The 56,193-nt window shown below is 63.9% G+C and carries 56 protein-coding genes and 1 pseudogene (1 of these 57 only partly in view); 32 read left to right on the forward strand and 25 right to left on the reverse strand.

Features of this window, described 5'->3' with window-relative positions:
* Window positions 1-128 precede the first annotated feature (128 nt).
* From RQX22_RS17025 to RQX22_RS17045, 5 genes are all read right to left on the reverse strand, one after another.
* Window positions 129-749: a helix-turn-helix domain-containing protein gene (locus RQX22_RS17025; protein ID WP_315728054.1), complete on the reverse strand. Its 621-nt coding sequence runs from the start codon at window positions 747-749 to the stop codon at window positions 129-131.
* 168 nt (window positions 750-917) lie between these two features.
* Window positions 918-2,843: an N-acyl-D-amino-acid deacylase family protein gene (locus RQX22_RS17030; protein WP_315728056.1), complete on the reverse strand. Its 1,926-nt coding sequence runs from the start codon at window positions 2,841-2,843 to the stop codon at window positions 918-920.
* 31 nt (window positions 2,844-2,874) lie between these two features.
* Window positions 2,875-3,972 carry a serine hydrolase domain-containing protein gene (locus tag RQX22_RS17035; protein ID WP_315728058.1) on the reverse strand — a complete coding sequence of 366 codons (1,098 nt, stop codon included), beginning with the start codon at window positions 3,970-3,972 and terminating at the stop codon, window positions 2,875-2,877.
* Window positions 3,973-4,130: 158 nt separating this feature from the next.
* Window positions 4,131-5,321 carry a serine hydrolase domain-containing protein gene (locus tag RQX22_RS17040; RefSeq protein WP_315728060.1) on the reverse strand — a complete coding sequence of 397 codons (1,191 nt, stop codon included), beginning with the start codon at window positions 5,319-5,321 and terminating at the stop codon, window positions 4,131-4,133.
* Between the two features lie 187 nt (window positions 5,322-5,508).
* The gene (locus RQX22_RS17045) at window positions 5,509-7,431 is read right to left on the reverse strand and encodes an N-acyl-D-amino-acid deacylase family protein (RefSeq protein WP_315728061.1); all 1,923 of its coding nucleotides are present in this window, start codon (window positions 7,429-7,431) and stop codon (window positions 5,509-5,511) included.
* A 265-nt stretch (window positions 7,432-7,696) separates the two neighbouring features.
* Between RQX22_RS17045 and RQX22_RS17050 the strand changes: the two genes are divergently transcribed.
* The 3 genes from RQX22_RS17050 to RQX22_RS17060 are packed head-to-tail and all read left to right on the forward strand — an operon-like array spanning window position 7,697 to window position 10,460.
* Window positions 7,697-9,811, forward strand: coding sequence for an ATP-binding protein (locus RQX22_RS17050; RefSeq protein WP_315728063.1), 2,115 nt, complete (start codon window positions 7,697-7,699; stop codon window positions 9,809-9,811).
* Window positions 9,811-10,179, forward strand: a complete 369-nt coding sequence (locus RQX22_RS17055; RefSeq protein ID WP_315728065.1) for a response regulator — start codon at window positions 9,811-9,813, stop codon at window positions 10,177-10,179. Before RQX22_RS17050 ends, RQX22_RS17055 begins: the two co-directional genes overlap by 1 nt.
* On the forward strand, window positions 10,176-10,460 hold the full coding sequence (locus RQX22_RS17060) for an Hpt domain-containing protein (RefSeq protein WP_315728067.1): 285 nt from the start codon (window positions 10,176-10,178) through the stop codon (window positions 10,458-10,460). The genes RQX22_RS17055 and RQX22_RS17060 overlap by 4 nt, the downstream gene beginning before the upstream one ends.
* On the opposite strand, the gene RQX22_RS17065 is transcribed toward RQX22_RS17060, so the two are convergent.
* From RQX22_RS17065 to RQX22_RS17085, 5 genes are all read right to left on the reverse strand, one after another.
* Entirely contained in the window at window positions 10,448-11,866 is a 1,419-nt protein-coding gene (locus RQX22_RS17065) for a glycosyltransferase family 2 protein (protein WP_315728069.1), read from the reverse strand. The genes RQX22_RS17060 and RQX22_RS17065 overlap by 13 nt on opposite strands.
* The gene (locus tag RQX22_RS17070; RefSeq protein WP_315728071.1) at window positions 11,863-12,843 is read right to left on the reverse strand and encodes a HEAT repeat domain-containing protein; all 981 of its coding nucleotides are present in this window, start codon (window positions 12,841-12,843) and stop codon (window positions 11,863-11,865) included. Before RQX22_RS17070 ends, RQX22_RS17065 begins: the two co-directional genes overlap by 4 nt.
* Window positions 12,844-12,902: 59 nt before the next feature.
* Entirely contained in the window at window positions 12,903-14,003 is a 1,101-nt protein-coding gene (locus RQX22_RS17075) for a YaiO family outer membrane beta-barrel protein (protein ID WP_315728072.1), read from the reverse strand.
* Window positions 14,000-14,380: a response regulator transcription factor gene (locus RQX22_RS17080; protein WP_315728074.1), complete on the reverse strand. Its 381-nt coding sequence runs from the start codon at window positions 14,378-14,380 to the stop codon at window positions 14,000-14,002. The genes RQX22_RS17075 and RQX22_RS17080 overlap by 4 nt, the downstream gene beginning before the upstream one ends.
* Window positions 14,381-14,488: 108 nt before the next feature.
* Window positions 14,489-15,418 (reverse strand): homoserine kinase, encoded by a 930-nt coding sequence (locus RQX22_RS17085; protein ID WP_315728076.1) that lies wholly within the window; start codon window positions 15,416-15,418, stop codon window positions 14,489-14,491.
* Window positions 15,419-15,640: 222 nt separating this feature from the next.
* Between RQX22_RS17085 and RQX22_RS17090 the strand changes: the two genes are divergently transcribed.
* Genes RQX22_RS17090 through RQX22_RS17100 form a run of 3 tightly spaced genes read left to right on the forward strand, consistent with a single transcriptional unit; the run spans window position 15,641 to window position 18,053 of the window.
* Window positions 15,641-16,264 carry a YceI family protein gene (locus RQX22_RS17090; protein ID WP_315728078.1) on the forward strand — a complete coding sequence of 208 codons (624 nt, stop codon included), beginning with the start codon at window positions 15,641-15,643 and terminating at the stop codon, window positions 16,262-16,264.
* A gap of 20 nt (window positions 16,265-16,284) precedes the next feature.
* On the forward strand, window positions 16,285-17,343 hold the full coding sequence (locus RQX22_RS17095; protein WP_315728080.1) for a serine hydrolase: 1,059 nt from the start codon (window positions 16,285-16,287) through the stop codon (window positions 17,341-17,343).
* Window positions 17,344-17,369: 26 nt separating this feature from the next.
* Window positions 17,370-18,053, forward strand: a complete 684-nt coding sequence (locus RQX22_RS17100) for a DJ-1/PfpI family protein (RefSeq protein ID WP_315728082.1) — start codon at window positions 17,370-17,372, stop codon at window positions 18,051-18,053.
* 148 nt (window positions 18,054-18,201) lie between these two features.
* Here RQX22_RS17100 and RQX22_RS17105 read toward each other — a convergent pair whose 3' ends face one another.
* The 4 genes from RQX22_RS17105 to RQX22_RS17120 all read right to left on the reverse strand — a co-directional run bounded on the left by RQX22_RS17105 (window position 18,202) and on the right by RQX22_RS17120 (window position 23,261).
* Window positions 18,202-19,740: a serine hydrolase domain-containing protein gene (locus tag RQX22_RS17105; RefSeq protein ID WP_315728083.1), complete on the reverse strand. Its 1,539-nt coding sequence runs from the start codon at window positions 19,738-19,740 to the stop codon at window positions 18,202-18,204.
* 380 nt (window positions 19,741-20,120) lie between these two features.
* A complete protein-coding gene (locus RQX22_RS17110) occupies window positions 20,121-21,956 on the reverse strand; it encodes a DUF885 domain-containing protein (RefSeq protein ID WP_315728085.1) in 1,836 nt (611 codons plus the stop codon).
* 103 nt (window positions 21,957-22,059) lie between these two features.
* The gene (locus RQX22_RS17115) at window positions 22,060-22,575 is read right to left on the reverse strand and encodes a PadR family transcriptional regulator (RefSeq protein WP_315728086.1); all 516 of its coding nucleotides are present in this window, start codon (window positions 22,573-22,575) and stop codon (window positions 22,060-22,062) included.
* Window positions 22,572-23,261: an L-2-amino-thiazoline-4-carboxylic acid hydrolase gene (locus tag RQX22_RS17120; RefSeq protein WP_315728088.1), complete on the reverse strand. Its 690-nt coding sequence runs from the start codon at window positions 23,259-23,261 to the stop codon at window positions 22,572-22,574. The genes RQX22_RS17115 and RQX22_RS17120 overlap by 4 nt, the downstream gene beginning before the upstream one ends.
* Window positions 23,262-23,395: 134 nt before the next feature.
* Here RQX22_RS17120 and RQX22_RS17125 point away from each other — a divergent pair, with 134 nt between their 5' ends.
* From RQX22_RS17125 to RQX22_RS17140, 4 genes are all read left to right on the forward strand, one after another.
* Complete coding sequence (locus RQX22_RS17125; RefSeq protein WP_315728090.1) at window positions 23,396-24,349, forward strand: pyridoxal-phosphate dependent enzyme; 954 nt, start codon at window positions 23,396-23,398, stop codon at window positions 24,347-24,349.
* On the forward strand, window positions 24,346-25,491 hold the full coding sequence (locus tag RQX22_RS17130; RefSeq protein WP_315728092.1) for a DmpA family aminopeptidase: 1,146 nt from the start codon (window positions 24,346-24,348) through the stop codon (window positions 25,489-25,491). Before RQX22_RS17125 ends, RQX22_RS17130 begins: the two co-directional genes overlap by 4 nt.
* Entirely contained in the window at window positions 25,491-26,003 is a 513-nt protein-coding gene (locus tag RQX22_RS17135) for a DUF1993 domain-containing protein (RefSeq protein ID WP_315728094.1), read from the forward strand. The genes RQX22_RS17130 and RQX22_RS17135 overlap by 1 nt, the downstream gene beginning before the upstream one ends.
* Window positions 26,004-26,287: 284 nt before the next feature.
* Window positions 26,288-28,045, forward strand: coding sequence for an EAL domain-containing protein (locus RQX22_RS17140; RefSeq protein WP_315728095.1), 1,758 nt, complete (start codon window positions 26,288-26,290; stop codon window positions 28,043-28,045).
* 32 nt (window positions 28,046-28,077) lie between these two features.
* On the opposite strand, the gene RQX22_RS17145 is transcribed toward RQX22_RS17140, so the two are convergent.
* A complete protein-coding gene (locus tag RQX22_RS17145) occupies window positions 28,078-29,991 on the reverse strand; it encodes a CocE/NonD family hydrolase (protein ID WP_315728097.1) in 1,914 nt (637 codons plus the stop codon).
* 158 nt (window positions 29,992-30,149) lie between these two features.
* Between RQX22_RS17145 and RQX22_RS17150 the strand changes: the two genes are divergently transcribed.
* Window positions 30,150-30,614, forward strand: coding sequence for an AAC(3)-I family aminoglycoside N-acetyltransferase (locus RQX22_RS17150; RefSeq protein ID WP_315728099.1), 465 nt, complete (start codon window positions 30,150-30,152; stop codon window positions 30,612-30,614).
* On the opposite strand, the gene RQX22_RS17155 is transcribed toward RQX22_RS17150, so the two are convergent.
* Window positions 30,611-31,291 (reverse strand): transposase, encoded by a 681-nt coding sequence (locus RQX22_RS17155; protein WP_315728100.1) that lies wholly within the window; start codon window positions 31,289-31,291, stop codon window positions 30,611-30,613. The genes RQX22_RS17150 and RQX22_RS17155 overlap by 4 nt on opposite strands.
* A gap of 190 nt (window positions 31,292-31,481) precedes the next feature.
* Here RQX22_RS17155 and RQX22_RS17160 point away from each other — a divergent pair, with 190 nt between their 5' ends.
* Window positions 31,482-31,901 (forward strand): EF-hand domain-containing protein, encoded by a 420-nt coding sequence (locus RQX22_RS17160; RefSeq protein ID WP_315728101.1) that lies wholly within the window; start codon window positions 31,482-31,484, stop codon window positions 31,899-31,901.
* 52 nt (window positions 31,902-31,953) lie between these two features.
* Window positions 31,954-32,469 carry a PilZ domain-containing protein gene (locus tag RQX22_RS17165; protein ID WP_315728103.1) on the forward strand — a complete coding sequence of 172 codons (516 nt, stop codon included), beginning with the start codon at window positions 31,954-31,956 and terminating at the stop codon, window positions 32,467-32,469.
* Between the two features lie 7 nt (window positions 32,470-32,476).
* Here the strand turns inward: RQX22_RS17165 and RQX22_RS17170 are convergent, their stop codons facing one another.
* Window positions 32,477-32,857: a SpoIIAA family protein gene (locus RQX22_RS17170; protein ID WP_315728104.1), complete on the reverse strand. Its 381-nt coding sequence runs from the start codon at window positions 32,855-32,857 to the stop codon at window positions 32,477-32,479.
* Between the two features lie 132 nt (window positions 32,858-32,989).
* Between RQX22_RS17170 and RQX22_RS17175 the strand changes: the two genes are divergently transcribed.
* Window positions 32,990-33,742: a hypothetical protein gene (locus RQX22_RS17175; RefSeq protein WP_315728106.1), complete on the forward strand. Its 753-nt coding sequence runs from the start codon at window positions 32,990-32,992 to the stop codon at window positions 33,740-33,742.
* 28 nt (window positions 33,743-33,770) lie between these two features.
* Here the strand turns inward: RQX22_RS17175 and RQX22_RS17180 are convergent, their stop codons facing one another.
* Window positions 33,771-35,033: an RNA polymerase sigma factor gene (locus RQX22_RS17180; protein WP_315728107.1), complete on the reverse strand. Its 1,263-nt coding sequence runs from the start codon at window positions 35,031-35,033 to the stop codon at window positions 33,771-33,773.
* Between the two features lie 142 nt (window positions 35,034-35,175).
* Window positions 35,176-35,526, reverse strand: a pseudogene (locus RQX22_RS17185) (YciI family protein); the annotation flags it as partial.
* Between the two features lie 346 nt (window positions 35,527-35,872).
* On the opposite strand from RQX22_RS17185, the gene RQX22_RS17190 reads away from it, so the two are divergent.
* From RQX22_RS17190 to RQX22_RS17205, 4 genes are all read left to right on the forward strand, one after another.
* Window positions 35,873-37,192, forward strand: a complete 1,320-nt coding sequence (locus RQX22_RS17190; protein ID WP_315728109.1) for an amidohydrolase — start codon at window positions 35,873-35,875, stop codon at window positions 37,190-37,192.
* Between the two features lie 167 nt (window positions 37,193-37,359).
* The gene (locus RQX22_RS17195) at window positions 37,360-38,526 is read left to right on the forward strand and encodes a PepSY-associated TM helix domain-containing protein (protein WP_315728111.1); all 1,167 of its coding nucleotides are present in this window, start codon (window positions 37,360-37,362) and stop codon (window positions 38,524-38,526) included.
* A complete protein-coding gene (locus RQX22_RS17200; RefSeq protein ID WP_315728113.1) occupies window positions 38,523-38,702 on the forward strand; it encodes a hypothetical protein in 180 nt (59 codons plus the stop codon). Before RQX22_RS17195 ends, RQX22_RS17200 begins: the two co-directional genes overlap by 4 nt.
* 90 nt (window positions 38,703-38,792) lie before the next feature.
* Window positions 38,793-41,075 carry an MHYT domain-containing protein gene (locus RQX22_RS17205; protein WP_315728115.1) on the forward strand — a complete coding sequence of 761 codons (2,283 nt, stop codon included), beginning with the start codon at window positions 38,793-38,795 and terminating at the stop codon, window positions 41,073-41,075.
* 39 nt (window positions 41,076-41,114) lie between these two features.
* Here RQX22_RS17205 and RQX22_RS17210 read toward each other — a convergent pair whose 3' ends face one another.
* Window positions 41,115-41,840, reverse strand: coding sequence for an ABC transporter permease (locus RQX22_RS17210; protein WP_315728117.1), 726 nt, complete (start codon window positions 41,838-41,840; stop codon window positions 41,115-41,117).
* 20 nt (window positions 41,841-41,860) lie between these two features.
* Window positions 41,861-42,811: an ABC transporter ATP-binding protein gene (locus RQX22_RS17215; protein WP_315728119.1), complete on the reverse strand. Its 951-nt coding sequence runs from the start codon at window positions 42,809-42,811 to the stop codon at window positions 41,861-41,863.
* Between the two features lie 83 nt (window positions 42,812-42,894).
* Here RQX22_RS17215 and RQX22_RS17220 point away from each other — a divergent pair, with 83 nt between their 5' ends.
* The 4 genes from RQX22_RS17220 (at window position 42,895) to RQX22_RS17235 (ending at window position 44,753) form a co-directional block, all read left to right on the forward strand.
* Window positions 42,895-43,419, forward strand: a complete 525-nt coding sequence (locus RQX22_RS17220) for a hypothetical protein (protein ID WP_315728120.1) — start codon at window positions 42,895-42,897, stop codon at window positions 43,417-43,419.
* Entirely contained in the window at window positions 43,419-43,658 is a 240-nt protein-coding gene (locus RQX22_RS17225; protein ID WP_315728122.1) for a helix-turn-helix domain-containing protein, read from the forward strand. Before RQX22_RS17220 ends, RQX22_RS17225 begins: the two co-directional genes overlap by 1 nt.
* Before the next feature lie 86 nt (window positions 43,659-43,744).
* Window positions 43,745-44,419, forward strand: coding sequence for an SRPBCC family protein (locus RQX22_RS17230; RefSeq protein ID WP_315728124.1), 675 nt, complete (start codon window positions 43,745-43,747; stop codon window positions 44,417-44,419).
* 4 nt (window positions 44,420-44,423) lie between these two features.
* Complete coding sequence (locus RQX22_RS17235) at window positions 44,424-44,753, forward strand: ArsR/SmtB family transcription factor (protein WP_315728126.1); 330 nt, start codon at window positions 44,424-44,426, stop codon at window positions 44,751-44,753.
* Window positions 44,754-44,899: 146 nt separating this feature from the next.
* Here RQX22_RS17235 and RQX22_RS17240 read toward each other — a convergent pair whose 3' ends face one another.
* A complete protein-coding gene (locus RQX22_RS17240) occupies window positions 44,900-45,547 on the reverse strand; it encodes a cation transporter (RefSeq protein ID WP_315728128.1) in 648 nt (215 codons plus the stop codon).
* A gap of 74 nt (window positions 45,548-45,621) precedes the next feature.
* Between RQX22_RS17240 and RQX22_RS17245 the strand changes: the two genes are divergently transcribed.
* Both RQX22_RS17245 and RQX22_RS17250 read left to right on the forward strand, forming a co-directional pair.
* The gene (locus RQX22_RS17245) at window positions 45,622-46,059 is read left to right on the forward strand and encodes a helix-turn-helix domain-containing protein (RefSeq protein ID WP_315728130.1); all 438 of its coding nucleotides are present in this window, start codon (window positions 45,622-45,624) and stop codon (window positions 46,057-46,059) included.
* Entirely contained in the window at window positions 46,056-46,610 is a 555-nt protein-coding gene (locus tag RQX22_RS17250; RefSeq protein WP_315728132.1) for a manganese efflux pump MntP, read from the forward strand. Before RQX22_RS17245 ends, RQX22_RS17250 begins: the two co-directional genes overlap by 4 nt.
* Window positions 46,611-46,629: 19 nt before the next feature.
* Here RQX22_RS17250 and RQX22_RS17255 read toward each other — a convergent pair whose 3' ends face one another.
* On the reverse strand, window positions 46,630-47,583 hold the full coding sequence (locus tag RQX22_RS17255) for an AraC family transcriptional regulator (RefSeq protein ID WP_315728134.1): 954 nt from the start codon (window positions 47,581-47,583) through the stop codon (window positions 46,630-46,632).
* Between the two features lie 203 nt (window positions 47,584-47,786).
* On the opposite strand from RQX22_RS17255, the gene RQX22_RS17260 reads away from it, so the two are divergent.
* The 4 genes from RQX22_RS17260 to RQX22_RS17275 are packed head-to-tail and all read left to right on the forward strand — an operon-like array spanning window position 47,787 to window position 49,455.
* The gene (locus tag RQX22_RS17260; protein WP_315728135.1) at window positions 47,787-47,921 is read left to right on the forward strand and encodes a hypothetical protein; all 135 of its coding nucleotides are present in this window, start codon (window positions 47,787-47,789) and stop codon (window positions 47,919-47,921) included.
* A 35-nt stretch (window positions 47,922-47,956) separates the two neighbouring features.
* On the forward strand, window positions 47,957-48,166 hold the full coding sequence (locus tag RQX22_RS17265) for a hypothetical protein (protein WP_315728137.1): 210 nt from the start codon (window positions 47,957-47,959) through the stop codon (window positions 48,164-48,166).
* A 38-nt stretch (window positions 48,167-48,204) separates the two neighbouring features.
* Window positions 48,205-48,873, forward strand: coding sequence for a hypothetical protein (locus RQX22_RS17270; RefSeq protein WP_315728139.1), 669 nt, complete (start codon window positions 48,205-48,207; stop codon window positions 48,871-48,873).
* Between the two features lie 24 nt (window positions 48,874-48,897).
* A complete protein-coding gene (locus RQX22_RS17275) occupies window positions 48,898-49,455 on the forward strand; it encodes an OsmC family protein (RefSeq protein ID WP_315728141.1) in 558 nt (185 codons plus the stop codon).
* Between the two features lie 91 nt (window positions 49,456-49,546).
* Here the strand turns inward: RQX22_RS17275 and RQX22_RS17280 are convergent, their stop codons facing one another.
* Window positions 49,547-51,133, reverse strand: a complete 1,587-nt coding sequence (locus tag RQX22_RS17280; RefSeq protein WP_315728143.1) for a class I adenylate-forming enzyme family protein — start codon at window positions 51,131-51,133, stop codon at window positions 49,547-49,549.
* Complete coding sequence (locus RQX22_RS17285; protein WP_315728145.1) at window positions 51,130-51,615, reverse strand: MaoC family dehydratase; 486 nt, start codon at window positions 51,613-51,615, stop codon at window positions 51,130-51,132. Before RQX22_RS17285 ends, RQX22_RS17280 begins: the two co-directional genes overlap by 4 nt.
* Window positions 51,616-51,710: 95 nt before the next feature.
* On the opposite strand from RQX22_RS17285, the gene RQX22_RS17290 reads away from it, so the two are divergent.
* The 4 genes from RQX22_RS17290 to RQX22_RS17305 form a co-directional block, all read left to right on the forward strand.
* Window positions 51,711-53,672 carry a serine hydrolase domain-containing protein gene (locus RQX22_RS17290; RefSeq protein WP_315728147.1) on the forward strand — a complete coding sequence of 654 codons (1,962 nt, stop codon included), beginning with the start codon at window positions 51,711-51,713 and terminating at the stop codon, window positions 53,670-53,672.
* Between the two features lie 54 nt (window positions 53,673-53,726).
* A complete protein-coding gene (locus tag RQX22_RS17295) occupies window positions 53,727-54,488 on the forward strand; it encodes a TetR/AcrR family transcriptional regulator (RefSeq protein WP_315728149.1) in 762 nt (253 codons plus the stop codon).
* A gap of 82 nt (window positions 54,489-54,570) precedes the next feature.
* Window positions 54,571-55,962: a serine hydrolase domain-containing protein gene (locus RQX22_RS17300; RefSeq protein ID WP_315728150.1), complete on the forward strand. Its 1,392-nt coding sequence runs from the start codon at window positions 54,571-54,573 to the stop codon at window positions 55,960-55,962.
* A 22-nt stretch (window positions 55,963-55,984) separates the two neighbouring features.
* Window positions 55,985-56,193, forward strand: partial view of an N-acyl-D-amino-acid deacylase family protein gene (locus RQX22_RS17305; RefSeq protein ID WP_315728152.1) — the start only. Its footprint extends 1,420 nt past the window's final position; only the first 209 of its 1,629 coding nucleotides appear in the window; it begins with the start codon at window positions 55,985-55,987; the stop codon falls past the right edge of the window.

The following is a 56,193-nucleotide window of genomic DNA, read 5'->3' on the forward strand; positions in this document are numbered from 1 at the left end:
CCTCCCGATTCACAGAAGCATGATCATGCTCTAGATGGACCAAAAAACGATTCCCACAATCCATCTTGTGCCGGCGCCCGGAGATCGTGCCAGGCTGGGACGCCGGAACCGCCCCTGAACAAGCCGGATCACGGCAGGCTTCTGGGCTCCGAGCAGATGGAGAGGACCTTGCACGGCCCCGGGCCGGCATTGACATAGGCATGTCCCATGTCGCTGTCGAAGAAGATGCTGTCGCCCTGCTCCAGCCGGAGGGGCGCATAGATACTGGAGTGCAGCTCGAGCACGCCTTCCAGCACATAGACGAACTCCTCCCCGGCATGCTGGATCATCGGCCCGAATTCCTCGATCGACCGGGCATTGATGTCGCCGACCATCGGCACGAAGCCCTTGTCGAGCAGATCGGCGGCCAGATGCCTGATGACATAAGTGCCTGAATCGGTCGGCTTGCCTTCCCCCTTGCGTGCGATCGAGCGGCGGGCGTTGAGGCGCACGGGCGGCGCTTCCGCGACATCGGAGCTCAACAGCTGGGCGATGTCGATCTCGAGACCGTGGGCCACTTGCATCATCTTGTCGTACGTGAAGGAAATGCGGCCATTTTCCAGCTTGGACAAGGTCGGCACCGGCAGGCCGGTCAAGCCGCTGACATCGGCCAGGGTCAGCCCCCTGCGGCCGCGAAGCAGCTTCAGCACGGTTCCCGGATTGGTCGGCTCGGCCTCGGCGGAGCGGCCCTGGACGGCGCTCTGATTCATGTCTGTCCTCTGAAAGTCTGGTCCATCGCCTCGATTGCGGGAATAGACGATATAGGGCTGCTTTTGTGGGATTGGCGCGGCCATGTCATCCCTTTCCTTTCCTGCCATATCATCCATAGCCGATCGCAAATATCGATTCAGACAGCACGGCGCTCCCTCGTGCCCTTGCTACCGTCCCTGGATCCGCGGCTTTCCGACTGCCCTTGCCAAAGCAGATGAGGAGGGATCGGCAAAATCGACGATCACCGCCGGCATCGCCTTCTTGCCCGCCTCCCCTCTCACCTTGTCGACGGTCACCGTCACCGGCCTGATATTGCCCTTATTGTCCTCGACGGTCGCGGTCAGGCTGGCCCAATCATCCGCCGTCTGCACCACGCCCAGGCTTCGCGAGATCCAGGTAATGCCGGACCCCATGTCCAGGATCTGGAGATGGCCCTTGGCCGCCCGGTCGGATGCGCCTTGCTCTGCCGCAAGGCTGACCTGCAATCCCGGCGAGGCGGCGAGGACCGAGACGGAGCGGTCGCCGACACTCATCGGGCGGCTCGGCATGTGGAAGCGACGGGCAAGCGTCTCGCCGCCCTTGGCGCCGGTCGCCTTCCCCTCGGCGAGTGCGACCTTGCCGTTGACCAAGACATAGCGGACACCTTCGGAGACCTTGGTCGGCGCCTCATATGTGGCATTGTCCGTCACCGTCGCCGGATCGAAGATGGCGATGTCGGCGGCCATGCCGGGCGCGAGGTAGCCGCGATCGACCGATCCGATGATCGTGGCCGGCAACGCGGTCGACTTGCGCACCGCATCCTCCCAGCTCATGATCTTTTCGTCCCGCACATAATGGCCGAACAGCCGCGGGAAGGAACCCCAGGCGCGCGGGTGGACCTTGTCGCGAAGGGTGGCGCCGCAATCGCAGGCCATCGCGCTGTCGCGATAGGCGAGCAACGCCTTCAGGTCCGCCTCCGAACCGAAGCGGAGTATGGCACCCATTTCCTCGCGTTCCAGCAGGCGGATCACCGCCTCGCCGGCGCCGACGTTCAGGTCGGACATGACCTTGGTCAGTTCCTCGCCTGTATTGATCACATAGACGCCGCTGGGTCCGCCGAAACGCAGCTTCATCGCGCGTTCGGCTTCGGCAATGATCTTGGCTCGGATGGCCGGGTCCTTGAACCGCTGCAGCATCGCCGGCCGGCCGCCATCCACCGCCCAGCCCGGGATGATCAACGACGAAAGGCCGCTCTGCCCGGCAAGATAGGGATAGATGTCGGCCGCGACATAGGTCCCTCGGTCGGTGGCCTTGCGCATCAGATCGATGACGTTCGGCGCATTGCCCTGTTCGGCGCCCTGGCTCTTCATATGGGTGATGACGGGGACGAGGCCGGCCTGCTCGCCGATCGCGATCGTCTCCTGCATCGCCTTGAAGCTGCTATAGCCTTCCTCGGGCCGCAGGCGGTCGTGATTGGGAAAGTTGGTCCGCCAGGGCCGCGCCACCGACACGACTTTCACCACCTCGTCGGCTTCGGCATAATAGCCGGGCTTGTAATCGAGGCCAGCCGAAACGCCCCAGGCGCCCCGCTCCAAATTTGTCTCGATCAGGGATCGCATCCTGCCGATCTCGCCCGCCGTCGCGCGCCGATCGTCCCTGCCTACGATTTCGGTCCAGACATAGTTGAAACCGATATAGGCACCGATATTCTCGGCAAGGCCGTTCGCGGCGAATTGGGCAAGCTGGGCGCCGATGTCGGCCGCACCGCTGCCGTCCGAATTGATCATCTCGGTGGTGATGCCCTGGGTCAGCGTGTTGACCGCCGTCCCGACGGCATCGGCCTCCGAATGGCTGTGGATGTTGATGAAGCCAGGCGCCACCATCAGGCCGCTGGCGTCGATCACCTGGGCCGCTTCCGCGCCAGCCAGATCGCCGACCGCCACGATATGGCCGCCCTTGACGGCGACATCGCCCTCGAAACCCAGGAGCCCGCTGCCGTCGAGGATGGTGCCGGACCGGATGATCAGGTCATATGCCGGTGCAGCACCGGCGGCCGTCCCCGCCATGAGCGCCAGGACCGCAGCCGAGATGCCGGTGAGTCGTTTCTTCATCATATCTTTCATCCTGAATGTCTGACCTGGTTCTCTAGTTTCTGCCGGCATCGAAGAGCGCCTCGATGAGCTTTGGCCCGTTCGAAAGGGCGGCGCCGCCGCTGCCATTGGCGAGGACGGCGATGGCGACATTCTCCTCGGGAAGGGTCCTGATATAGGCATTGAACCCCTGGATCGCCCCGCCATGGCCGATCATCCGGCGGCCGGCCGCGTCCTGATCGGTGAGAATGCCGAAACCATATTCGAACGGCGCCCGTCCGTCGCTGCTTTTCATCGCGGTACTGGACGATTGACCGTTGCTGAGCTTGCCGGGCGCCAGCATCATCGCGAGGCTCGCCGGCTTCAGCACCTTGCCGCCAAGCAGGGCCTTTTCCCATGCGAGCAGGTCGTGCGCTGTAGATCGCATCGCGCCGGCCGCGCCGGCCGCGCTCATCGCGATATAAGTGGCATTGGTGAACTTGCCCGGCGCGCCCGCTACCGCACTATAGCCATTGGCACGGTTCGGCACGATTTCCGAAGTGTCGTCGACTGCGGTGTCGTGGAGCCCGAGGGGAACGAGCAAGCGGGCCTTGAGGAAGGCGGCAAAGGGTTGGCCGGAGACCTTCTCGATGATCGCACCGAGCAGGTAATAGCCCGAATTGCTGTAATTGTAGCCCGTGCCCGGATCGAAATCATAGAGCGTGTCGAGTTTGGTGATATAATCGACCATCTCTTCAGTGGTGAGATCCTGCCGGCCGAGCGTCGGGAAATATTCCTTCACTGCGGTATAATTGTGGATTCCGCTCGTGTGGGTGAGCAATTGCCGCAAAGTTACCTCGTCGCCCCGCGGAAAATCCGGAAAATATCTGGCCAAGGGATCGTCGACCGAAACCTTGCCGTCCTCGACAAGGAGGAGCAGAGCCGCCGCCGTGAACTGCTTTGTAAGCGATCCGATCCGGAACACTGTGCGGTCGGTTACGGGGATATTGTCCTCCAGATCGGCGGAGCCGTAGCCCCGGACGAAAGCGGGCGCGCCGTTCACCGAAATACCCACGACCATTCCCGGCGTTGCGCCGCCCTCGATCAGCTGGTCGACGATACGGTCGATCGCGGCGATGGCGGCAGGAGAAAGTGGCCCGGCATGAGCGGACACCTTTGCCGGGCGGGCCTGCGCGGCAGCAGCCGATTGAGGGGCGGCGGCAATCGGGACCGCAACGGCCGATAACGCGGCTGCGAGGGCAAGCGCGGAAATGAAGGCGCCGGAACGCCTCCCTTCCCTTCCGTTGCGATTCCGCCCGATCCGGCCCTGCTTCACTTGCCCTTCGTTCCGAAAATAGCCTCGGCGATCTTGGTCCCGGCCTCACCGGCGGGCCGGCCGCCAGTATTGGCGAGCACCGCAATCGACACTTTCTGATCCGGAAAGTTCTGGGTGTAGCTGTTGAAGCCGTTGATATTGCCGCCATGGCCGATGACGCGGCGGCCATCCTCCGTGCGCATCGACAGGCCGAAGCCATATTCCGAGGGCGGCCGGCCGGCCGGGTCAGGCTTGCGCGCGGTACCGGACAATGATCCGTTCTTGAGCTTCACCGGCTCGATCATCATCGCCAGGCTTCCGGGTTTCAGCAGCTTGCCGCCGAGCAGGGCATTCTGCCATTTCAGCAAGTCCCCGACCGTGGACCGTATCGCTCCCGCGGCGGCGGCGGCACCCATCGCGATATAGGTCGTGTTCGTATATTTGCCCGGCGCGTCCTTGACGACTTCATAGCCATCGGCGCGGTGCGGGACGAGCTCGGTCGTATCGTCGACGGCGGTGTCGCTGAGGCCCAGCGGATCGAATATGCGAGCCTTCATGAAGGCCGCATAGGATTGGCCCGAAAGTTTCTCGATGATCGCGCCCAGCAGGAAGTAGCCCGAATTGCTGTAGCTCCAGCTCGTTCCCGGATCGAAATCATAGGGTTTTTCGAGCTTGGCGATGTAATCGACCATTTGTTCGGTGGTCAGATCCTGCCTGCCAAGCGTCGGGAAATAATCCTCGACCGCGGTATAATTGCGGACGCCGCCGGTATGGGTAAGCAGCTCCCTGACCGTGACCTCGCTGGCGCGCGGGAAATCCGGGAAGAATTTCGACAAAGGATCGTCGACGGAAAGCTTGCCGTCTTCGGCGAGGAGCAGGATGGCCGCGGCCGTGAATTGCTTGGTGACCGATCCGGTCCGAAAAACCGTCCGTTGCGTCACCGGGACACCATGCTCGAGATCGGCCGCGCCGTAGCCGCGGACCAGGACCGGCGATCCGTTGACAGAAACGCCGACTGCCAGGCCGGCCGTCTGCCCGGATCTGACCGCCTCCTTGGCAATGCTGTCGATGGCGGCGATCGTGGCGGGGGTGAGGGTTTGCGACCCGGAAGCGGCCTGGGCGGCGGCGGGAGCGGCCGAATTGATGGCGAGGGGGGCGGCAAGCGCCGTGCCCAACAGCAACGCGAAACTCAGCAATCCACTCTTCATTCTTCTTATCCTCCACGTGCCTTGAAAATCCGGCCTTGCGAATCCGGAAGCCTGACAATGTTGCATGGAATTTTCACATAGGGAAAGTCTTTTGACAAGACTCGACGGACCCCGCCTGCGAAAGGCGCGAGTCAACGTCCGGGGCCTCCCGGCCGAGATGGCGAAGGACGGCTTTGCCGCCGTAGGCTCAGCGGATTGTGGGCGTCCGGACCGGGACGGCGCTCTTGGATCCCGCGCCAGCGGAATCGACGATCACCGCGGGCTTGGCATCGCCGGCGCCGGCATGGTCCACCGTCACGGTGACGGGGCGACTATTCCCTTTTCCATCCTCCACCATCGCCGTCAGGCTGGCCCAGCCGGGTGCGGTCTGCAGGACGCCCAGCTCCCGGGACGTCCACACCGTGCCCGACGCCTTCTCGACGATACGGATCTGCCCGCCCGACACGCGCTGGCCGCCCGCCTGGCGCGCCTCCAGCTTCACCTGGAGATCGGCCGACGAAGCCTCGGCCGACACCGCCCTTTCCTTTGAGGCCGGCGTCATCTTGCGGCTTGGCATATGCGCGCTGCGCAGGATCGGAGCACCGCCCTTGGCGCCGGTCGCCTTGCCCTCGGCGACGGCGAGCCTGCCGTTGACGAACACGTAGCGGACGCCCTCCGCATAAAGGATCGGATCTTCATAGGTCGCCTTGTCGGTGATCGTCTTCGGATCGAAGACGGCGATGTCTGCCGTCATGCCCGGCGCCAGATAGCCGCGGTCGGTCATCCCGATGATCGTCGCCGGAAGCGCGGTCATCTTCCGGATCGCTTCCTCCCACCCCATCAGTTTGCCGTCGCGGACATAGTGACCGAGCACGCGCGGGAAGGAACCGTAATTGCGGGGATGGGCCTTCTCCCCTTCCGGCCGCGCCCCGCAATCGCAGGCCATGGCTGTGTCGGGATAGGTGAGGAACGCCTTCAGATCCTCTTCCGAACCGAATGTGGCGATCATCTGATATTCGTCTTGCTCCAGGAGACGGATCACCGCCTCGCCCGCACCGACGCCTTCCTCCGCCATCACATCATCGAGCTGGCGGCGGATCGGCAGGACGAAGACGGCCTTGCCGTCAACGTTGCCGAGCCGTTGCTGCATCGCCCGTTCGATCTCGGTGACGATCTTCGCCCGCAGCGCCGGATCCTTGAACCGTTCCAGCATCGCCGGTCGTCCGCCATCCTGCGCCCAACCGGGAACGAGCAGCGAATGGAGACCCGTATGCCCGGCAAGATAGGGATAGACGTCCGCCGCGACATAGGTACCGCGGGCGGTCGCGTCTCGCATCATCTTGATGACAGCGGGCGCATTGCCCTGCTCGTGGCCCTGGCTCTTCATATGGGTGATGACCGGAACAAGGCCGGCGCGCTCGCCGATCACGATGGTCTCCTCCATCGCCTTGTAGGAGCTGTAATTCTGCTCCTCGCGCAGCCGGTCATGATTGGGGAAATTGGTGCGCCAGGGCCTGGCCACCGACACCACTTTCACCACTTCGTCGGTCGTCGCGTAGAAGCCGGGTTTGTAATCGAGCCCGGCTGCGACCCCCCAGGCGCCCCTGGCAAGATTGGAATCGATGATGGTCTGCATCCGCCCGATCTCGTCCGCTGTCGCGCGGCGATCGTCCATCCCGACCACTTCGATCCATGCGGCGTTGAAGCCGATATAGAGACCGATATTCTCCGCCATGCCGTTGGCGCTGAATGTCTGGAGCTGCCGGGTGATGTCGGTCGAACCGTGGCCGTCGGCATTGGTGATCTCGGTTGTCACGCCTTGCAGCAGAGTGTTGACCGCGGACGGGACGGCTTCCGGTGCGGAATGGCTGTGGATGTTGATGAAGCCCGGCGCCACGACAAGGCCGGTGGCGTCGATCACCCGCTCCGCTTCGGCATTGCCGAGGTTGCCGACAGCGACGACATGGCCATCGTCCAGGGCGACGTCGCCTTTGAAACCGGGAAGGCCGCTCCCGTCCATGATCGTTCCGCCGCGGATGATCGCGTCATAGGCAGGCGCCGCGAACGCGGATCCCGAGACGAGGCTCGAAGCCATGAGGAACATGCCGATACGCTGGATCTTAGTCATCATGGTCTCACCTGACAGAAGCTGTTCAAGCTAAGCTTAGATTGGCTTTCAACATAAGCAATCTTTTTCAGGAAGTGGGAATTCGCCTCTTGGACGGCCTCATAGTTTACACCCAGGTCCACTTTGCTTTGAAGACATCGGCAACCGTGAAACCTGAAAAGGGGAGTAATGCTGGCGACGCCGGGCCCTCCCCTCTATCAAGGCCTCGATGCCCATGTTGCGAGGAAATTTTCGACCGGGATGGCTGCGGGGGGAGGCGGTCAGTATCGTGGCTCTGGCTGCGATTCCGCTGATACTGCTGCTGCTCGGCTACCTGCTGTCCGTGGAATTCGAACATAGCCAACGGCTGCGCGGCGAGGTCGACAAATCCTATCAGGCGCGGCTTGGAATCAATCAGGTCCTGATGCTTCATCAGGACATTGAGACGGGGCAGCGCGGCTATGTCATGACCGGCGATCCCAGCTTCCTGGAACCGTTCGAGGCCGCGCGCACCAGCATCGGCGAATCCCTGTCCCGATTGAGGCGGAATCATCAAGGAGAGGAAATCGCGCGCGAAGTGGATCGGTTGCGGACCTTGTCGACTGCAAAGCTGCGATTCTCCGAGGAAACGGTCCGGACTCGTCAGGCAGGAGACAGCGAGCAGGCGCTCGCGATGATCAAGAGTGGACGCGGCAAGACGATCATGGACGCGATCCGTCACCGGATCGCCCGTATCGACGCAGCCGAGCAGGCGCGTCTGCAGGCCAGCACGGACAGGGCCGAAGCGTCGCGCATCTGGTCCCAAAGGCTGACCTTCGGGTTGCTTACTGCTCTCGCGATCCTGCTCTTCGCGGCCGCCTGGGCCAACAACCGAAGCATGCGGGCCAAGCAGGTTGCCCTCCGCCGCCTCCAGGACCTCAGCATCCGTCAGGAAGCGATTTTCGACAGTGCCAAGGACGGGATGATCACCTTGAATGCGAGCGGCAGCATCGAAAGCCTCAACCCGGCTGCCGCCCGCATGTACGGATATGAAACTCAGGATTTGGTGCGACGCGATGTCGGCCTGCTGTTTGAAATTGCGCCGGATCAGGGCCAGATCGAAACCTTCCTGAAACGCCTTCAGAATCGCCGTCTGGACGATCTTGGCCGGGTCCAGGAATTCTGGGCAAAACGGCGGGACGGCACCACCTTCCCGACCGAAGTCGCGATCAGCCCGGTGCCGCTCGCCAATGGCACCCGCTATCTCGCCGTCATCCGCGATCTGACCGATCGCAAACAGATCGAGCAGATGAAGAGCGAGTTCGTCTCCACTGTCAGCCATGAGCTGCGAACACCGCTCACCTCGATCATGGGTTCGCTCGGCATGCTGGCGGGCGGCGCCGCCGGCACGTTGCCGGACAAGGCGGCGCGGTTGATCGACATCGCTTTTTCCAACAGCGAAAGACTGGTCCGGCTGATCAACGACATTCTCGACATCGAAAAGATCGAGGCGGGCCGAATGAATTTCAGCGTGCACGCGGTTCCGCTGCCCTCCCTTCTCGACCAGGCGATCCAGGCCAATCGCGCTTATGCGGAGGGTCTTGGCGTGGAGCTGATTCTGGACCCGCTGCCCGAAGACGCTTCGGTCCTGGCCGATTACGACCGGATGATGCAGGTGATAACCAACCTCATCTCCAATGCCGCGAAATATTCTCCGCGCGACGGAGAGGTCAGGATCACGGTCCAGCCCCTCGACCGGCGCTTTCGGATCACCGTCGCCGACCAGGGCCCCGGTATTCCGGAAGACTTTCGGCCTCGCATCTTCAGCAAATTCGCCCAGGCCGATGCCACCGACACTCGCCAGAAGGGAGGCACCGGTCTCGGCCTCAGCATCGTCAAGGAAATCGTGACGCGGCTCGGCGGCGAAGTGAGCTTTGACAGCATCGAGGGCAAGGGTACCTGTTTCCACGTCGACCTTCCCGCCGTCGAACAGGGGCCGGCAATAAAGGCGACCGACGCGGATCTCCAACCGCTCGATTCACCGGGCGGCGCGCGGATCCTCCATGTTGATGACGATCCCGACATGTTGAGACTGGTCGCAAGCGCCTTCGAAGGCAAAGCCGAGATCCTTTCCACGCCCAGCGTCCACGAGGCAAAGGCCGCGATCCTTCGCTTTCACTTCGACGCCGTGATCCTGGACATCGCCCTGCCGGACGGGAATGGGCTCGATCTCATCCCGCTGCTGCGTTCCGGCCAGAGTCCCACTCCGATCGTCATTTTCACGGCACAGGACGCCGATCCCACCCTTGCCGCGTCGGTGGATGCGGTGCTCACAAAGTCGCGCGCCAGCCTGCAACTGCTGGTCGAGACGGTGGATCTGTGCCTGCCAGCCTTGGGCATGCGGCGAAGAAAGGGGGAAAGCTGATGCCGATCCGCATCCTCTATGTGGATGATGAAGCGGACATACGGGAAGTTGCGGCGATGGCGCTGGAACTGGACCGGGATTTCGAGGTTCGAACTTGCCAGTCCGGTTTCGAAGGGTTGGGTGTCGCGTTGTCATGGAAGCCCGATCTAATCCTCCTCGACGTGATGATGCCGGAGATGGACGGGCCCACGACGTTCGCGAAGCTGCAGGAGCAAGCCGACCAGACGCCACCCGTTATATTCATCACGGCGCGTACCCAGGCGCATGAGGTCGAACGGTTCAAGGCGCTCGGCGCGCGCGGTGTGATCGCCAAACCCTTCGACCCGATGACGCTGGCCCAGACGGTTCGACACCATCTGAACGGATGAACACGTTCGACGAACGAATGGAGCAGCTGCAGACCCGCTTCCGCCTGCGTGCCGTGGCGGATCGCGAGCGCCTGCTTGCGGCGCTCGCTGCTTCGGACTTGGATGAAATCCGGTGCATTGCCCATGGCCTTTCCGGAAGTGGCGGCGTGTTCGGCTTCACCGAGATCAGCAAGGCTGCCGAGCGGGTCGAACTGGCGGTGGACGAAGGCGGCATGCAGGTGGTCAGGGACGAGGCTGCGACCCTTCTCGGCGCGCTTGCCGCCCTTGCTCAGCCGCTCTGAAAGCCCTTCCGCGTCATCTGACCCCAGCCTTGCTGCTTGCGCAGGAACTGCCAATAACCATGCAGGCGCCAGACATTGCTGAGCTGGCGGTACCCGAAATTCTCGGCCACGGCGATCAGGGTCAGGATGGCCAGGTCGCGCGCTCTGGGAAAGCGCCGAAGCTCGATCTCCTCCAGGATCAGGGTCGCAACGCTGACGAAGATGCCGAATGTGAAGGTGATTGCGAGGAAGGCCAGGAGATATTCGAAGGCGAGGAGGCCAAAAGCCCATAATAAGGGAATGAGCACATAGCCGAACACTTCGATCACGGGCCCGAGGACATCGACCACCAGGACCTGCCCGAAGCCGATGAAGCCAATCCGGCCATAGCGGGGATTGAAAAGCATGGACTTGTGCTTGACGAAAGTTTCGAGCGTTCCGCGCTGCCACCGCGCCCGCTGCCGGCCAAGTACGGCCAGGTTGTCCGGGGCTTCGGTCCAGCAGACCGGCTCCGGAATGAACTCGATGCGATAGAGCTTCTTCTGTTCTCGCATGTGGCGATGCAGCTTCACCACCAGCTCCATATCCTCACCCACCGTGCCATGACTGTAGCCGCCCACCTCCAGCGCGATGCGACGCCGGAACAATCCGAAGGCGCCCGAAATCACCGTGAGCACTTGCATCCGGCTGAGCGCCAGCCTGGCCATTAGGAAGGCGCGCAGATACTCCACGATCTGGACGAGGGCGAGGAAGTTGCGTGGCAGCCTCACCTCCACCACCCGTCCAGCCTCGATCCGGCTGCCATTGGCTATGCGGATCGTGCCGCCCACGGCGATCGTCTCCACCGGCTCCTCTATGAACGGCCGGACGGCCCGCAGCAGCGCGTCGGGCTCGAGGAGCGAATCCGCGTCGATCGAGCAGAAGAGCGGCGCGCGCGCGACATTGATCCCCGCGTTGAGCGCATCCGACTTGCCGCCATTCTCCTTGTCGACCACCAGCAGGCGAGGGATACGCGCGCTGGCGTAGAGGCCGCGGATCGGATTGTGGGCAACGGTGATGTCGTGAAATCGATCAACTGGCGCCACTCCGAAATGATCGATCATCCGCTGCAGCGTATTGTCCTTCGACCCGTCATTGATGACGATCACTTCGAAATCCGGATATTGAAGTGCGAGCAGGGAGTTGACGCTTTCAACGATCGTCACTTCCTCATTAAAAGCAGGCGCCAGCACTGCGATAGCGGGAGCCTGATCTGCATAGCGCCGCCATAGCAGGGACGCCCGTGCGATCGGAGGCCTCGCCGCCAGGGAAATCCCGGCATAGACGAGCTGCACGATATAGAATCCGGTCTGCAGAAGCCCTGTCGTAATGACGATCCATGCGATGAGCGTCGCCACCTGGATCGCCCAGGGCTGCCAATTGCTCATATTGATATTCCTCGCTCGGCGAGGGTCAGCTTTGCGGCCCTCCGGGCCAGTGGCCCGCCCGTGCGACAAACCTCGCCGAGCATCTCCTTGCCAGGGGTGCCGAGCCGCACCAAAGCCTCGCCCGCGCGAAATCGGACCCACCAATCGGGATCCTCCAGCAAGGTGGAGAGGGTGTGCGCGGTATCGCCAAGGCCGATCCGCCCGGCCGCTTCGGCAGCGGCAGCGCGCACCCACCAGGATGGACTTTGCAGCGATCGGCGGACCGCCTCTCCACCTGCCGGGTGACCGAACACGCCGAGCACCCGGAGATAACGCGGCAATTCCTCGGCCTCCGGGTCGGTCTCCAGAGTCAGGTCGGCGATCAGCGGAACCAGGCTATAATCGCCAGAGGCGGACAAGGCTTCGATCGCGGCCGCCTTCACCGCCGTCGGGCTCTCCGGAGCCGCGATCAGCGCCTTGATCTCGTCCGGCCTGGTGCGCGCGATTTCCTCGAACAGATCGAGCATCAGCAAGGAGCTTTCAGACGTCCCCAGGCCCAGTTTCTCGACCAGGAAGCCCACCGCCGGCGCCCTGTCCATGGCCGCGAGCGACAAGGCGGCGGATAGTCGGACATCCGGATTGCGATCGTCCAGCGTTCCGAACAGGGCGGCGACACTTTCCTCATCGGGAAATTCGGCAAGCGCCTCCGCGCTCGTCATCCGCACGCGAGGCGAGCCTGAAAAAAGCCGGCGGCGCAGCCGTTGGGGGACACCAAGACGCGTGGCGCTGGCGACGAACGCCTCCTTGTCGCCTCCTCGCACCAGCTGGATCAGCTCCAGGAACAGATCGGTGAGAAGGTCGCCGGCCGGCTCTGGATCGTCGATCCACAAATCGCTCGCTTCGGAACCGAGCAGTAACGGCAGCAGACGCTTGCGCTCCGCCTCGCGGGTCGTTGAGCGGCTGCGCGCAATCAGGCGGCCGATGATCAGTCCTGTCATGATCGCGAGGGCTATGGCCGAGAGAAAGAGCGAAACCCGCCATATCTCCACGAGCCCCATCAGAAGCGAGTGCCTATCCCAAGTCCGACCTGCAAACGGTCGGACCCCGTATCGCGATCTTCGTGGGCGAGCGAGAGTCGCAACGAGCGGCCCTTGCCCAGATCGAAGGCAAGACCGCCGAACAGGCTGAACGTCTCCACCACCACGCCTTCAGACGTGTCGGGCGCATCGGACGCGCCGGCGAAGAGACGAACGATGGGACTCGCCTGAACGTCGCCGCGGACGAACCAGCCGCTTTCATGTGTTCCGTTCTCGTCGAAAATGTTGATCCAGCGGGTAGTCAGCCAGACCCGCCCATTCGCCAGATATTGCTCGACGCCAGGATTTATCGTCTGGATGTTGCCCGCTTGATAGCGCGCCTGCCTTCCGTCCATCGTGAGCTGAGTAGGGTTGGTTCCGCCGCGGATCCGCAAGGACGCTCCTGCCCCGATTTGCCACTCCGGCCGGAAATCCGCATCGGGAGTGCCGCCGAAGCTCAGGTAAAAACTGTGCCCCTGCCCGAGCCGGTGGTCGATCCGCGCTTCGCCGTAGAAATCGGTGCGGCCGAAGCGACGGGACAGCTCCGCGACGCCGCCTAATGCCGTGCGCGGACTGGCCTGATAGCGAATCTGGAACGCCCCTTCCTTCCAGTCCGGCTGGCTGCCTTCGAGCGCGCTGTAGCTGAGATCGAGATCGAGCCGGAGCCTCCCCTCCCCGGTATCTCCACCGCGCAATTGGCTGCGGAGGATGCGCGCCTCGGGATTGGCAGGATCGATTGGCTCCAGCGTCGCCAACGCTCCGCTTCTGTCGCCCTGGCGCAACTTCACACGGGCCAGGGCGATACGGGCGTCGACATAATCAGGCGCAATGGCGAGCGTTCGTTGCAACGCGGCCTCGGCTTCGTCGAGCTTCTCCATAGCCAGCAAGGCGAGGCCAAGCTGTAGCTGGGCATCCGCATTACCGGGCTCCCGTTCGACCACCTCGCCGAGCAGCAAGGCCGCTTTTTCGCTCTCGCCGGCATAACGCGCAGCGACCCCCTCCCGATAAAGGTCGGCCGGATCCTGAGCCCAAGCTGGTGAACCGAGCAAAGCGGCGGCAGCAATAGCGGCCCAAGACGTCACTTGCTCTCCGCTAGCAACCGGGCGAGCCGGGCAACCAACTCCTCTGGCATGAAAGGCTTCACCATGAAATCGGATGCGCCAAGTTCCAAGGCGCCGACAATGTCCCTTTCCTGCTTACGGGCAGTCAGCATTATGACGGGAATCTCCGCCAGCGCATCCTGTTCCCTCATCCGGCGAAGCACCTCATAGCCGTCCATGATCGGCATCATCGCATCCAGCACGACCGCGTCAGGCCTCGATTCCGACAGCCGTGCCAGCGTCTCGGCACCGTCGCGAGCGACATCCACGGCATAGCCTTTGCTCGAAAGCCGGAACTCCACCAACTCGACGAGAAGCGGATCGTCGTCGCAGACGAGAATGCGCTGGGGACCGGTCATGATGCGCTTTTACTCAAAACCACGCCGGATTATCGTTCCCGACGCGGAACATCAATCAAGGCGCGGCGTGCCGCTCCACACAAGAGACCGGTCGAACGGGCCCAACCGCTAGCCGATGATTCGCGCGCCGACCGGCTCGATGGCAGAGATCCAGGAATCCGAGTCCAACCCCTCCGCCGCGAAGCAGGCGATCATGTCGCGCTTCGCCTGTTCGGCCTGCGCTTCCTCGCACCAGGCGAAGACGGTCGGACCAGCCCCGGAGATCGAACAGCCGAGGGCGCCTGCAGCCATGGCAGCTTCCCGAACCTTGGCGAACCCCGGGATAAGCGACGCACGTTGGGGCTCGACCACCACGTCCTGGAACGCCTCGCGTATGACGTCGAGATCGTTCGAATAGCAGCCGGCCAGGAAGCCGGCGAGATTCGCCATCTGCCAAACGAACTCGCTCATCGGCACCGCGGCCTGAAGGAGGCCCCGCGCTTCCTTGGTGGCAAGGTGCATGTGCGGATGGATGAGAACGCAGTGAACACCCGGCGGCACCGGGATCTGCTTGATCCGCGGATCGTCGATGCCGACGGTGAGCACGAGGCCGCCGAACAGGCAGGGTGAAATATTGTCGACATGCACGGAACCGCTCGCCACCTCTTCCCCCGTCATAGCGCAGCGAAGCAGGTCGAGCTTGTCGAGCGGGCTCGGCAGCAATGCGTTGGCGGCAACGACGCCGCCGACAGCCGATGCCGCCGATCCTCCCAGGCCGGATTTAAGCGGGATGCCCTTCACGATCTCCAGCTCGACGCCACCATCCATTCCAGCTTTTTCCCAGAGCGTCATCACTGCCCGGCCCGCCGTGTTGCGCGCGGCTTCGAGCGGAAGATCCTCCGCCGTCCCGGTAATCGATCGGATGCGGACACCAGGCTCGGCCGAGCGAGTCGCCGTCACAGTGTCGCCGATCGCTTGGACGGCATGACCTAATATGTCGAACCCGACGGCGACATTGGCCACGGTCGCGGGCGCGAATGCGGTTGCTTTGTCTATCATTTGCTCGGCCCCCTCGATCTGGTCGGCGGGATATCCCCCGGCCGCGGTCTCGATAGGTGAGGCGAAGGCTTCTGAGAAGTGGCAGTTGCGGCAGGGCGCCCCGAACCTTCATGCGCGAGCTATATTTTCGGCTACGTTCCCGGGTCGCCATTTTCATCGAGCGCCACTCTATGCGAGAGCGGCGTTCGGCTGCTATCAGCATGGCCATTCCGGGAGATTTCCATGCGCCCTTATCTTTTGCCTCTCGCCTGTCTTGTCCTCGCGGCGCCCCTGGTCGCCCAGAATGCACCGGGCGGACCGCCTGGCACGGCCGATCCGGCCCGCGTCGCGGCCGGACGCTACACGGTCGATACCGGCCATACCCAGATATTGTGGCAGGTCGATCATCTGGGCTTCAGCAAATATGACGGCCAGTTCGGCGGGGTGACCGGCACGCTCGATCTCGATCCGGCCAATCTTTCCGGGGCGCGCGTCGCGGTCACGATTCCCGCCAGCGGCCTGGTGACCACGGTCGACGGGCTGACCAAGCATATGCTGACGCCGGATTTCCTCGATCCCGCCAAATATCCGACCGCCAGTTTCACATCGACCAAAGTCGAGAAGACAGGCGCCGCCACCGCCCGCATCACCGGCGACCTCACCTTGCTCGGCGTCACCCGGCCGGTGACGCTGGACACGCGCTTCGTCGGCGCGGGGCCTGGCATGGACAAGGCCAAGACGCTGAACATCGGCTTCCAGGCCACCGGCACGCTCAAGAGGAGCGAGTTCGGCATGGAATTCGGCGTGCCGATGGTCAGCGACGAAGTGGATATTCGCATCAACGCCGCGTTCGTGAGAGTCGGCTGATCTGCCAGGGGGGCCGAACGATGAAGCAGATTTACCGGATACCGCTCCTCACCTTGGCGATCGCGCTCGTCGCGCCCTCCCCGGGTCCGGCAGCCGCGCAACCGGCGCAAGCGGCCCAGCCTTCAGGACTCAGCCGCCTGCTCGAGGCGCAGCTTTCCCGTTTCCCGTCCAAATCCGGTTTCTACGTCAAGCATCTCGCCACCGGCGAGGAGGCCTTCGTCAATCCCGACATGCATTTCGAAAGCGCGAGCACGATCAAGGTCGCCATCATGGTCCTCGCCTATCGCCTGTCCGAGCAGGGCAAGCTGAACCTGGACGAACGGCATGAGATCAAGGCCGCCGATTATCGCGGCGGATCCGGCATCTTCCAGCTCAAGGATGTCGGCCTTCGACCCACCTGGCGCGACATCATCACCCAGATGATCGTCACCAGCGACAATACGGCCACCGATCTCATGGTAGCGCGCGTCGGCGGCGTCGCGGCGGTGAACGATTATCTGCGCGGCGCCGGCTACTCGGTATTGAAGCTCAACGGCACCACGCTCGATTATTTCCGTTCGATCTATGCGCTCGTCGATCCGAAATACGGTTCCGCGCCCGCCGAGGACATCTTCGCCTTGGGCAGCGAAATGCCGGCCTTCACCAAGCCTCGTCAGGATCTGATCGCGGCATTCGGCCGCAACCCCAATGCCGCCAATGTGCAGAAGCTCCTTCGCCAGCGCTCCGGCGATGAAAGGAACTGGTTCGGGATCATGAGCCCGCGCGAAGGCGGGCGGCTGATGGAAGCGATCGAGCAAGGCACCGCCGCGTCCAAGGCGTCATGCGAGGAAATGAAGCGGATCCTTCGCGCCCAGCAGGCCGGCACCCGCAAGATCCCGCATTTCCTGTCGGTTCCCGTCGGTCACAAGACGGGTGAAACCTATGGCGTAACCAACGATATCGGCATCGTCTATGCCCGGTCCGGACCGATCGTGATCACGTCGTTCAACATGGACATGGAGGGATTGGACGCCGATGGCGACGACCGGATCGGCGCGGTCACCCGCCTCGTCGTGGACTATTTCGACGGAGCACGCTGAATCAACCAAGTCGATTGGATCGAACCATGACCTTCCGCTGCGGACTCCTGCTATTCCCGGAACTGACCCAGCTCGACCTGACCGGGCCCTATGAAGTCTTGCCGCGTGCGCCCGGCGTCGAGGTCCTTCTCGTGGCCAGGACGATGGAACCGGTCACGGCCCAATGGGGAATGCGGATTCTCCCGGACACGGATTTCGCAAACTGTCCGCCGCTCGACTTGCTGCTGGTGCCGGGCGGCTTCGGCGTCGACGAGGCCATGCTGGATCAAGAGACGATCGCTTTCGTCCGCCGCACCGCGACCGAAGCACGCTACATCGTCTCGGTCTGTACCGGCGCCCTGATTCTCGGCGCGGCCGGCCTTCTTCGGGGGCGGCGCGCCGCGACCCATTGGGCCTTTCGGGATTTGCTGAAGGAGTTCGGGGCGACGCCGTCCCGCGAACGTGTCGTGCGGGATGGCAATCTCTTCACCGGCGGGGGCGTGACGGCGGGGATCGATGTCGCCCTCACGATCCTGGCCGAGGTCTTCGACGCCAACGTCGCCCAAAGTGCGCAGCTTTCCGTCGAATATGCGCCTTGTCCACCCTTCGGCGCGGGCACGCCTGAAACGGCACCCGGGCCGGTCGCGGAAGCGGTCGCGGCGCGCTACGCCACCGGAGTGGCGCGAACGGCCGAGCGGGTCAGAGCGGCGGCGCAGCGGCTGGCGAACTGAGTTCGACGAGCCACCGGCCAACCCGGATTCCTTGCGCGATTGGGCCGCCAGCGCCCGACGGCCTGGCGGCTGACCGTTTGCGGTGGAAGCGCCTCGCGCTTCCACCGATGACGTGGATCAGATCCCATTCAAATGTTGAGACCGATCTTCAATCCTCGCTATCGTCCTTGGTTTCGGCCGGCGGCGCGTTCGGGTCCATGCGGAAGAGCATCATCGGCAACGAGGCGAAAGACATCTTCATGTCGTTCCCATCGCCGTAGAAGATGATCTTGTCATAGGGACCGCCGGCGCGGGTGCCCGTAACCTTCTCATAGGCCTTCGGGCCGATCTGCTCCCAATAGGTCCTGTCGCCGCCCTGATCGAGCACCACGCCGCGATCGCCCTCGGCGATGACGCGCAGATACATGCGGGGCGAGATCGGTCGGCTATAATCGCGCCTGTTGGGAGCATAAGCGCCGACCGGCGGGGGCGTCACGGGTCCAGTATAGCGCGGCGACGGCGCGACCGGGAAAAGCCGTCCGATCACCGCGTTGATCAATTCGGTGCGGCCACCATAGCTGCCCTGCCCGCCGGTCTCGGACACGAAGATTCCGAAATCGGCTTCGGGCGCCAGCAGCAGCATCGAATGGAAGTCACGGGTATTGCCGCCATGGCCGATCAGGCGCGGCCCCTCCGAGCGGACGACATAGAAGCCATGGGCATATCCGGGAAAGCCCTGGACGTTGGTGAACAGGTTGGAATGCATGAGCCGTGCGGTCTCCGGCTTCAGGATCTGCGCGCTGCCGAGCCGGCCCTCATTGAGATGCGCGAGCATGAAATTGGCCATGTCGGTCGCCGTCGAGGATCCCGAACCCGCCGGAGCGATATTGTGATAGAGTTCGAAAGGCTGCGCCTCGAACCGCCCGTCCTCCATTGTGTATCCGACGGCCATGTTGGGGGCGAGATTGGCCGGAAGCGGCTCCCGGAAGGTCGTGGAGTTCATGCCGAGCGGCTTGAAGATGTGATTCTCCACATAATCGTAGAAATCCTCCCCGGAAACGCGCTCTACGATATAACCGGCCAGCGCGGTCGCATGGTTGGAATAGGAAATCTCGACGCCGGGCTCGCGTACCCGATCGGGCATGTTATTGGCCAGGAACGGCCCCAAATCCTCGAACCCCGACGGATCCTCGACGGTCAGGCCGCCTTTGTCCGAAAGTCCGGGATTGTGGGCAAGGAGATGCCGGATCAGGATCGGCTTGGATTTGGTCGCGGGAATCTTGAAGTCGATATATTTGTTCACGTCGTCGTCGAGCTTGACCTTGCCCTGCTCGACGAGTTGCATCAGCGCCGTCCAGGTGAACAGCTTCGACGTCGAACCCGGGCGGAACAGGGTGCGGGCCGGATCGACCGGAATCTTCTTGTCGACATCCTGATAGCCATAGCCGCGCGCAAACAGCAATTTGCCCTGATGGACCACCGCCACCGTCGCCCCCGCCACTTCGCGATTGTCGAGCTGCTGCGCCATCACCCCGTCGATAAAATGTTCGAGCCCGGCCAGTTTGGCGGGATCGATCCGGTAGGAGGGTGCGGCCTGCGCCGCGGCGGGTTGCGCCACGATGCCGGTCGACACCGTCATCGACATCGCCGCCAGCGCCAGTCCGGACGCGCGCAACAGACCCGATTTCCTCACTCTCACCGGTTTCATATATTCTCCTTTGGCAGCCGATCTGCACTTTCCGTATTATTATGGCGATACAGACCCGCAGGCGCTTGTCCACCCGATTCGGCCGCTTTGGTCCCGTACAGGCTCGATATTGTTTCGGGCGTTTAGGGCGCAACGTTAGACGCGACGCAACTCGCGCGCTCCAATCCTGTATTATCGCATCGTGAAAAGCTGAAAACCGGTACCCACTTATCAGCACGATTCTTTAGAAACTGATCATTCGAGGTGGAAGCGCTTCGCGCTTCCCCCGATGACGTGAGTCCAGGCTCCGCCTCAGGCNATCAGCACGATTCTTTAGAAACTGATCATTCGAGGTGGAAGCGCTTCGCGCTTCCCCCGATGACGTGAGTCCAGGCTCCGCCTCAGGCGGTGCGCGCCTTCACCCAATCGTCAATCACCTGGTCGAGGACAGTCAAGGGGACGGCGCCGGCAGCCAGCGCGGTGTCGTGAAAGCCCTTGATGTCGAACCGGTCGCCAAGCCGGGAACGGGCCTGCTCGCGAAGGGCGCTCCACTGCGTCTGGCCGACCTTGTAGCTGGTGGCCTGACCTGGCCATACGCAATAACGCTCCACCTCCGTGGCGATCGTGGTTTCGGCGTCGCCCATGGTTTCGGCCATATATCTGATGCCCTGTTCGCGGCTCCATCTCTTGTGATGGAGACCGGTATCGACGACCAGGCGCGCGGCGCGGAACATGAAGGATTGCAGATAACCGATCTTGCCGAACGGATCCTGCTCATAGACGCCCATCTCATCCGCCAGTTGCTCGGCATAGAGGCCCCACCCCTCGGTATAGACGGAATAGCTGGAAAGTCGGCGCAACGGGTGGATGCCGGCCGATTCCTGGCTCAATGCGATCTGCAGATGATGGCCGGGCAGGGATTCGTGATAGGTCAGTGTCGGCAGCGACCATTTCGGAAGCTCGGCGGTGTCGCGCAGGTTGATGTAGTAAGCGCCGGGTCGCGAACCGTCGAGTGCGGGCGACTGGTAATAGCCGCCGGGCGCGCCGGCCTCGGTCTCGGGCGGAATCCTCTTTATCTCGACGCCTGCGCGCGGCAGCCGGCCGAACCAGTCGGGAAGCCTTTGCTGCATGGCGGCCAGCTGCCTGTTCAGATCGGCCAGCAAGATCTCCCGTCCGGCATCGCTGTCGGGGTAGAGGAAGCGGGGATCGGTGCCCAGGGCACGGATGCGTTGCGCGACCGTGCCGCGCGTCAGGCCTTCCGCCTTCAGCACCGCATCGGCGCGTGCGCTCAGATCCGCCATCTGGTCGAGCCCCAACCTGTGAATCTCCTCCGCGCCCATCCCGGTCGTGGTCGCGTAGCGAAGGGCATAAGCATAATAAGCCTCGCCTTCGGGCAGCCGCCACACGCCGGCATCATGGGGCGCACGAGCCTGGATGGAGCGGAAGAGATCGGCCTGTCGCGCGAGCGCCGGGTAGACCTGCTTGTCGAGGATCGTCGCCGCTCGGGCAGCCCAGTCTCCGGGGATGCCCTTGGCCTTGGCCCGCATCGCCAGCGACGTCACCATGCCCGACTGCGCCGCCGGTACCGCCGTCAGATTGCCGATCAGCGCGATCGTGCGGGCGACGACGAAATCGGGCGGTATGACGCCCATCGCATATTCCCCGCGCAGCCGCGCATTTTCATTGTCCGCCTGCACGGCGAAGTCGGCGAGGCGGGCGAGATACGCGTCCGCATCCTCGCGGGTCTCGATCCTGTGCTGGCTGGCGAGGAAGTCGGGAATGGCGTTATAGGTGCCGCCGAGCTGGCTGACACTATAGGGTTCCGGCCAGCTGAAGGTACCGTAATCGAATTGGTCATAGCCGCTGGTCACGGTGCCGTAGAGCTGGGCGACCGTGTCATAATCGATCCTTTCGGGGCCGGCGAGCGCGTCCCGATCGATCGCCTGCAGCCTTGCATAAGCGGCGCGGACCTTCGCCCGGTCCCGCGCCAGAGCCTGGGCGGACCGGTCCTGGAGCTTCGACTTGGCCCAGGCGCCTTCACCTGTGTCGAGGCCGAGCGAGGTCCGCAATTCGGGATCGGCGAGCACGATATCATGATAGATATGGTCCATCAGCGCGCGAAGGTCGGCGCCGGCGGCCGTCGTCGACTGCATTCCGGCGGCCACGGCCGGGACCCGCGCGAAACTGAGCAAGGCAGCCGCGCCGGCCGATCCCAAGAAGATACGACGATCGATCATCTCATTGTCCTCATTACCTTTTCCGCGCCTCTCTGCACCCTGGCGAATGGCAAGGGCAAGTCCCCAATCGACCGGCAGATGGGATCTTGATGGAAACTGGCCGCTAATCCGAAAGGAGATCGCGCAGCCGCACCAGCATGTCCAGATCGAGCTGGAGATGCTGCGCGAAATTCTCCATCGCCAGACGCGCCGGACCCGGCGCCTCTTTCTTGGCGACGACACCTTGCTCCCATTCCTCCATCTCGGCACGCAGCGACACGATTCGCCGCTCGATGGCGGGCAGCGCCGCGTCCGGATCGTCGAGAAAGGTCATGCCGAGATAGAATGGTACCGGAAAGGGCCGGATCGGTTCCTCCCAGCAGGACAGGAGGAAGGATCGGAGCTCCGCTTCGCCATCCTTGGTGATCTCGTAAACGGCCCGCTGCCGAAGGCCGGATTGCTCCAGGGCCTTGATCCGCACCAACCCTTCGCCCTCCATCTTGCGAAGCGCGTGGTAGAGGGATCCCGGCAGGGCGCCGGCCCAGAGATCGACCCTGGCCTCCTTCATCACCCGCTGGATCTCGTAGCCATGCATCGGCGCGCGCTTCAGCAGGCCGAGCACGAGATGCCGAACGCTCAAGCCTCCTCCTTCCCCGCGGCCGGGCCGGCCGCGCCTGCCCCGACACCCTTACGGCGGAAAGCGAACAGGCAGGGCTGGCCGTCCCGCGCCAGCGTCGTAGGCCGTTCGAACGTGAATCCGTGCCGTGCGGGATCGACGGCGTCGCCCCAATTGCCGTCCTTGGCGCAAAAGGACGCGGCCAATTCGGGGGCGCCATAGCGGCGGAAGAAACCGTGGTAGAAGCAGCGGTTGATGCGGAAGACGAAGGCCTGGTCGTCATCTTCGACAATGTCATGGTCGAATGACCGGCCATAATAGCCGATCTGCTTGGTCCGGGAGATGTTGACCATCGTCCGGAACGGATCGCGCGAGACATAAGGCAGGAGCCGCATCACCAGCTCCGAATAGGCTTTGCCGGTCACCATGAACAGCGCCATCACCTCTTCCAGCGCCTGCGCCCGAAACTCGGGTACGTCCTGAAACACGCGATAGGCGGCGAGCATGTGCGCGCAGATGACGATGTGCGACGCCGAGGCTTTGTCGACAACCATGTCCTGACTGCCGTCGATCAGCGCCGCGGCCTGGTCGATCATGTCGGCTTCGATGCACTTCGCCTTGCGCGGCGCGCCTGTCCGCAGCCGCTTGCGGAGCCTCTTATAATATCCCCTCAGAAAGAGCCGATCGAGCAACCCGGCTTTCGCACTCATGGCCTTTCTCCTGAATAAGTTTGTTTAGTCAATTTTGACTATACCCTTATTCTGCGATTGGCAATTGGTGCCCCATCGATCCGCGCTTATGAGAAGCGCAGGCGCGTGCCGGGGAATGGCTTTTGTTGGAAAGGATGATGATGCACGACGGATCGGGAAACGGGCTCTATATCCAGACACCGATCGCGGAATCGCAGCCGCTGAACGCCCGTGCGGGCCGCCGCGTGCTGTTCAAGATGGAATGCCACCAGCCCTCCGGCTCGTTCAAGATGCGCGGCGTGTCGCACCTGATGTCGACCCATAAGGAGGCCGGGGTCACCCAATTCATCTCCTCCTCCGGCGGCAATGCGGGGCTGGCGGTGGCGCATTGCGCCGCACGTCTGGGTGTCTCCGCGACCGTCTTCGTGCCGGATACGACCTCGTTGCATGTGCGCGGTCTGCTCGCCGGCCTCGGCGCCGACGTCCGCGTCGCCGGCTCGGTCTGGAACGAGGCTGATGCGGCCGCCCGCGCATTGCGCGCCTCCTCCGATGCCATTTATGTCTCGCCTTTCGATGATCCTCTCCTGTGGGAAGGCCATTCGACGATGATCGACGAAGCGGCGGTGCAGATGGACCGGCCCGACGCCGTGATCGTCTCGGTCGGCGGCGGCGGCATGATGTGCGGCGTCCTCCAGGGCATGCATCGCAACGGCTGGGCGGACGTGCCGGTGGTCGCCGTCGAGACCGATGGAGCCGCCAGCTTCGCCGCCGCGGTCGCGGCCGGCCGGCCGGTGTCGATCGGGGCGATCACCTCGATTGCCAAGACGCTGGGTTCGCTCCAGGTGGCCGATGCCGCATTCGAATGGACCAAGCGCCACGACATACGTTCGGCCGTCCTGTCCGATCGCCAGGCGATTCAGGGCTGCCTTGCCTTCGCCGACGACCTCCACGTGCTGGTGGAACCCGCTTGCGGGGTCTCGGTCGCGCTTGCCGAACAGGGCCATCCGGCGCTCGGCGACGCCGGAACGGTCCTGGTGATTGCGTGCGGCGGATCCGCTGTCAGCGCCCGTCAGACCGGCGAATGGGCGCTGGCGGAAGCGACGGCATGAGCCGACGAAGCCGCGTCCGGCACGGCTTCCTGCTGTTCGTCCTGCCTTGGGCGGCATCCGCCGGCGCCGCCGAACGCCCAAGGGCCCGCGAGGCCGGCATCGAAATCGGCATATTGAAACCCGGACCGCTCAACGCAATCACCGATGTCGCGGGCGTCAGGATCGGCCATGTCACCCTTGTCGAAGGCACGTCCACGCGCACCGGAGTCACCGCCATCCTTCCCCATGGCGACAACCTCTATCAGGACAAGGTCCCGGCCGGCTTCGCGGTCGGGAACGGCTATGGCAAGTTCATGGGATCGACGCAGATCAGGGAATTGGGAGAAATCGAAAGCCCGATCCTGCTCACCAACACATTGTCGGTTCCCGAGGCGGCCGCGGCGGCCATCGAATGGACGCTCGACCGGGCGGGCAATGAAAAGGTACGTTCGGTCAATGCCGTCGTGGGCGAAACCAATGACGGAGGCCTCAACGACATACGCGCCCGCCGCGTCACCAAGGCGCACGGCCTGGCCGCCATCGCGGCCGCCCGCGAGGGCGAGGTGGCGGAAGGATCGGTCGGTGCCGGGACCGGAACGATCGCCTTCGGCTGGAAGGGCGGCATCGGCACCAGCTCCCGCCGGCTGCCGGCCAATCTCGGCGGCTTCACCACCGGCGTGCTGGTCCAGACCAATTATGGCGGAGTGCTCAGCGTCGACGGCGCACCCGTCGGCAAGGCGCTCGGCCGCTTTTTCCTCAAGGATGCGCTTTCGAGCAAGTCGGGCGACGGGTCCGTGATCGTCGTCATCGCCACCGACGCACCGGTTTCGGACCGCAATCTCGAACGGCTCGCCCGCCGCGCCTTCCTGGCTTTGGGCCGAACCGGATCGCCGATGACCAACGGCTCCGGCGATTATGCGGTCGCCTTTTCCACGGCAGCGAGTGTCCGCCGCACCCCGGCCCGCCGCAACGCCCCGTCCGGTGTCGAGGACCTGCCCAACGAATTGATCTCGCCTTTGTTCGAGGCGGTGGTAGAGGCGACCGAGGAGGCCGTCCTCAATTCCATGTTCGCCGCCGCTACGATGGAAGCCAACGGCATCCGCGTCGAGGCATTGCCGATCGACGAGGTGGTCCGGCTGCACCGGCAAGGGAGACCCAGATAATGACATTGACGATGTTCGACGCGTCCGTTCCCGTCTTCGTCAACGCGCTGACCAACATGCGCGACTGGCTGGCCAAGGCGGCGGCGGAAAAGGACGAGGCGGCGCTGATCGAAGCGCGGCTTGCGCCCGACATGCGCCCCCTTCCCGCTCAATATCAGATGGCGTCCGATACGGCCAAGAACGGTATCGCCCGCCTTTGCGGGATCGAGGCGCCGGCCATGGCCGACACCGAAGCGAGCTTCGCGGAGTTGCGCGATCGCTGCGACCGCACCATAGCCTTCATCCAGAGCGTTGATCCGTCGCAGCTCGACGGCAGCGACGAGCGCACCGTATCGCTGCGCTTTCCCAATGGCATGGGTTATGATTTCGTCGGGCGCGATTATCTGACACAATTCGCCCTCCCCAATTTCTTCTTCCACGTGACGACCGCCTACGCCATCTTGCGCGCGGCGGGCGTATCGGTCGGCAAGCCCGATTTCCTCCAGCATCTCGGCCCGCCCAACGCTCCCTGACAGGGCGCTTCCGACGCGGAATATGGCGGACACCTCCCGGTCTTCCCTGATCGATAGATCCCATCGGCATTTTGCCCGGAATCCGGTGCGTTGGCGTGACAGGCTTGGCGCATCGGAAATCCCCTGGACATTTGCATAGAGCCTGATCCGCGGCATCGGGTGGAAGCGCGATGCGCTTCCACCTCAAACGACCAGTCGCATACGACACTTTCGTGACAAGGATTTGCACCAGACTTTAACCGGCGTTGCGCGATGACCGCCATCGAGGTGGGGTGGACGTGACCATGAATTTGAAACTTGCGCAGGGCTTCGAAGAACGCCCGATGGACGCCCTGGGCTCTGCGGAAATTGCCTTTCAGCCGATCGTCGATTCCATATCCTTGCGGTGCCACGGCTTCGAAGCGCTCACCCGCCTCAAGCCCGACAGCCTCTACTCCGACATCTGCCATGTCATGGATGCGGCGTCGGCGACGGGGGAGTTGGCCCGTACGGAGCGCATGCTCCTCACCAAATCGATCAGCCGCTTCGCCGAGATAGACGGGGCCGGCGCGACGCGCCTGTTCTGCAACGTCGACAATCGTGTCTTCGACGATCCCGACATCAAACCCGGCAATATCGTCGAGCTTGCCGTGCAGAAGGGACTGACGCCCGCCAATCTGTGCATCGAATTGTCGGAGCGTCAGCCGCCCAAGTCGATCGACGCCCTGCGGCGGATCGTCGACATGTTCCTGCGCTTCAACGTCCGCATCGCGATCGACGATTTCGGCCGCGGCTTTTCCGGCATGGATATGCTGCTGCAGGTCAATCCGCATTATATCAAGATCGACCAGGCCTTCATAAGATCGCTCAACACCGACGCCCGCAAGCAGGCCATCGTCCACAAGGTGACGGGCCTGTCCCATTCCCTGGGTCTGCTCGTCGTGGCGGAGGGGGTGGAAACCGAAGCCGAACTGCGCAACGTGCGCGAGCTGGGCTGCGATCTCGTCCAAGGCTTCCTGATCGCCCGGCCCACGGTCGACCTCGGTCGGGTCAGGATGAATTATGAGGGGAAGGTCGCCTCCCGGCCGGCGCGCGGAATCTCGCCGATCATCCTCGACCTGATGGAGGAGGTTCAGCCTGTCTCGATCGGCGCTCCGCTCTCCGACGTGATCGACCGCTTCAAGGTCCGCGACGTCAGGAGCTTCCTGCCGGTCGTGGACGATCATGGTTATCTGCACGGCGCGGTCTACGAGGCCGATGTCGCTTCCTATTTATTCGGTGATTATGGGCCTTCCCTGCTCGCCAACAAGGGCATGAACCAGAGCGTCGGCCAGGTGATAAGACGCTGCCCGATCAGCGAAGCCCATGTCGGCCCGGAAACGCTTGTCGAAAGCTATGTTGTCTCGGCCGGCAATGAGGGCCTCGCCTTGACGGCGGAGGGGCGATATGTGGGATTTCTCAGCAACAATGCGATATTGAGGCTGGCCGCCGCGCGCGAAGTGGAGGCCGCACGGCAGCAGAATCCGCTGACCCAATTGCCCGGCAACATCTCTATCGGCGAGCATGTCGATGCCATCATCTCGGGGCGACAGACGGCCCTCCTCGCCTTTTTCGACTTCGACAATTTCAAGGCCTTCAACGATAAATATGGCTTCGCGGTCGGGGACCGGGCATTGCTCCTCTTCTCCGATCTGCTGAAGAGCTTCAGCCATGATCACGACGCGTTCATCGGCCATATCGGCGGGGACGATTTCTTCCTCAGCATCGATCGGCCGGATGACAGCCACGAACGTCAGATCGAAACCCTGTGCCGCAGGTTCGAGGCGGACGCCGCTAACCTCTACAGTCCGGAAGACCGTGTTGCCGGAGGGATCGTCGCCGACGATCGCTTCGGCGAGAAGAGGTTCTTTCCGCTGCTACGCACCTCCGCCATCCTCCTCCACGTTTCCCGCTCGGCCGCTTACGCCTCTTCAAGCGACATTTTCCGGGAACTGGCTCTGGGGAAGTCGCTCGCCAAGAAGAGCCCCAACGGCATCCACCGTATGAACGGGCGCTTCTTGTAGAAATCCTCGCGCCGGGTGGAGGTGCCGGCGCCTTATCGCACCGGGCTCGCCACCGTGACGGAGATGGCCGACGGATAGGCCGCATTATGGTAGACCGCGTGGGTCTGCGCCTTGAAATCGGCGGGGGACGCCTTGAGGACATTGTCCACATAGGTTTGCGGGTTGCGGTTGATCAGCGGAAACCAGCTGCTCTGAACCTGGACGCCGATCCGATGACCCTTCTTGAAGACGTGCGATGCCGAGTGGAGATCGATCCGGTAATCGAGCACCTTGTTGGGCGTGATCGGCCGCGGCTTTTCATAGCTTTCGCGGAAGCGGCCGCGGAACACATCATTGGCGATCATCCGCTGGCGTCCGCGCAGCTCGGCGGGAACGCTGTCGTCCGTCGGATAGATGTCGACCAGTTTCACCACCCAGTCGGCGTCCGATCCGGTCGTGCTGGCGAACAATTTTGCCACGATGTCTCCCGACAGCACGATATCCTCGGTCAGCGGTTCGGTCTGCCAGAACAGCACGTCGGGGCGTTTTGCGAAGGGAGCCTGATCGTCGGCGATCCAGGTGGACCAGGTCGATTCCTCGGAGAGGAAAGGCTTGATCGCGGCCCGTTCGCGATAGGGGACGGGATTGGCGGGATCGGAGACGAAGCGCGCTGCCGCCGCTTCGGCCGCCGACGGCGCCTCGAAGCTCAGCTTGCCGCCCGCGCGAAGATAGAGGTTGCGGGTCGTCACGCCCTCCTCCGGCGGCCAGCTCTTCAGCCGCTGCCATTGATTGCTGCCCGTCTGGAACACGAGGGCTTCGGGCTGGTTCAGCTGGCCCTGCCCCTTCAGCCAATAGCGGAACCAGGGAAGCTCGACATCCTTTCGGAACCAGGTGCCGGTCTCGGCCCCCAGCTGGAAGGGACCATATTCCAGTCCCTTGCCGCGCCAGCCGCCATGGTTCCAGGGTCCGACCACCAGATAATTGAGACCCTTCTCGTCGCCCTTTTCCTGATTCTCGTAGATCGTCATCGGGCCGTAGAAATCCTCCTGGTCGTACCAACCTGCGACGATCAGATTGGGGGTGCCCACCTTCTGCGGCATCATGCGCGAGGTGACGCTCTTCTTCCAGAATTCGTCATAATTGGGGTGGTTCACGAAATTCTGCCAGCTCGGCATGGTCCGGCCGAGCGCCTTCTTGTCGAGCGACGCCAGGTCCGTCTGCTTCAGATACCAGGTGAAGCCTTCCTCCTTGTCGAAGTCGAAGATCTTCATGGTACGCCCGTCCGTCTCCAACGCGGAGACCCAGGACCAGGCATAATCGAGCCGAAAGGCGCCATTGTGGAGGAAGTCGTCGCCCATCCACATATCTTCGGGAGAGGCCTGGGACGACACCGCCTTCAGCGCGGGATGCGGATTGATCGTCGCCATCGCCGCGGTCCAACCGCCATAGGAAACGCCGAACACGCCGACCTTGCCATTATTGTCGGGCAGGTTCTTCACCAGCCACTCGATGGAATCATAGGTGTCGGTGGATTCGTCGATGCCATCGGGCGTCGTCTTCGTCGTGCGCAAGGTCACATATTCGCCTTCCGAGCCGAAGCGGCCGCGAAGGTCCTGGAAGACGAAGATGAACTTGTCGGCAGCGAGGTCGCCATAGCTGCCGCCCGGGCCGAACGTGCGGTCCAGCCGCCCGACGCCATAGCCATAAGGGGAACGGCTCATCAGGATGGGCAATTTCTCGGTCACGCCCTTGGGCCGCCACACCTGTGCATGCAGCTTCACGCCGTCTCGCATCGGGATCATCACATCGTCGCCGACATAGCCGGCGGCCTCCATGTCCGGGGGCACCTGATCGGTGAGGTCCTGGACGGCCGCTTCCTGGGCAGGCGCCGCATAAGGCGCCATTGCGACAGCCATGAGGCCGAGCGCGGCAAGACGTATCGGCCGGAGAAACGGTAGCATATTCATGAATCGCGAACTCCCTTGCACCGAACAGGCCCAATCAGGATGCATTTGTCAACGCGGGATATCACCGGACCCGTATGGACATTCCGCGTCGCCTGGTCCTGTGGCAAGACCCGCGCAAGGCCCTTGATGCAACATACGCCCCGGGCGAAAAGGAGATCATGGCCTTTGATATCCTCGAACTCGGCACCGACGATGCCCACCGCCTCCAACAAATGCTGCCGATGTTCGGCGAAGCGTTCGACGATGCCGAAACCTACAGGGGCGCGTCGCGCGACTATCTGACCCGGCTGCTCGGCCGCGACACGTTCATCGCCATCGCCGCGATCGCCGGCGACGAAGTGGTCGGCGGCCTGGCGGCCTATGTGCTCGACAAGTTCGAACAGGAGCGGAGCGAGATCTATCTCTACGATCTGGCCGTCGCCGAGCCGCACCGCCGCTGCGGCATCGCCACCGCGCTGATCCACAAGCTGCAGCATATCGCCTCCCGGCGCGGCGCCTATGTCATCTTCGTCCAGGCCGACCATGGCGACGATCCCGCCATCGCCCTCTACACCAAGCTGGGCGGCCGCGAGGACGTACTCCACTTCGACATCGACCCGCTTAAATCAGGGACACTATATTAATTATTTTCCCGTCTCGGCCGTCCCCGCCTTCCCGGCCCGAGCGCCCGTCCGGTTTCCCCTTCGAGCCCAGCCAGGAAGGCCGCGTCTCCCCATGGCCGCCCCGTCCGCTGATGAAGCTCGATCGCAGCCGCGGCTTCGTCGGGAACGTCGCCCGCCTCCAGGCCCTGGCGCAGCATGGTCCGCCAGTTGCGATGCACGCCGGCCAGCGCCGCAAGGTCGGTCAGCCCGTCCGGCTTGCCGCCGACATGCGCCCGCGCCGAAGACCAGGGCCATGCCTCCGCCGATTTCGTCAGCCCTGCCCTCACCGGGTTGAGCTCGACATAACGGATCGCGATCATCAGATGCGCATCGTCCATCGGATAGGAGGCGAAACGTCCCTGGAAGAGATAGCCGGTCCAGTCATTGGCCAGATTGATCCGCCGCGCATAGCGCCTGTGCGCCTCGGCCAGTGCGCCACGCAATGCATCGGGCGCGGGCGGGACGAGGATGAGATGAACATGGTTGGGCATGAGGCACCAGGCGAGACATCTCACCCCCTCGCGCGCACAGGCCTCGGCCACGAGGCCCTTATAGGCGGCATAATCCTCTTCGCCGAAAAACACATCCTGGCGGCGGTTGCCGCGCTGGGTCACGTGGTGCGGGACATTGGGAACGACGATGCGTGCGATACGAGCCATGGCCAAAGCCTAAAGCCGCTCGATCCTCCTGTCAAAAATAGTATAGCGTCCCCGAATTAGGCCGCTTAATTCGGGGACGCTATACTATTTTCGCACTTGGCCCGGCGTAGCCGGTCAAATCCTGCGCCGGTCCGCGTTCAGGCTGGCGAAAGTCACGCCGAAGCAATGGGAAAAGCCTGCCCTGGAGGACATGTTGCGCTCTTTGATTCTTCCCGCTTTGATCGCGGTTGCGGCTCCAGCCGTGCTGGCCGCCCCCGACCAGGCCGCAGCCGTTCAAAACCTCGCACTCGGCGAGCGCCCGATCCGCCGCGCCGAGGTCGTCGCCTTCGTGAAGAAGCAATTCACCCGGATGGACACGAACCGCGATGGCTCCATCAGCCCGGGTGAATATCGGGCCTATCGCGCCACGCAGCCGGCCAAGGCGGATGCCGGCCTGGGCTATATCGGCCGGAGCTGGTTCGACAAATCGGACACGGACGGCGATGGCGGCATCAGCCCAGGCGAAGCCCAAGCGCGTCCGCTCCGCTTTTTCGACCTCGCCGATGTGGATGGCGACGGCGTCGCCACTATCCGCGAGCAATCGCTGGCAAGCCTCTTCATCGGTCGATAAATGTCTGGCGCCGCGTAATCTTTCATTACCTATTGGCCGCTATGAGTGCGCCATGGCCGCACTTGGGAAAGCCTTTGCCGGGAAGCTGGAACGTCGCGAGGCGGACGAGCGGCAATCGCCACGCTACCGGCTCATGCTGGGGGTCGAGGGCGCCCTGCCCGATGCCACCGCCGTGTCCGTCGTGGTGCACGACATTTCCGTCGACGGCCTGCTGATCGAGGTCGGCGCGACGATCGCTGTCGGCGCCGAAATCGCCATCTCCTTTCCCGCCATCGGGTCCTATATGGCCGAAGTCGTCCGCGTGGACGGCAGCAGGGTCGGCTGTGTCTTCCGCGGCAGCCTCGCCGCGGGAGCGCTGAAGACGCTGCTTGCGGTCGCGCCCATCGTATGGCTGCCGGACGGCGGCACCGTGGAGGATCGCGGCCTCGGCATGTCCCGCCGCGTTCATGAATTGCGCAAATCGCTTCGGCATTCGCCGCCGATGCGCCTGGCCCGCGCCATCGCCGGTAGCGCGATCATGCTCTGGCTCCTCTCGGCCGCAGGCGTAATCGTCTTCCTGCTCTTCTAGAGTGGTTTCAGCCGGCCTCGCCGCGCCCCTCGACCCAGGCCAAAGCCGCCGCGCGCCGTTCGGGCTCGAACACCTTGTAGCTGATGAATGGCAGAACCGCGCTTTCCACCCGCGTGCCCAACCTTATCCAGGCCTGGTCCGCAACCACCGCCACCCGGCCGAACCGATCGAGCTTGGCGAACAAGGGCATGGCCCGCGACATGTAATTGCCGAGGCCGTGGAGTTCGATCCCGTCTATCCCCTGCGTTTCCGCGAAGACGTGCACCCTGTCATGCGCTGCCATGGCGGCATCGAGCCGGTCCATCACGCGATCGAGATCCGCGCTTTCGATCTTTCCGGACATGCAAAAGGCAATGACTTCGTCGGTCGTGTCGATAAATTCCAGCATGTTGATCTCCTCGCCCGCCCCAACTCATATTGACGATCCTCCTGCCCGGGACGCCGTTTCCGACATTCCTCCGTCACCTCCCATTCACTATCGTGCCGGCATTCAGCACCTCATCCCCAAGGTTATTGTTCATTGCATCCGGCCTTCGATTCCTCTGTCCAGAACAATAGCGAAGGTCCCTTCATCCGCCGACGGGCAATCTCGCTTGCCCTCACGATTGCCGCCGAGATCCTGCTCATCCTGGCGCTGCTGACGCTGAATGGCCCTCCGGGCGAGCGTTCGCAATCCAGGGGACCGGTCCTGCTCGATCTCACTCCGGAGGCGGAAAAGGCGCCCCCCGCCAAGCCCAAGCAGGCGCCGGCAAAGCCGAAGACCCGGGAAATGCCGCCGGTCCCCGTCCCGCCGCCGCCGGTGAAGCCGCCGCCGATACCGAGCAAGAATCCCCTTCCCTATTTCATCCCCATGACCAAGGAGGAGCTTGCCGCCTCGGACATTTCGAAATTCCGGAATCCAGGCAAGGGACAAGGCGACCAGCAGGCCTCCGCGCCCGGGGATTCGGAAAAGGTCGGGACCGCACCCAATGGCGAGCCGATGTATGCCGCTCGATGGTATCGCGAGCCGACCGATGCGGAGCTGGGCGCCTATCTCCCCGCGCGCATGCCGCCCGGCGGAGGCTGGGGCATAATCGCCTGCAAGACGGTGAGCGGCTATCGCGTCGAGGATTGCGTCGAGCTCGCCAACTCGCCCCCCGGCAGCCATCTCGCCGGCGCGGTCCGCCAGGCCGCCTGGCAGTTCCGCGTCCGGCCGCCGCGGGTCGGCGGCAAGGAGCTTGTCGGCACCTGGGTCCGCATCCGGATCGACTATGGCACCACAGCCCCCGAATGATGCGAACGCCGCCACATAAGCGGATCGGTCAGCCGCCGCAGGCGCGCGCGCGCCCTCGCAAATAGGCCTGTTCGGGAACATTGCGGGTCAGCGTCGCCGCCCGCTCGAACTCGATTCTGGCTTCGGCCATCCTGCCGGCACGGAACAGAAAGTCGCCTCTGGCGGCCGGCAGGGGCGCATAGTTTCGAAGCGCCGCCGCATCGGCAATCTCATCGACCAGTCGGAGGCCAGCTTCGGGACCGAAGGCCATGGCATGCGCCACCGCCCGGTTGAGGTCGACCACCGGCGACGGCTTTGCCTGCCGCAAGCGGTCGTAAAGTGCGGCGATCCTCGGCCAATCCGTCGCCTCGGCCTTGCGGGCACGCGCGTGGCAGGCGGCCAACGCGGCCTGCAGCGCATAGGGGCCGTCGGCGCCGCCCAGCATTTCCGCCCGCTCCAGCGCAGCAAAACCGCGGCGGATCAGCATCTGATCCCAACGGGCGCGATTCTGCTCGGTCAGGGGGATGAAGGCGCCATCGGGTCCCATCCGCGCCGCAAGCCGCGACGCCTGTATCTCCATCAAGGCGAGCAAGCCGAATACCTCGGGTTCGCGCGGTGCGAGGCCGGCGAGGATGCGGCCGAGCCGCTGCGCCTCCCCGCACAGCGCAGGACGGACGAGATCCTCGCCCGCGGTCGCCGCATAGCCTTCGTTGAAGATGAGATAGACGACCTCAAGCACCGCCGCGAGCCGCTTGTCCCTTTCCTGGCCGCGCGGCACCTCGAAAATAAGGCCGGCCTTGCCGATCGCCTTCTTGGCCCTGACGATACGCTGCGCCACGGTTGGCTCGTTCGACAGAAAGGCACGGGCGATCTCATCGGTGGTGAGGCCGCCGACCAGGCGCAGGGTGAGCGCGGCCCGGGCCTCGGGCGAGAGGATCGGATGGCAGGCGGTGAAGATCAGGCCCAGCAGCTCGTCGCCAATATCGTCGTCCATGGCCGCTTCTATCCGCTCGACGCTCGCGTCGCCTGCGCCATCCAATTCGCGGGCGATCTCGCCATGCTTGCGGGCCAGCATCTTGTCGCGACGGAAACCGTCTATCGCCCTCCGCTTGGCCGCCGCCATCAGCCAGGCGCCGGGCTTGTCCGGAACGCCTGTTTTCGGCCATTCGGCAAGGGCGGTGAGGAGCGCGTCCTGCGCCAGTTCCTCGGCCCGGTCGACATCGCGGACCATCCGGGCCAGACCCGCGATGAGCCTGGCCCGTTCGATCCTGAAGACCGCCTCGATCGCCTTTTCGGTCTCGCTCGCCGCCACCCTTCAGCTGTTACGGGAGCGGCCCGGCGTCAGGCAAGGCCCGGGCGGCGACGCGAGCGAAGCGACAGGATCAGCGGCCCTCCATCTGCTGGCGGATACGCTCCTCGCGCTCCAGCACGTCCGGAGTCACGATGTCGCCGAAATCCTCCATCTGGTACATCGGGCGGATCTCGATCTCGCTGGGTCCGAACATCGGATTGGGGCATCTCTTCACCCATGCCACCGCTTCGTCCATATCCTTGACTTCCCACAGCCAATAGCCGGCGACCAGTTCCCGCGTTTCCGCAAACGGACCGTCGATCACCGTCCGGCTCGTCCCGTCGAAGGCGATTCTCTTGCCTTCCGAAGACGGCTTCAGTCCGTCGCCGCCGAGCATGATGCCGGCATTCACCAGTTCCTCATTATATTTCATCATCGCGTCGAGCAGCTCCGCCGGGGGCATCCGGCCGTTTTCGCTGTCTTCCGTCGCCTTCACAAAAACCATGACACGCATCGTTCATTCCCTTTCCAATGGCGGAAACCCGGTGGCTTCCCGACTTCATGACGAGCGAGCGCGACGGGAATCGACACGTTCCGGCAAATTTTTTCGCGCTCGCCCCGAAACCTACCGACTCAATCCTTCCGGCATTGTGCCCAGAAAGAAGCGATTGGCGCAACGCTAAATCGGGGACACTATACTATTTAATTGCAGCGAATGATGATGGTCGACGCCTGGAGGCGCACACATTTAATAATATAGCGTCCCCGATTTACCAATTCTTCGGCGGCGCCTTGCGGCCCCGTGACTCGTCCCGTGCTTTCGATTAGCCTTCCGGCTCAGACACGACTTTGGGGCAGACATGAAAATCAGATTCCTGGCGCTGGCCGCAGCATTTCTTTCATCCTCGGCCGCCGTCGCGGCTTCACCCATATCCGATGCGGTGAAGGCCGATTGGGACAAGATCCTGCAGCCGCTCTTCATCGACTTCCACAAGAATCCCGAGCTCAGCTATGTCGAAAAGCGAACGGCCGGGATCATGGCCGACCAATTGCGCGCCGCCGGCGCAACGGTGACGGAAGGCGTTGGCGGCACCGGGGTGGTCGGCATCATGAAGAATGGCGACGGACCCGTCATCCTGGTCCGCGCCGACATGGACGGCCTTCCCGTCAAGGAAGCGACCGGGCTCGCTTACGCCTCCAAAGCCGTTCAGACCGGGATTGACGGGGTCGAGGCACCGGTCATGCATGCCTGCGGGCATGACGTCCACATCACCTCCCTCGTCGGCACAGCGCGGCGTCTGGCGGCGATGAAGGACCGATGGAAGGGAACCGTGGTTTTCGTCGTCCAGCCGGCCGAGGAACGGATCGGCGGTGCCCGCGCGATGATCGAGGACGGGCTCTACACGCGCTTCCCGAAACCCGATTACGCGCTGGGATTCCACGTCAATGCGGGCGCCCCCACCGGCACCATCATCGCCGATCCCGGCATCGCTTATTCCTCCTCCGACAGCGTCGATATCATCATCCACGGCGTCGGAACTCATGGCGCCTACCCCCATCAGGGCAAGGACCCGATCGTGATGGGCGCCGAAATCATCATGGCACTGCAAACATTGGTCAGCCGGGAAATCTCGCCGCTGCAGCCGGGCGTCGTGACGGTGGGATCGTTTCGCGGCGGTCTGAAACACAATATTATCGGCGATAAAGCGGAAATGCAGCTTTCGGTCCGATCCGACGACGAAGCCGTCCGCAAGACGCTGCTGGAAGGCATCAAACGGATCGCGGTCAATGTCGGCCGGATGAACGGCATGCCCGAAGACAGGTTGCCGGAGGTCAAATTGTCGACGGAATCGACGCCGGTCACGGTCAACGACGCGGCGTTGACGGCGCGGCTGCGCCCCGTCTTGCAGCAGGCCTTCGGTGCAAAGGCGATCATCTCGCCGCCGCGCGCGGGCATGGGGGCGGAGGATTTCGCTTACTTCATCGAACGGAAGCACAATGTGCCCGGCTTCTATTTCGCCGTCGGCGGAACGCCGCAGGCGGCCTTCGACGCCGCCGCCTCCGGAGGCCCGCCCGTGGCCGGGCACCATTCGCCTTTGTTCAAGATCGACCCGGAGCCTTCGGTCCGGCTCGGCACGGAAGCGATGACGGTCGCGGTGCTCGACCTGCTGAAAAGCTGAGCGCCGCCGGAATTCCCGAAGAAAGTCGGGCTGGAGCCTGCTTCAGATTGATTCAATCCGAAACGATCATGGTAGCGGAGCGGCGTCGCATCCGATTGGATTTGCCAAGCGAGCCGCACCGCGCTAACTGTTATTGATAATCGATCGCAATAACGGGCTGGGCATTCTTGCGGACATCCTCCCTTCGAGCCTGGTTCCTCATCCACAAATGGACCAGCATCCTGTGCACGGCCTTTCTGCTGATGCTGTGTCTGACCGGCCTGCCGCTGATCTTCCATGAAGAAATCGACGCGGTGACGGCGCCGCCGCCCGTTTATGGCATGCCGGGAACGGGATCGTCCGGCGATGCGCCTGGCCTCGTCCCGCTGGACGTCATGCTCGCCAAGGCGCTGGCGGCGCGGCCGGGCGAGGTGCCCGTATTCATGGCATTCGACAATCGGGATCCCGGCATGACGGTGACGACCGCGCCCGCACCCGATTCCCCGGACGGTGACATGACGGTCCAGCTGTTCGACCGATCGACCGGAGAAGCGATCGGGCAGGTGGATGAAGACGGGGTGATGCATTTCCTGCTGCAGCTCCATACCGACATGTTCCTGGGCCTGCCGGGGATGCTCTTCCTGGGCCTGATGGGCCTGCTGTTCGTCGCGGCGATCGTCTCGGGGGTCGTTCTCTATGCACCCTTCATGCGCAAGCTGCGGTTCGGCACGCTCCGCGTCACGCGCAGCAAGCGGCTCAAATGGCTCGACTACCACAACCTCCTCGGCATCGTCGCGCTCGCCTGGACCCTGGTCGTCGGCGCGACGGGCGTCATCAACAGCTTCGCCACGCCGATCAACCGGTACTGGCAGATGAACGAACTCGCCGAAATGACGCGGGCTTATGCCGGCAAGGGCGAGCTATCGCCCTCGCGCTACGGCTCCATCGACCGGGCCATGGCGGCGGCGCGAAGGGAGGTTCCCGGCAACAATCCGCAATTCATCGGCTTTCCGGGCGGCGCCTTCAGCAGCAGGCATCATTATGCGATCTTCTTCCAGGGGGATACGCCGCTGACCGAGCGGCTGCTGACTCCGGCCCTGGTCGATGCCGAAACCGGCCGGTTCACCGCCGCCCGGCCGATGCCCTGGTACATGCAGGCATTGGCCTTGTCGCAGCCCCTGCATTTCGGCGATTATGGCGGGCTGCCGCTCAAGACGCTGTGGGCCTTGCTGACCGCCTTCACGATCATGGTGCTGGGATCGGGCCTCTATCTCTGGCTCGGCAAGCGTCGCGCCGGAATCGATGCGCACGTCCGCGAGGTCGAGACGGGCGGCACATTGGAGGCGGCCGAATGAAGGGCGGCCGTCCCCTTCGCGCCATCTTCGCCATGCCCTTGCTGATCGCCCTGGCGACCCTCGTCGGGCTGGTCGCGGCGCTGACCGGGGATGGCCTGCGCGACGCCGCCTCCTGGATCGCGCTCGCCATACCCGTGCTTGCCGTCTGCTGGGCGATGCGCATCCGAACCGGCTGATAGCTTCGCTCCGATGGTGCGCGGCCCCATCCGGCACTTGCAGTAGGAGTTGCAGAAGCTAGCGTCAGCCAGGGCGAAGGGGACGGCGCGATGACGATGCGGGGCACATATGATTCGGCGCTGGTCTGTATCTCGATCCTCATCGCCATCGTCGCTTCCTATGCGGCGCTGGATCTTGCCAGCCGCGTCAGGGCGTCAGATGGCTGGTTGCGGCGCGCCTGGCTGGCCACCGCGGGCATCGCGATGGGCGGCGGGATCTGGGCGATGCATTTCGTGGCGATGCTCGCATTCCGCATGCCGGGTATGGAGGTCGGCTACGATTTCAGCCTGACATTCCTCTCTCTGGCGGTGGCGATCCTGGTCACCGGCTGGGGGTTCACCGTGATGGCGCGCGCACCCGGCGCGATCATGCCCCTGTTCGCGGCGGGACTGTTCATGGGTCTCGGCATCGTCACGATGCATTATCTGGGCATGGCGGCGATGCGCATGAACGCCGTGCTCAGCTACGACCCTTTATGGCTCGGGATTTCGATCCTGATCGCCGTCGGCGCCGCGACGGCGGCCCTTTGGCTCGTTTCGCGCGATCGCCACCATGTCGAACGGTTCGGAGCCGCGGCGCTGATGGGCTCGGCTGTCGCGGGCATGCACTTCGCCGGAATGCGGGCGACGATCTTCAGCCATATTCCGGGCGCGGATCATATGCCGGGCGGAGCCGCCGTGAGCCAATCGACGCTGGCGGTCGCGGTTTCGACCGCAGCCTTCCTGATCCTGTTCCTGACGCTCGTCGCCGCCATGTTCGACCGCCGCTTCGCGCAGCTGGCGGAGCGCGAGGCGGCAGCGCTCCGCCAGAGCGAGGAGCGATTCCGGTCACTCTATCGCGCCACGCCCCTGCCGCTCCACGCGCTCGATCGCGCCGGCCACATCGAACATGTCAGCAACGCCTGGCTCGAGCTGCTGGGCTATGCGCGCAAGGAAGTGCTCGGACGGCCGCTGACCGATTTCCTGAGCGAACCTTCCGCGCGGCAGATGCTGCAACAGGATTGGCCGGCCCTGCTGCGCGACGGCAGCCTCGCGCCGCGCGACTATCGGATGGTGGCCAAAGCCGGCGATTTTCTGGACGTGGTCTCGGCGGCCCGGGTCGAGCAGGATTCCACCGGCCAATTCCTCCATGTCGTCGGAGGCCTGACCGACGTGACGGGCCGCAAGCGCGCGGAAGAGGCATTGCGCCAGGCGCAGAAACTGGAGGCGATCGGTCAGCTGACCGGCGGGATCGCACATGATTTCAACAATCTCCTGGCGGTCATTCTGGGCAATCTGGGACTATTGAGGAAGAAGCTGCTGGAGGATCCGAAGAGCCTGCATTTGCTGGAAAGCGCGATCGAGGGTGCGCAACGTGGCGCTTCACTGACCCAGCGGTTGCTCGCTTTCGCGCGCAGGCAGGATCTGCGCCCCGCGGCGGTCCATGTCCCGGAGCTCGTGCGGGGCATGGCGGATCTTCTGCAACGCTCGCTTGGGCCGACGATACGCGTCGAGATGCGATTTCCGCTCGATCTTTCTGCGGCCCGGGTCGATGCCCACCAGCTTGAAATGGCGCTGGTCAATCTCGCCGTGAATGCCCGCGACGCCATGCCCGGCGGCGGTGTGTTCGATATTTCGGCAGCCGAACAGACGCTGGCCCAGGGCGAGGTCGAGGATCTGTCGGCCGGCCGTTATGTGAAGGTCGCGATCGCCGACAACGGAACCGGGATGGACGAGGAAATACTTTCCCGTGCGGTCGATCCCTTCTTCACCACCAAAGGCGTGGGCAAGGGCACCGGCCTGGGCCTGTCGATGGTCCAGGGGCTTGCGGCACAATCGGGCGGTCGCCTGGTCCTTCGGAGCGCCGTCGGCCGCGGTACCACGGCCGAGCTCTATCTACCGGTCGCCGAGCGTGCTCCGGCGCCCGTCCCCGTTATCGATACGGCCAAGGTGGAACGCCGGGCCTGGCCGATGAGGATCATCGTGGTGGACGATGATCCGCTGGTGCTCGCCAATGCCGTAGCCATGCTGGACGATCTCGGCCATCATGTGCTGCCGGCCGCTGCCGGCGCGGAAGCATTGTCGATCCTGAAGGACGACGACGGCATCGAACTCGTCATCACCGATCAGCTGATGCCCGGAATGACGGGGCTCGAGCTTCACGAGGCGATCCGGATAGGCCATCCGAACCTGCCCGTCCTGCTCATCAGCGGATTGGCCGATCTCGATCCCGAGACGCTCAACGACGTGCAGTTGCTGCCCAAGCCCTTCACGCAAGATGCGCTCGCCACCGCAATCCAGCAAATCGCATCCGCCGCGCTCGTTCCGCTGAAGCGCCGCGGTGGCGCCGTTTAAGATCGATACGCCGGCTTCTTCAGGCAAAGCGGCCGCGATTCAGCGGAATTCCCTCCGGCTGAGATCGACGATCATCGCGGCCAGGGCCGCCAGACCGCCCCAAAAGCCGATCGTGCCGGCGAGCGCCGCCTGGGCCGGATTCTCGGAGAGCATGTTGGCCGGGATCAGCCAGGGAAACCACACCCCCTGCTCCGCGCCGCTCGCCACCACGGCGACGAGCGTCCCTCCGATGCCGAGCACGAGAGGCGGCACGAAGCTGCGGAAGCGGAGCGCCGCCCACAATTGGACCGCGATCAGCAGCAGCGAGCTCAGGAACATGCCCGCGACCTGGGCGCCATGCTCCTTGAAGCGCGGTGTCCCCACGAGCTGCGGTCCTGCCGCGGCCCATTCAGCAAAATGGCCGGCTACCGGGGTCAGCAGGATCAGGGCGGCGCTCATCAACCCGACGAGCAGGATCGTCAGCACTGATTTCGCTGCGAACAGGCGCCATTTCGGCACAGGCAGCGCAAGCAAATGGTTCCAGAAGCGCGGCCCATGTTCGATCTGGGCCAGCAGAATCGTGAGCGCGGTTACCGTCATCGGCAGCATGAACAAGCCCCAGGCTGCGGCCAAATTGGTGGTGAAAAGCGGCCAGGGCGTCGGCTCATCGCGGTCCATGACGACGAGCGAAGTCAGCACGACGACCATCAGCGGCGCGGCGGCGCACAGCAGCAGGGCAAGACTGTTGCGCAGCTTCAACATCTCGGAAAACAGGGATGCAGGCATTTGATCTCTCTCTATTCGGGTCAGGCCGCCAGCCGGGGGCCGCCCGCCGAGCAGCCAGCCGTCGCTACGGTCGCATGGAAAATATCTTCGAGACTCGGCTCGCGGACCTCGATCGCGTTCACCGCGATGCCGCGTTCGACCAGCTGGGCGTTGATCCACGGCACTGCCGTCGCGGCCTTCCGCCCCGCTGCCGGCGCGACGCGAACCGTCCCGCCTTCCTCGACCAGGGCCGCGATTCCGGATGAGGCCAGGATCGCGACGAGAGGCTCGGGCCGGTCGACCCGGAAGCTGACGATCATATCCCCCCTAGCCTTCGCCGCGTCGAGGGGCGCCTCCAGCAGCAGCCGGCCGGCGTGCATCAGGCCCACATGGGTCGCGAACTGCTCGACCTCGGAAAGGATGTGGCTGGAAACGAACACGGTCGCGCCGCTCCGTTCGGGCAGGCGGGCCAGCAATGCCCGCATGGCCAGGATTCCTTCCGGATCGAGGCCATTGGTGGGCTCGTCCACGACCAGCAGCCTTGGGCTGCCGAGCAAAGCGCGCGCGAGGCCCAGCCGCTGGCGCATACCCAGGGAATAGCCGCCGACGCGTCGGCCGCCGGCATGCCGAAGGTCGACGAGCTCGAGCACATGGTCGGTCTCGGCCGCGTCGAGGCCAAGCAGCCGGCGGGTGATATCGAGATTCTGGCGCCCGGTCAGATGATCATAATGGGACGGTGTTTCCACCAGGGCGCCGATGCTCCGCGCCGTATCCACCCTGTGGGCGGCAAGGTCGAGACCGAAGATCCGGATGCGGCCGCGATCGGGCCTCAGGAGCCCGAGGATAAGCCGGATCAAGGTCGTCTTGCCGGCGCCGTTCCGGCCGAGGAAACCGTAGACCGAAGCTTCCGGAACATTGAGGTCGACCGCCTCCACCGCCCGGTGCGCGCCGAAGGCTCGGCTGAGCCCCTGTGTCTGAATGGCAATATTCACGTCTTCTCCGTTGCAAAGCACAGCGATAATCTTTAACTAAGAGGTGGATTTTTTAAGTGCAAGTTAAATTTTTTGGAGCTTTCGTGACGAAGGATATGGACCTTTTGCGCCAGCACAGCCTCTGGCTCGCCCGTTTCACTTTGTTCCTGCTGGCGGGAACCGCCTTCGCCCTGCTGCTTCCGACCTTGGTTCTGCTCGCCGTTCACGCCGCCAGCGAAGGAACATGGCCGAGGCTGCTGGGCTGGTCGATCGAGACGGCGTTGCCGTCCATCTTCTATCTCTACGCCTTGTGGGCGATACGGATCACCTTCCGCGACTATGCGGCGCAAGGACTGTTTGGTCCGACGCTCGCCATCGGCTGCACCCGCGCCGGTGCGGCCCTCGCTCTCGGCGCCGTTGCCAGCGCAATCGTTGCGCCCAATCTCCTGCGTCTCCTGGAACCCGGCGGGTCTTGGGCGAACCCCGGCTTCGTCCGTTTCGATAGCGCCTATCTGGCCGTGGGTGTGGTCGGCATCGCGATCACGCTCCTCGGCCGCTTGCTCCGGCGGGCGGTCGAGGTGCAGCGGGAGGCGGCGCAGCTTCGCCGCGAGCTGCAGGATTTCTTCTGATGCCGATTACGGTCAGGCTCGACGCTGTGCTTGCCGCGAGGCGGATGAAGGCGCGCGAACTCGCGCGACGGATGGGCATAAGCGAGACTCAATTGTCGCTCTTCCGTTCGGGCAAGGTGCGCGGCATCCGCTTCTCGACGCTCGCCGCCATGTGCGCCGTTCTCGGTTGCAAACCCGGGGACCTGCTCGATTATGATCTCGATCCGGCCGACGCGCAGGACAAGACCGACGCCGATTGATGCCCGCCCGCGAAATAATGCTATATAGCCGTTGACTTATATAAGTGCATATCAATATAGTTCTGCCATTTCGAGGAGATAATGGCATGAATTTCGACGTTTCCCGCCACGCAAATGCCGTCACCCGTTCGGTTACCAATGGCGAATGGAACGGAAAATCCGCGCGCATCGTAGTGGCGGAACGCGATTATGCGACCGACATCGAGGATGCGTGGGACGCGCTCACCAGCGCGGAGCGTATTCCGCGCTGGTTCCTGCCCGTGAGCGGCGATCTCCGGCTGGGCGGACGCTATCAGCTTCAGGGCAATGCCGGCGGTACGATCGAGCGCTGCGAGCCCCCGCGCCTTCTGCAGGCGACGTGGGAATTTGCCGGCGGGATGAGCTGGGTGATCGTCACTTTGTCCGCAGAATCGGAGGATAGCACGCGCCTGCGGCTTGAACATATCGCCCATGAGGACGAACAATTCCTCGCCTTCTGGGATCAATTCGGGCCTGGAGCGGTCGGCGTCGGCTGGGACCTGACCCTGCTCGGTTTCGCCGGACATGTGGAATCCGGCATGGTGGTCGACCATAAGGAAGCTGAAAAATGGCTGACAAGCGACAATGGCAAGGCCCTTGTCGTCCAATCGAGCGAAGGCTGGGCCGGCGCTTCGATCGCCTTCGGCACCGAGGCCAGCGCCGCGCGCCAGGCCGCGGATCGCACGACCGCTTTCTATACCGGCGCCGGCGGCGCGGCCGGAGAGGCGTCGGACCAGGAATAGGCCCATGCACGCCTTCGACGTCCTCGGCGATCCGGTGCGGCGGCGCATCCTGGAATTGCTGGCTGAAGGGGAGAAATCCTCCGGTGACGTCGTGGCCGTGGTTCAACGCGAATATGGCATCAGCCAGCCCGCCGTTTCCCAGCATCTCAAGGTCCTGCGCGACAGCGGCTTCGCCACCGTTCGTGCCGATGCGCAGCGGCGGCTATACGCGGTCGACACGGCGCCGCTCCGCGATGTCGACCGTTGGCTGGACCAGTTCCGCGCCTTCTGGGATCACAAATTGGAAGCCTTCGCCACGGAGATCGCCCGCGGCAAGAAGAAACGGCGGGACTGATCGAAATCCATTCGGGCCTTCGTCCCCGGCGGCCGCTGCCCCACGCGCTGCTCGGTTTAGTCTCATGGATGGCGCACGTGGCGGAGACCGGAAGAAATTGCGAACCTGCGCACATCCGTCCGGCCGAAATATCGCGGTTCCGAATCCTATTTCGCGGTGAGCAAGACCGAGACGCGCTCCGGCCGCAGTTCGCGCCGCGCCTGGACGATCACCTGCAAGCCCCCGGAGATGCCGAGCATCGCCAGGATGCCGGCCACCGCGAGGTCGGGCCAGGCGGTGCCCGTGCCGAACACGCCGACGGCGGCCGCGACCACGGCGATATTGCCGACCGCATCGTTGCGCGAGCAAATCCAGACCGAACGCATGTTCGCGTCGCCCGTGCGGAAACGAAACAGCAGCAAGGCGACGCCCACATTGGCAACAAGCGCCATCACGCCGATCACGCCCATCGTCTCGGCATTCGGCAAGGTCCCGAAGAAAAAGGCATAGGCCGTGCTGAGCAGCACCCAGGCGCCGAGCACGAGAAGGCTGATCCCCTTCACCAGGGCCGCCCGCGCCCGCCAGCTCAACGCCATGCCCGCTACCGCCAGGCTGATGGCATAATTGGCGGCGTCGCCGAAGAAATCGAGCGCATCGGCCTGCAGCGAACGGCTGTTGGCGGTTGCCCCGGCCCAGATCTCGACGGCGAACATGGCCGCATTGACGACAAGCGCGATCCATAGCGCCGTCCGCCAGCCACGGTCGCCGGCGGCTTTATCATGTCCGCTCTCCGCCCCGCAGCAATGTCCGGCCATGGCCTCACCTCGACAGAATCAATCCGGAAACCCATATGGACCCTGTAGCCGCTACAGGGTCAAGAGGCGGATTGATGAAGATTGGTGAATTGGGCCGCAGGACGGCCACCAAAGTGGAAACGATCCGCTATTATGAGCGGGTGGGCCTGCTGCCGCCGCCGGAGCGCACGGAGGGCAATTATCGAAGCTATGCGAAAGCCCATGTCCAGAGGCTGAGCTTCATCCGCCATGCCCGGGGGCTCGGTTTCGACATCGCCGAAATACGCTCCCTCCTGGATCTCGCCGACCAGCCGGAACGCGAATGCGAGGAAGTCGACCGGATCGCCACGGGCCATCTCGAAGCGGTCGAGGAAAAGATCGCGCAGCTGGAAAAGATGCGGCGCGAACTGGCTCGCATGGTCGGCCAGTGCCGCGGCGGCCGGGTCGCCAGTTGCCACGTCCTGGAGGTGCTGGCAGATCACGCCCTTTGTTCCACCGACCACGCCCCAGCGGGGACGCCGCTTCTTTCATGATAACATTGTTATTGCTGGCCGTTGCGCTGGCCATGGACGCCTTTGCCGTCGCCCTTGTCCAGGGCGCATCCTGCCGGCTCGGCTTTGGCGGGGCCGTACGGATCGCCCTGGTCTTCGGCCTCGCCCAGGGCTTGATGCCCCTGGTCGGCTGGTCCCTCGGATTCGCCTTCGCCGACACGTTTCAGCAATTCGATCACTGGATCGCCTTCCTGCTGCTCGGATTGCTTGGCGGGCGGATGATCCGCGACGGCATCTGGTACGAACCGGATGCACCCGAAGCCAAGCGCCTGTTCATGCTGAGCCTGCTGGTTTCGTCGCTCGCGACCAGTGTGGATGCCGCCGCCGCGGGGCTGACGCTTCCGCTATTGGGCCAGCCGATCCCGACCGCCTGCCTCGTCATCGGCGCGACGACCGCCTTGCTCTCCTTCGGCGGTGCCCTCATCGGCCGGCGGGTTGGAGTCCATTTCGGCAAGAAAGCCGAACTGGTGGGGGGAATCCTGCTCGTCGGCCTCGGCATAAGGATCCTGGTCGAACATCTCGGCCTGGCCTGACGGCCGAGAGCGTCTGGTCCTAACCTACCGCACACCTCTCCTTGCGCCACACGCCCGGCGCCATGCCATATTCCTTCTTGAAAGCGCGGCTGAACGCGGCCTCCGAATTGAAGCCCACCGCATAAGCGATGTTGCACGCATTCTGCCGTCCTTCCTGCAGCAGGTTGGCGGCGATATTCATGCGATGCTTGCTCAGATAGCGCATCGGCGGATCACCCAGCAGGTCGGTGAATCGGTCGGCGAAGGCGGAACGGGACAAGGCCACCGCACGGGCGAGCGATTCGGTCGTCCATGCTTCGGCAGGATGGGCATGGAGCAGGGTGAGGGCCTTGCTGACATGCGGATCGCGGAGTCCCGCAAACCAGCCGCCCTGTTCCTCCGGCAGGGCTTGCACATATTGCTTCACTGCCTCGGCGAACAGGAGCTCGGCCAACCGTCCGATCATCTCCGGCGATCGGGCCGCCGCCTCAGTCGAGGCGAAGCGGAAGGAACTGGCCAGCCATTCGCCGCTGGTGCCGGTAGATGCGTCGATGACGAGCAGGCTCGGCAGGCTGAGCAGGAAGGAATTGATCGGCGTCAGCGTACCGAGGAAACCGCACAGGATCTTGGTCGGCTCGCCGCCGCCGCCCCAGACGATCCGAAGCAGGGATCCTTCGTCGCCGGCCAGCATGATCTTGCTCGCGGCGACCGGCGCGCAGCCGAAATCGCTTCCCAGCTTGTGTAGTTCGTTTCGTGGAACCAGCATGATCTGGCCGGCGCGAACCTCGATCGCCGGATCCGATCCGACGGCGCAAAGCAACCGTCCCGAAACGACATAATGATAGGCGATGACATGGGCGGGCTGCGGAAAGAAGGCCGCGCAATCCTCCGGCGTCATTTGCGACGTGACGCACCATGGGTCACTGAAATCGGCCTCCAGGAAAACGCTTCCCGAAAGCTTCATTCCCGACAGCACGTTCGTCAGCACGTCCATGTCCCATGCCCCGCATGATCAGGCGTCTGGATCAATGATTCCGGCGTCTCGGACATTCACCCCTGTGCGCAGGGGTATAAAAGGAAAGCATGACGGAACCGGCCGGAACCAAGTCCGGCCAATCTGACGCATTTTGCGATTCCAGGCAACCGGCGGGACGCGCCGCCGGCCGGACCCGCACGACAACCGAAGGGAGACGGAAAATGTATCATCAAAGGAAGACTGTTTTGCAGCTCGTGCTGATCGTCACCTGCGCATTCGGCTGCTCGGTCGCGACCCTCAGCGGCGCGGTCGCCATGTGGTTCAGCGCACCGCACGCAGCGCCGGTCGTCAGCTGACGATCGCGCCAATCGACGGGATTAGGGAGAGAGACATGTATCACGGCTTCAACTTCGGCGACGTCCTCGCCGCGTCCGCCCGCGCCGCCTGGCGCATCGAAGATATTCTTCCGGAAGGATCGGCGCTCGATTTCACGCGCCCCTTCCTTCCGGAACGGCTGGCCGGCACCACCGCCGCGCCTGGCCTGTCGGAAAGCGAGCGGCGAACGCTCAACCAGATACGGGGCCATGAAATGAATATCTGAGCATCTTCGGACTGGTCGAGGAGTTCATCCTGCCCTTCGTGCTGGATCATGCCAGGCCGCAACTGAACGGCGACGATCTGCGCGTCCGCGCCTTGCTCAACTTCGCCGGCGAGGAGGCCAAGCATATCCAGCTCTTCAGGCAATTCCATGCGCTTTTCACGGAGGCATTCGAAACGCCGTGCGACGTCATCGGTCCGCCGCAGGCGATCGCTGCCGAGATCCTTCGCCACGATCCGCTCGCGGTCGCTTTCCTCATCCTTCACATCGAATGGATGAGCCAGCTCCATTATGTGGAAAGCGTCCGTGACGACAATGACATGGACCCCCTGTTCAAGAGCCTGCTCAAACATCATTGGATGGAGGAGGCGCAGCACGCCAAGCTCGACACTTTGATGGTCGAGTCCCTGGCGGAGGGGCGTGACGAAGCCGGCATCCAGGCGGCCGTCGACGAATATCTCGAAATGGGCATGTTCCTCGACGCGGGCCTCAGGAACCAGGTCGGCATGAACCTCGCCGCATTCGAAGCCGCCAGCCGGCGCACCCTCGCGCCCGAACTGCGCCAGGCGATCGCCGCGCAGCAGCATCAGGCCATGCGCTGGACCTATATCGGATCGGGGATGACCCATCCGAAATTCCTGGGGACGCTCGAATTCCTGTCCCCCGCCGCCCGCGACCGGATCGTCGAGGTCGCACCCACTTTCTGCTGAACCACCGAAGAAGGAGTCACATTCATGTTGGACATCGCCACCAAACCCGCCGTCAACGGCATCGACCTCCAGGCCCTGGAGGAAACGGTCGAAGCGATCGGACAGGATCCGGGCCTCGCCATAGTCGGCTTCCGCGTCACGACCGAATGGAAAGGCCAGACCCGGTCGGAAACGACCGTCCAGGGCTTCACCCTCGGAGGCAACCATATCGCCCGCGACTTCACCATCACCGCCGACGAGCCTTGCGAATTGCTCGGCACCAATACCGCCCCCAATCCTCAGGAGTTGCTGATGTCGGCAGTCAATGCCTGCATGATGGTCGGCTATGTCGCCCAGGCGTCCGTGCGCGGCATCACGCTGGACAGCTGCACGATCGAGACGGAGGGCGAACTCGATCTGCGCGGCTTTCTCGGCCTGGATGACGACGTTCCCCCCGGCTACCGGCAGGTCAATTATGTCGTGAGGCTGGAGGGCGACGGGACCCCCGAACAATATGAGGAGATCCACCGCGCGGTGATGGCCACCTCACCCAATTATTTCAACATGGCCCGGCCGATCCAGATGAACGGCCGGCTCGCCTGACGAGCAGGGCGCCCTTGCGACCAAGGGCGCCCAATCCTCCGCAGGCATTCGGCACCCGTCGCGCGCCAGATTCTTCCCGGCCCTCAGGATCTCAGACGGCTTTTTCCTCCATACGCCGCTTCAAGGCCGCCTTGTCGACCTTGCCGACCGGGAGCAAAGGCAGTTCCCGTTCGATCACGATCCGCTTCGGCACCTTGTAATTGGCCAGCCGTTCCCGGCACCAGGCTTTCAGCTGGTCCGCATCCGACTCTCCATCCAATGTGACAAAGGCGATGCCGGCCTCCTGCCAGATCGGATCGGGGACACCGACCACCGCGACAAGGGCAACCGCGGGATGCCCCTCCAACACCGATTCGATCTCGCGCGGATAGACATTGTAGCCGCCCGATTTGAACATTTCCTTGCGACGGCCGGCGATGCGATAGCGTCCGTCGGGCCGGCGCAGGGCAAGATCGCCGGTGCGGAAATAGCCGTCCGGGGAGAAAGCTTCTTCGGTCGCCTCGGGACGCCGCCAATAGCCGAGCATCGCATAAGGCGATCGGACCCAGACCTCCCCCACCTCGCCATCGGCAACGTCCCTACCCCGATCGTCGACCAGGCGGATCTCGACGCCGGCAAAGGCGTCGCCGACCGACCCCACCGCGACATCGAGATCGTCGGTCGGCTCCAGCACGGTGATCGCGCTGCCCGTTTCGGTCATGCCATAATTGGTGGCCAGCCTGGGACAGAGCGCGCGGAGCCGCTCGGCGGTTTCCAAAGGCATGGCGGCGCCTTCCCAGACGATCAACTGTACCGCGGAGAGGTCGTAACGGGCAAAATCCGGATCCGCGAGCTGCAGTTGGAAGACGGTCGGCACCGACATCCAGGCGGTGATCCCTTCCCGTTCCATCAAGCCAAGACAGGCGGCATTTTCATATTGCTCGAGGAAGAAGATCGTTCCGCCGGCCGCCAGGCAGGGCATGGAAAGGTCGATCACGCAGCCGATATGATTGATCGGGAAATAATTGACAGCGCGCATCGGGCTGACCGGCCACAGGCGCGCCTGCTCGCGGCTGAAATCGACGATCCCCTTATGGTGGAGCAAGGCGCCCTTGGGTGCGCCTGTCGAACCCGATGTGTAGACGATCAGGCAAGGATCGCGGCCGCCAGCTTCGGCAAAACGCGAAGCCAGCGCTTCCTCCGCAATTTCTGCGCCGCGCGCGATGAAGTCCGGCATCGCCTCCGTGTCCGGGAGGGAGGGGTCGCCATCATTGACCAGGACATGGCGCAGCGCCGGGCAGGCCTCACGCAACGCCAGGATATCCTCGCCATATTCGCGGTTGCCGATCCGCGTGCGGGCGAAAAGCAGGACAGGCTCGCTGTCCCGGACCACATGCAGCAGCTCGTCCCGGCGGTAGCGGGGATTGAGGCCGATCCAGATGGCGCCGATCGATGCGGCAGCGACCATGCTCACCAGATAATCGGGATGCGGCGTCAGCAAGGCGGCGATCCGGTCGCCCTTGCCGACGCCCCGGGCGATGAAGGCGCGGGCCAGTTCGTCGCAGCGCCGAAGCGTTTCGGCATAGCTCAGAATGCGCCCGTCCAGGGCCAATGCCGGCGCGTCCGGCGTCCTGTCCGCCCAATGGGCAATCACATCCCTGAGCGATGCCCAGGATGAACCGTCCGCAGCGTCCGTCATTGCCGGGGCGGCACCCACATGGAAAGCCATTCTGCGACCAAGGCAGGCCGCTCTCCATTCTCGATCTCGATCACGCAATCGAAACGGGCGATCTGCCTGCCCTTGCTGTCGCTCGTCCGGCCGAGCAGCTTGAAATGGCCGCGCACGCGCGCGCCGACCGGCACCGGTGCCACCAGCCGCATCCGATCGAAACCGTAATTCAGATAATAGCCGGTCCGGTCGGGATCGGTGACCGGACCATCGCCCAGCGCGTCGTGCAGCAGATGGGTGAGCAGCCCTGCCGTCAGAAAGCCGAACGCGATCGTGGTGCCGAACGGACCCGCCTTCGCCCATTCGGGATCGACGTGCATCGGATCGAGATCGAGCGTGGCTGCGCCGAAGCGGTCGATCATGTCCTGGGTGATCTCCACCCAGGCGCTCGTCCTGGCTTCTTCTTCCGACGCCATCGCCGCAATATTATCCCCGGGCATGATTGCGGTCACTTGTCATCCTTCATGTCAAATCCAAAGTTGAACTTGTCCTCAAGTTCGATTCTTGTCAAGGCAGGCAGCATCGGCGCAAGGATGAAGGGGCTGGCGTGAAAAGAGAAGCGAATAAGCGCCCGGCCTGCCCAAAAAGGCTGTGGGGCCTGCTCCTCGCTGCGCTGGCAGCGCCGGCCGTGGCAGCGCCCCAGCCTTCGACTCCGCCGGCTCTCGCGTCGAAATTGCCGGTGACGCGATCCGGCTCCGATGCGGCCTTCGCAGCGATTGCGGCGCGGCATTTCCTCGCGCCGCTCGCCAGACGGCAGATCGGCGGAGGGGTGATCGTCGCGGTGAAGGATGGCCGCCAGATCTACCGGGCCGCAATCGGCTATGCCGATCGCGAGCGGCGGCTTGCCGTCGATGCGGACCGCACGATGTTCAACATCGCCTCGATCAGCAAGACGTTCACCGCGACCGCGGTGGCCCAGCTCGTGACGCAAGGCCGCCTCGATTATGACGATCCGATCGATCGCCGTCTGCGCAATCTCGCTCCTCGCCTCGCATCGTCTCGGCAGATCCGGGTCGGGGAATTGCTCAGCCACAGGAGCGGCATCCCCGACCGTTTCCTCGGCGGTAGCTGCCGCGGGCCGGATTGCCGGTCACTCGCGGTCTTCCTGCGCGAACGCCTGCCCGCCCAGCGCGTGCCGTCCGGGCGCTTCGTCAGCTACGCGAATACCGGCAGCTCGGTCGCCGGTTTGATGGTCGCCGATATCACCGGCAGCTCGTTCGGGGATTATCTGCGCCGCCATATATTCGCACCGGCCGGCATGGCGCACAGCCGCTTCGACTTTCCGGGCGAGCCGCCCGCAGCCGCGGGTGATGCCTTTCCCGCTCTCGCCTATGAGGCGGATGGCCGGAATAGGCTCGTTCGTTCCCCGCCTTATTTTTCGGTGTTCAGCCCGGCCGGACAAGTCGCCGCGAGCGGAGCCGATATGGGCCGCTACATGATCGCCCATCTGGAATCGGGCAGTCCTTTGCTTCCGGATGGGGCGCGGCGCGACATGCAGGTCTTGCACGGACGCACGCCTGGGCTCGCGGAAGGCTTCGGTTGGGGCTGGGACGTGAGGGCGGCAAACGGCGCCAGGATCATCGGCCATGGCGGCGACCTGCGCGGAATCGTCAGCGATCTCCGCATGATCCCGTCGCAGCGGATAGGCTATTTCGCCGCAGTGACCGGCGATGCCGGACCCGTGCTCGAGGAGATGAGGGCAGCTTTTGTCGACCATTATGCCGGCACGGTCTCGTTCCGCCCTGCCCTGCCCGCGCCGGGCGTCCAGGTCGATCCGGATCTCGCCGGCACCTATCAGGATTTCCGGTTCACCGCACCAGACCAGCTCAAGATGCTGAGCATGTTCAGCGAGACGCACGTCCGCCGCTTGAGTGCGACCGAGATCTCCGTCGAGCTGCCGCCCCAGATCGGCGGCGGCACCTATCGTTTCGCGCCGATCGGACGTGACCTCTACCGGATCACCAAGGCTCCGGACGGGCGCAGGGCGGTGCCGGACACGATGCTCAGCCTGCTGCGCGACGAGCACGGGTCGATCCGCTTCATCGCGCTCAACGTGAATGGCTACAGCCTCGCGGCCGAACGCATGCCCTTCTACGCGCGCATGAACGTCAAGCTGCCTGTGCTCGGCTTTTGTCTGCTTGCGCTGCTGGTGGGGACGCTTGCCGTGGCGGTCGGTTCGTTCCGGGCTCGGCGCGCGCCCTGGCCGGCGGCGGTCCTCATCCTGTCTTGCGCATGCCTGTCCGCCTTCGTCGCGTGGGTCGCGTTCCGGCTTGCGAACGCATCGCCCTGGGACCTGCTCTATGGCATCGACGCGCTCGGGCTCGCACCCGCTTATCTGTTGCTGTGGATCGCGACTGCAGGCTTCCCGATTGCCGCCGTCCTGCACTTCGGGCGCGCCGCGCGAAGCCTTCCAATCTGGGAAAGGCGGGCGCACCTCATGGCAGTCTCGGCGGGCCTTGCCGCCTCGTTGCTGTTCGCGCTCAACGGCCAGTTCCACGGCCTGTACTGACCTGATGACACGGCTATGCTAGCGCCTGGTCGAAACAGGGAGAAGTGGTCGAAGATGGCGCGACGCAATAAGGACATGGAAACGGCCGCGACGGGAAGGGCCGCCGTCGCCCCGGCCGGCGAGCGCCGCAACGCCGTCGTCCGCAAGCCCGCGCCACCGATCACCAAGCGTGGCACCAGGACCCGCGACATGATCAAGGATGCGGCCGCGCGCGTGCTCGAGCGGATGGGCTATCGCGCGATGCGTCTTCAAGACATCGCCGAGGAGGCCGGGATCAATGTCAGCCTCGTCTATCATTATTTCTCCGGCAAGGCCGACATCACCTTCGAAATCCTCACAGAGTTGGTCGAAAGCCCGCTCTCTTCCGACCTCCAGCCGGCTCCGGAGGATCCGTTCGAGGCGATCCTGGAGGCGAACCGGCGCGTGGTGGCCACCTACAAGGCGACACCCGGCCTGATCCGCTGCCTGCTCCAGCTCGACGAGGAGGAACCGAAATTCGCGGAATTGTTCGCCAAGGTCAGCCTCGACTGGAACCGGCGCGTCGCCCGCGACATGGCTCGCCGCGCGCCCGCCGCCGCGCCGCATGAGGACCTGCGGCTGATGACGGCCTATGCGCTCGGCGGGATGGTGGACAGCTTCTTGTTCGAGGCGTTCGTCGATCGCAACCCGCTCTTCGCCAAATCCTTTCAGAGCGACGAGGACATCGCCACCTTCCTCGCCATCTTATGGTATCGCGCCCTCTATCTGGCCGATCCTCCGCGGGAGAATATGGGCCCCTTCACCGGCTTTTCGGATCTGCGCCTCGATCCTAAATAGAAGTTGAAAACAAGTTCAATAATGCTAGGCTGGTCCGGGGCGCCGCGATGGTGCGCGCTTTATCTGAACGGGATCGGCGGACATGCGCGGACTTGTGACCTTCCTCTTCTTCCTGGTCGCCTTCATTCCACCGGCCGCGGCAACGGACCGGGCGCGGCTGGATGCCGTCCTCGCCCACGCGATCGAGGTCGGCCGCTATCCCGGCATCTCGGTGGCGATCGAGAAGGACGGCAGGATCGTCTATGAAAAGGGAATGGGTATTGCCGATGTGGAGACGATGCGGCCCGTAACGCCGGCAACCGTCTTCCCGATCGGATCGATCACCAAATCCTTCACCCATTTTTCGGTTCTCAAATTGGCCGACGCCGGCAAGATTTCGCTCGCCGATCCGGTCGGCCATTACCTCCAAGACCTGAAGGGGCCGGCCGCCGCAGTCCCCCTCCGCCACCTGCTCGACCACAGTTCCGGCATCGTCAATTATACCGCGCGCTCAGGCTATCCCGAGGCGGAGATACGCTTCGGTCCTGAGCAGGTTCTCGCCTTTCTCGCCGGCCGGGCGCTCGCCTTTCGCCCCGGCGAGCGATTCAGCTACAGCAATTCCAACTCCTATCTGCTGGGCCTGATCGTCGAGAAGGTGAGCGGGCAGCCATTCGCCGATTATCTGGCCGAAAACATCTTCAAGCCGTTCGGCATGACGACGAGCCGCCTGGCCGGTTACCGGGCGATCATCCCCGATCGGGCGAGCGGCTACGAACCTGCAGGGCAAGGTTATGAAAATGCCGCGCAATATGATGTCGATTATCCGTTTAGCGCCGGCGCGATCATGGCCACGGCGGCCGATCTGATCCGCTATCGCCGTGGCCTGTTCGAAGGCAATCTGACATCGCAGTCCATCCGCGACGCTATCCAGGCGCAACGGCCGCTCCTTGACGGCACGCTCAATTATTACGCCTGGGGAGCGCTCATCGGCCGGGCGTTCGAAGGCCATCGCAAGCTCTCGCATTCGGGCGTGATCGAAGGCTTTTCCGCCCATTATGCTTATTATCCGGACGACAGGCTGACCATCGCCGTGCTCACCAATCTCTCCCATGGCGCTTTCATGCCTTATGCGATCGAACATCGGCTGGCCCGCATCATGCTCGGCCTGAAGGAGCCGGCGATCGTCGACCGGCCGGTGCCCCAGGCGGAGGCGGAGGCCTTTGCCGGCGATTATGTCCCCTTCCCTTTCACCTTCGACGCCGGCCGCTTCGGTTTCGTCGGCAAGGATGGAAGGATGTTCCTACGCTATGAAGGCGTGAACAGTCCGGCTCCGCTGGAACCCCTGCTCTATCTTGGCGATGGCCGCTTCGTCGCCGCCGCCGACCATGAGCACAGCTTCACCTTCGACACGGCTAGGCCGCGCGCTCGAAACGTCGAGATCGAGTTTTTCGACGGGCGCTTCCCGGCGGCGCGGGCGCCCGAATCGTCCAACTGATGTCTCCCTGGAAAGGACCAACATGATCCGCTGCCTGCGTCTTGCGGCCGCCCTGCTCGTCGGCGCCGCCACCCCCCTTTCGGCACAGGATGCCGACATCATCATCCGCGGCGGCACCGTCTATGACGGATCGGGCGGCGAAGGACGCGAAGCCGACCTGGTCGTCAAGGGCGACCGCATCGTCGCGGTCGGAGATGCGGGCACGTTGCGGGGGAAGACGGAAGTCGATGC

The organism is Sphingosinicella rhizophila, from assembly GCF_032378825.1.
GTDB lineage: Bacteria > Pseudomonadota > Alphaproteobacteria > Sphingomonadales > Sphingomonadaceae > Allosphingosinicella > Allosphingosinicella rhizophila.

Bases quoted from the DNA above. Each gene is read 5' to 3' on its own strand.
- RQX22_RS17025 (WP_315728054.1), bottom strand. From the start codon at position 749: ATGAATCAGAGCGCCGTCCAGGGCCGCTCCGCCGAGGCCGAGCCGACC.
- RQX22_RS17030 (WP_315728056.1), bottom strand. From the start codon at position 2,843: ATGATGAAGAAACGACTCACCGGCATCTCGGCTGCGGTCCTGGCGCTC.
- RQX22_RS17040 (WP_315728060.1), bottom strand. From the start codon at position 5,321: ATGAAGAGTGGATTGCTGAGTTTCGCGTTGCTGTTGGGCACGGCGCTT.
- RQX22_RS17045 (WP_315728061.1), bottom strand. From the start codon at position 7,431: ATGATGACTAAGATCCAGCGTATCGGCATGTTCCTCATGGCTTCGAGC.
- RQX22_RS17055 (WP_315728065.1), top strand. From the start codon at position 9,811: ATGCCGATCCGCATCCTCTATGTGGATGATGAAGCGGACATACGGGAA.
- RQX22_RS17060 (WP_315728067.1), top strand. From the start codon at position 10,176: ATGAACACGTTCGACGAACGAATGGAGCAGCTGCAGACCCGCTTCCGC.
- RQX22_RS17065 (WP_315728069.1), bottom strand. From the start codon at position 11,866: ATGAGCAATTGGCAGCCCTGGGCGATCCAGGTGGCGACGCTCATCGCA.
- RQX22_RS17070 (WP_315728071.1), bottom strand. From the start codon at position 12,843: ATGACAGGACTGATCATCGGCCGCCTGATTGCGCGCAGCCGCTCAACG.
- RQX22_RS17080 (WP_315728074.1), bottom strand. From the start codon at position 14,380: ATGACCGGTCCCCAGCGCATTCTCGTCTGCGACGACGATCCGCTTCTC.
- RQX22_RS17085 (WP_315728076.1), bottom strand. From the start codon at position 15,418: ATGATAGACAAAGCAACCGCATTCGCGCCCGCGACCGTGGCCAATGTC.
- RQX22_RS17090 (WP_315728078.1), top strand. From the start codon at position 15,641: ATGCGCCCTTATCTTTTGCCTCTCGCCTGTCTTGTCCTCGCGGCGCCC.
- RQX22_RS17095 (WP_315728080.1), top strand. From the start codon at position 16,285: ATGAAGCAGATTTACCGGATACCGCTCCTCACCTTGGCGATCGCGCTC.
- RQX22_RS17100 (WP_315728082.1), top strand. From the start codon at position 17,370: ATGACCTTCCGCTGCGGACTCCTGCTATTCCCGGAACTGACCCAGCTC.
- RQX22_RS17105 (WP_315728083.1), bottom strand. From the start codon at position 19,740: ATGAAACCGGTGAGAGTGAGGAAATCGGGTCTGTTGCGCGCGTCCGGA.
- RQX22_RS17110 (WP_315728085.1), bottom strand. From the start codon at position 21,956: ATGATCGATCGTCGTATCTTCTTGGGATCGGCCGGCGCGGCTGCCTTG.
- RQX22_RS17120 (WP_315728088.1), bottom strand. From the start codon at position 23,261: ATGAGTGCGAAAGCCGGGTTGCTCGATCGGCTCTTTCTGAGGGGATAT.
- RQX22_RS17125 (WP_315728090.1), top strand. From the start codon at position 23,396: ATGATGATGCACGACGGATCGGGAAACGGGCTCTATATCCAGACACCG.
- RQX22_RS17130 (WP_315728092.1), top strand. From the start codon at position 24,346: ATGAGCCGACGAAGCCGCGTCCGGCACGGCTTCCTGCTGTTCGTCCTG.
- RQX22_RS17135 (WP_315728094.1), top strand. From the start codon at position 25,491: ATGACATTGACGATGTTCGACGCGTCCGTTCCCGTCTTCGTCAACGCG.
- RQX22_RS17140 (WP_315728095.1), top strand. From the start codon at position 26,288: ATGAATTTGAAACTTGCGCAGGGCTTCGAAGAACGCCCGATGGACGCC.
- RQX22_RS17145 (WP_315728097.1), bottom strand. From the start codon at position 29,991: ATGAATATGCTACCGTTTCTCCGGCCGATACGTCTTGCCGCGCTCGGC.
- RQX22_RS17150 (WP_315728099.1), top strand. From the start codon at position 30,150: ATGGCCTTTGATATCCTCGAACTCGGCACCGACGATGCCCACCGCCTC.
- RQX22_RS17155 (WP_315728100.1), bottom strand. From the start codon at position 31,291: ATGGCTCGTATCGCACGCATCGTCGTTCCCAATGTCCCGCACCACGTG.
- RQX22_RS17160 (WP_315728101.1), top strand. From the start codon at position 31,482: ATGTTGCGCTCTTTGATTCTTCCCGCTTTGATCGCGGTTGCGGCTCCA.
- RQX22_RS17165 (WP_315728103.1), top strand. From the start codon at position 31,954: ATGGCCGCACTTGGGAAAGCCTTTGCCGGGAAGCTGGAACGTCGCGAG.
- RQX22_RS17170 (WP_315728104.1), bottom strand. From the start codon at position 32,857: ATGCTGGAATTTATCGACACGACCGACGAAGTCATTGCCTTTTGCATG.
- RQX22_RS17190 (WP_315728109.1), top strand. From the start codon at position 35,873: ATGAAAATCAGATTCCTGGCGCTGGCCGCAGCATTTCTTTCATCCTCG.
- RQX22_RS17200 (WP_315728113.1), top strand. From the start codon at position 38,523: ATGAAGGGCGGCCGTCCCCTTCGCGCCATCTTCGCCATGCCCTTGCTG.
- RQX22_RS17205 (WP_315728115.1), top strand. From the start codon at position 38,793: ATGACGATGCGGGGCACATATGATTCGGCGCTGGTCTGTATCTCGATC.
- RQX22_RS17210 (WP_315728117.1), bottom strand. From the start codon at position 41,840: ATGCCTGCATCCCTGTTTTCCGAGATGTTGAAGCTGCGCAACAGTCTT.
- RQX22_RS17225 (WP_315728122.1), top strand. From the start codon at position 43,419: ATGCCGATTACGGTCAGGCTCGACGCTGTGCTTGCCGCGAGGCGGATG.
- RQX22_RS17230 (WP_315728124.1), top strand. From the start codon at position 43,745: ATGAATTTCGACGTTTCCCGCCACGCAAATGCCGTCACCCGTTCGGTT.
- RQX22_RS17235 (WP_315728126.1), top strand. From the start codon at position 44,424: ATGCACGCCTTCGACGTCCTCGGCGATCCGGTGCGGCGGCGCATCCTG.
- RQX22_RS17240 (WP_315728128.1), bottom strand. From the start codon at position 45,547: ATGGCCGGACATTGCTGCGGGGCGGAGAGCGGACATGATAAAGCCGCC.
- RQX22_RS17245 (WP_315728130.1), top strand. From the start codon at position 45,622: ATGAAGATTGGTGAATTGGGCCGCAGGACGGCCACCAAAGTGGAAACG.
- RQX22_RS17250 (WP_315728132.1), top strand. From the start codon at position 46,056: ATGATAACATTGTTATTGCTGGCCGTTGCGCTGGCCATGGACGCCTTT.
- RQX22_RS17255 (WP_315728134.1), bottom strand. From the start codon at position 47,583: ATGGACGTGCTGACGAACGTGCTGTCGGGAATGAAGCTTTCGGGAAGC.
- RQX22_RS17260 (WP_315728135.1), top strand. From the start codon at position 47,787: ATGTATCATCAAAGGAAGACTGTTTTGCAGCTCGTGCTGATCGTCACC.
- RQX22_RS17265 (WP_315728137.1), top strand. From the start codon at position 47,957: ATGTATCACGGCTTCAACTTCGGCGACGTCCTCGCCGCGTCCGCCCGC.
- RQX22_RS17275 (WP_315728141.1), top strand. From the start codon at position 48,898: ATGTTGGACATCGCCACCAAACCCGCCGTCAACGGCATCGACCTCCAG.
- RQX22_RS17280 (WP_315728143.1), bottom strand. From the start codon at position 51,133: ATGACGGACGCTGCGGACGGTTCATCCTGGGCATCGCTCAGGGATGTG.
- RQX22_RS17295 (WP_315728149.1), top strand. From the start codon at position 53,727: ATGGCGCGACGCAATAAGGACATGGAAACGGCCGCGACGGGAAGGGCC.
- RQX22_RS17300 (WP_315728150.1), top strand. From the start codon at position 54,571: ATGCGCGGACTTGTGACCTTCCTCTTCTTCCTGGTCGCCTTCATTCCA.